At 69.4% G+C, this 56,682-nt stretch carries 57 protein-coding genes (2 of these 57 cut by a window edge); 16 read left to right on the forward strand and 41 right to left on the reverse strand.

Annotated features, from left to right (window positions below; genetic code table 11):
• A protein-coding gene (locus AC24FB_RS01510) for an ABC transporter ATP-binding protein (protein ID WP_425713146.1) crosses the window boundary here: on the forward strand, positions 1–1,061 show its 3' portion. Its footprint begins 82 nt before the window's first position; only the last 1,061 of its 1,143 coding nucleotides appear in the window; its start codon lies beyond the left edge, outside the window; it ends in the stop codon at positions 1,059–1,061.
• A complete protein-coding gene (locus tag AC24FB_RS01515) occupies positions 1,058–1,831 on the forward strand; it encodes an MBL fold metallo-hydrolase (RefSeq protein ID WP_425713145.1) in 774 nt (257 codons plus the stop codon). The genes AC24FB_RS01510 and AC24FB_RS01515 overlap by 4 nt, the downstream gene beginning before the upstream one ends.
• A 17-nt stretch (positions 1,832–1,848) precedes the next feature.
• Here the strand turns inward: AC24FB_RS01515 and AC24FB_RS01520 are convergent, their stop codons facing one another.
• The 26 genes from AC24FB_RS01520 to AC24FB_RS01645 form a co-directional block, all read right to left on the reverse strand.
• Entirely contained in the window at positions 1,849–2,889 is a 1,041-nt protein-coding gene (locus tag AC24FB_RS01520; RefSeq protein ID WP_425713144.1) for a helix-turn-helix transcriptional regulator, read from the reverse strand.
• Between the two features lie 142 nt (positions 2,890–3,031).
• Complete coding sequence (locus AC24FB_RS01525; RefSeq protein WP_425713143.1) at positions 3,032–4,168, reverse strand: alpha/beta hydrolase family protein; 1,137 nt, start codon at positions 4,166–4,168, stop codon at positions 3,032–3,034.
• Between the two features lie 46 nt (positions 4,169–4,214).
• The gene (locus AC24FB_RS01530; protein WP_425713142.1) at positions 4,215–5,408 is read right to left on the reverse strand and encodes an NAD(P)/FAD-dependent oxidoreductase; all 1,194 of its coding nucleotides are present in this window, start codon (positions 5,406–5,408) and stop codon (positions 4,215–4,217) included.
• A gap of 1 nt (position 5,409) precedes the next feature.
• Positions 5,410–5,613 carry a ferredoxin gene (locus AC24FB_RS01535; RefSeq protein WP_425713141.1) on the reverse strand — a complete coding sequence of 68 codons (204 nt, stop codon included), beginning with the start codon at positions 5,611–5,613 and terminating at the stop codon, positions 5,410–5,412.
• A 44-nt stretch (positions 5,614–5,657) separates the two neighbouring features.
• Entirely contained in the window at positions 5,658–6,857 is a 1,200-nt protein-coding gene (locus AC24FB_RS01540) for an amidohydrolase family protein (protein WP_425713140.1), read from the reverse strand.
• Positions 6,854–7,432, reverse strand: a complete 579-nt coding sequence (locus AC24FB_RS01545; RefSeq protein WP_425713139.1) for an amino acid synthesis family protein — start codon at positions 7,430–7,432, stop codon at positions 6,854–6,856. The genes AC24FB_RS01540 and AC24FB_RS01545 overlap by 4 nt, the downstream gene beginning before the upstream one ends.
• A gap of 191 nt (positions 7,433–7,623) precedes the next feature.
• Positions 7,624–9,174, reverse strand: a complete 1,551-nt coding sequence (menE, locus tag AC24FB_RS01550; protein WP_425713138.1) for an o-succinylbenzoate--CoA ligase — start codon at positions 9,172–9,174, stop codon at positions 7,624–7,626.
• A gap of 18 nt (positions 9,175–9,192) precedes the next feature.
• Positions 9,193–10,110, reverse strand: a complete 918-nt coding sequence (locus tag AC24FB_RS01555; RefSeq protein WP_425713137.1) for a 3-hydroxyacyl-CoA dehydrogenase NAD-binding domain-containing protein — start codon at positions 10,108–10,110, stop codon at positions 9,193–9,195.
• Entirely contained in the window at positions 10,107–10,898 is a 792-nt protein-coding gene (locus AC24FB_RS01560) for a crotonase/enoyl-CoA hydratase family protein (RefSeq protein ID WP_425713136.1), read from the reverse strand. Before AC24FB_RS01560 ends, AC24FB_RS01555 begins: the two co-directional genes overlap by 4 nt.
• Before the next feature lie 21 nt (positions 10,899–10,919).
• On the reverse strand, positions 10,920–12,212 hold the full coding sequence (locus tag AC24FB_RS01565) for a TRAP transporter large permease (protein WP_425713135.1): 1,293 nt from the start codon (positions 12,210–12,212) through the stop codon (positions 10,920–10,922).
• 52 nt (positions 12,213–12,264) lie between these two features.
• On the reverse strand, positions 12,265–12,771 hold the full coding sequence (locus AC24FB_RS01570; protein WP_425713134.1) for a TRAP transporter small permease: 507 nt from the start codon (positions 12,769–12,771) through the stop codon (positions 12,265–12,267).
• A gap of 5 nt (positions 12,772–12,776) precedes the next feature.
• The gene (locus tag AC24FB_RS01575; RefSeq protein ID WP_425713133.1) at positions 12,777–13,841 is read right to left on the reverse strand and encodes a TRAP transporter substrate-binding protein; all 1,065 of its coding nucleotides are present in this window, start codon (positions 13,839–13,841) and stop codon (positions 12,777–12,779) included.
• 51 nt (positions 13,842–13,892) lie between these two features.
• On the reverse strand, positions 13,893–14,951 hold the full coding sequence (locus AC24FB_RS01580; protein WP_425713132.1) for a TRAP transporter substrate-binding protein: 1,059 nt from the start codon (positions 14,949–14,951) through the stop codon (positions 13,893–13,895).
• A gap of 147 nt (positions 14,952–15,098) precedes the next feature.
• Positions 15,099–15,983: an amidohydrolase family protein gene (locus tag AC24FB_RS01585; protein ID WP_425713131.1), complete on the reverse strand. Its 885-nt coding sequence runs from the start codon at positions 15,981–15,983 to the stop codon at positions 15,099–15,101.
• Positions 15,984–16,067: 84 nt separating this feature from the next.
• Positions 16,068–17,738, reverse strand: coding sequence for a thiamine pyrophosphate-binding protein (locus tag AC24FB_RS01590; protein ID WP_425713130.1), 1,671 nt, complete (start codon positions 17,736–17,738; stop codon positions 16,068–16,070).
• 2 nt (positions 17,739–17,740) lie between these two features.
• Entirely contained in the window at positions 17,741–18,520 is a 780-nt protein-coding gene (locus tag AC24FB_RS01595) for an SDR family NAD(P)-dependent oxidoreductase (RefSeq protein WP_425713129.1), read from the reverse strand.
• Positions 18,517–18,795, reverse strand: coding sequence for a hypothetical protein (locus AC24FB_RS01600; protein ID WP_425713128.1), 279 nt, complete (start codon positions 18,793–18,795; stop codon positions 18,517–18,519). Before AC24FB_RS01600 ends, AC24FB_RS01595 begins: the two co-directional genes overlap by 4 nt.
• Before the next feature lie 13 nt (positions 18,796–18,808).
• Entirely contained in the window at positions 18,809–19,309 is a 501-nt protein-coding gene (locus AC24FB_RS01605) for an aromatic-ring-hydroxylating dioxygenase subunit beta (RefSeq protein ID WP_425713127.1), read from the reverse strand.
• A gap of 29 nt (positions 19,310–19,338) precedes the next feature.
• Positions 19,339–20,670 (reverse strand): aromatic ring-hydroxylating oxygenase subunit alpha, encoded by a 1,332-nt coding sequence (locus AC24FB_RS01610; RefSeq protein WP_425713126.1) that lies wholly within the window; start codon positions 20,668–20,670, stop codon positions 19,339–19,341.
• 8 nt (positions 20,671–20,678) lie between these two features.
• Complete coding sequence (locus tag AC24FB_RS01615) at positions 20,679–21,719, reverse strand: dihydrodipicolinate synthase family protein (RefSeq protein ID WP_425713125.1); 1,041 nt, start codon at positions 21,717–21,719, stop codon at positions 20,679–20,681.
• A gap of 64 nt (positions 21,720–21,783) precedes the next feature.
• Positions 21,784–22,632 carry a DODA-type extradiol aromatic ring-opening family dioxygenase gene (locus tag AC24FB_RS01620; protein WP_425713124.1) on the reverse strand — a complete coding sequence of 283 codons (849 nt, stop codon included), beginning with the start codon at positions 22,630–22,632 and terminating at the stop codon, positions 21,784–21,786.
• The gene (locus AC24FB_RS01625) at positions 22,629–22,886 is read right to left on the reverse strand and encodes a hypothetical protein (protein WP_425713123.1); all 258 of its coding nucleotides are present in this window, start codon (positions 22,884–22,886) and stop codon (positions 22,629–22,631) included. The genes AC24FB_RS01620 and AC24FB_RS01625 overlap by 4 nt, the downstream gene beginning before the upstream one ends.
• Before the next feature lie 144 nt (positions 22,887–23,030).
• Positions 23,031–24,272 (reverse strand): MFS transporter, encoded by a 1,242-nt coding sequence (locus tag AC24FB_RS01630; protein ID WP_425713122.1) that lies wholly within the window; start codon positions 24,270–24,272, stop codon positions 23,031–23,033.
• Positions 24,269–24,721 carry a universal stress protein gene (locus AC24FB_RS01635; protein ID WP_425713121.1) on the reverse strand — a complete coding sequence of 151 codons (453 nt, stop codon included), beginning with the start codon at positions 24,719–24,721 and terminating at the stop codon, positions 24,269–24,271. Before AC24FB_RS01635 ends, AC24FB_RS01630 begins: the two co-directional genes overlap by 4 nt.
• 190 nt (positions 24,722–24,911) lie before the next feature.
• Positions 24,912–26,390, reverse strand: a complete 1,479-nt coding sequence (locus AC24FB_RS01640) for an aldehyde dehydrogenase family protein (RefSeq protein WP_425713120.1) — start codon at positions 26,388–26,390, stop codon at positions 24,912–24,914.
• A 237-nt stretch (positions 26,391–26,627) separates the two neighbouring features.
• Complete coding sequence (locus tag AC24FB_RS01645; protein ID WP_487560726.1) at positions 26,628–27,521, reverse strand: NAD(P)-dependent oxidoreductase; 894 nt, start codon at positions 27,519–27,521, stop codon at positions 26,628–26,630.
• Between the two features lie 264 nt (positions 27,522–27,785).
• Here AC24FB_RS01645 and AC24FB_RS01650 point away from each other — a divergent pair, with 264 nt between their 5' ends.
• Together AC24FB_RS01650 and AC24FB_RS01655 are read left to right on the forward strand one after the other, a co-directional pair.
• Complete coding sequence (locus tag AC24FB_RS01650; protein WP_425713118.1) at positions 27,786–28,613, forward strand: alpha/beta hydrolase; 828 nt, start codon at positions 27,786–27,788, stop codon at positions 28,611–28,613.
• A 16-nt stretch (positions 28,614–28,629) separates the two neighbouring features.
• Positions 28,630–30,495 carry an FAD-dependent monooxygenase gene (locus tag AC24FB_RS01655; protein ID WP_425713117.1) on the forward strand — a complete coding sequence of 622 codons (1,866 nt, stop codon included), beginning with the start codon at positions 28,630–28,632 and terminating at the stop codon, positions 30,493–30,495.
• Between the two features lie 115 nt (positions 30,496–30,610).
• Here the strand turns inward: AC24FB_RS01655 and AC24FB_RS01660 are convergent, their stop codons facing one another.
• The 8 genes from AC24FB_RS01660 to AC24FB_RS01695 form a co-directional block, all read right to left on the reverse strand.
• The gene (locus tag AC24FB_RS01660) at positions 30,611–32,101 is read right to left on the reverse strand and encodes an NAD-dependent succinate-semialdehyde dehydrogenase (RefSeq protein WP_425713116.1); all 1,491 of its coding nucleotides are present in this window, start codon (positions 32,099–32,101) and stop codon (positions 30,611–30,613) included.
• Positions 32,102–32,395: 294 nt separating this feature from the next.
• Complete coding sequence (gene dctP, locus AC24FB_RS01665; protein ID WP_425713115.1) at positions 32,396–33,490, reverse strand: TRAP transporter substrate-binding protein DctP; 1,095 nt, start codon at positions 33,488–33,490, stop codon at positions 32,396–32,398.
• Positions 33,491–33,600: 110 nt separating this feature from the next.
• Positions 33,601–34,293, reverse strand: a complete 693-nt coding sequence (locus tag AC24FB_RS01670; protein WP_425713114.1) for a YncE family protein — start codon at positions 34,291–34,293, stop codon at positions 33,601–33,603.
• A 392-nt stretch (positions 34,294–34,685) separates the two neighbouring features.
• Positions 34,686–35,624 (reverse strand): NAD(P)-dependent oxidoreductase, encoded by a 939-nt coding sequence (locus tag AC24FB_RS01675; protein ID WP_425713113.1) that lies wholly within the window; start codon positions 35,622–35,624, stop codon positions 34,686–34,688.
• On the reverse strand, positions 35,624–36,715 hold the full coding sequence (locus AC24FB_RS01680) for a mandelate racemase/muconate lactonizing enzyme family protein (RefSeq protein ID WP_425713112.1): 1,092 nt from the start codon (positions 36,713–36,715) through the stop codon (positions 35,624–35,626). The genes AC24FB_RS01675 and AC24FB_RS01680 overlap by 1 nt, the downstream gene beginning before the upstream one ends.
• Positions 36,716–36,754: 39 nt before the next feature.
• Complete coding sequence (locus AC24FB_RS01685) at positions 36,755–37,690, reverse strand: tripartite tricarboxylate transporter substrate binding protein (RefSeq protein ID WP_425713111.1); 936 nt, start codon at positions 37,688–37,690, stop codon at positions 36,755–36,757.
• A gap of 154 nt (positions 37,691–37,844) precedes the next feature.
• A complete protein-coding gene (locus tag AC24FB_RS01690; protein WP_425713110.1) occupies positions 37,845–39,344 on the reverse strand; it encodes a tripartite tricarboxylate transporter permease in 1,500 nt (499 codons plus the stop codon).
• Between the two features lie 6 nt (positions 39,345–39,350).
• Positions 39,351–39,977: a tripartite tricarboxylate transporter TctB family protein gene (locus tag AC24FB_RS01695; protein WP_425713109.1), complete on the reverse strand. Its 627-nt coding sequence runs from the start codon at positions 39,975–39,977 to the stop codon at positions 39,351–39,353.
• Positions 39,978–40,202: 225 nt separating this feature from the next.
• Here AC24FB_RS01695 and argF point away from each other — a divergent pair, with 225 nt between their 5' ends.
• Entirely contained in the window at positions 40,203–41,216 is a 1,014-nt protein-coding gene (gene argF, locus AC24FB_RS01700; RefSeq protein ID WP_425713108.1) for an ornithine carbamoyltransferase, read from the forward strand.
• 75 nt (positions 41,217–41,291) lie between these two features.
• Here the strand turns inward: argF and AC24FB_RS01705 are convergent, their stop codons facing one another.
• Positions 41,292–42,473, reverse strand: coding sequence for an N-acetylglucosamine-6-phosphate deacetylase (locus AC24FB_RS01705; protein WP_425713107.1), 1,182 nt, complete (start codon positions 42,471–42,473; stop codon positions 41,292–41,294).
• A gap of 85 nt (positions 42,474–42,558) precedes the next feature.
• Between AC24FB_RS01705 and AC24FB_RS01710 the strand changes: the two genes are divergently transcribed.
• The 3 genes from AC24FB_RS01710 to AC24FB_RS01720 all read left to right on the forward strand — a co-directional run bounded on the left by AC24FB_RS01710 (position 42,559) and on the right by AC24FB_RS01720 (position 43,964).
• On the forward strand, positions 42,559–42,924 hold the full coding sequence (locus AC24FB_RS01710; protein WP_425713106.1) for a hypothetical protein: 366 nt from the start codon (positions 42,559–42,561) through the stop codon (positions 42,922–42,924).
• A gap of 172 nt (positions 42,925–43,096) precedes the next feature.
• A complete protein-coding gene (locus AC24FB_RS01715; protein ID WP_425713105.1) occupies positions 43,097–43,486 on the forward strand; it encodes a hypothetical protein in 390 nt (129 codons plus the stop codon).
• Between the two features lie 67 nt (positions 43,487–43,553).
• On the forward strand, positions 43,554–43,964 hold the full coding sequence (locus AC24FB_RS01720) for a hypothetical protein (protein WP_425713104.1): 411 nt from the start codon (positions 43,554–43,556) through the stop codon (positions 43,962–43,964).
• 135 nt (positions 43,965–44,099) lie between these two features.
• On the opposite strand, the gene AC24FB_RS01725 is transcribed toward AC24FB_RS01720, so the two are convergent.
• From AC24FB_RS01725 to argC, 6 genes are read right to left on the reverse strand one after another with little or no spacing between them, the layout of a single operon-like run.
• Positions 44,100–45,389, reverse strand: a complete 1,290-nt coding sequence (locus tag AC24FB_RS01725; RefSeq protein WP_425713103.1) for an argininosuccinate synthase — start codon at positions 45,387–45,389, stop codon at positions 44,100–44,102.
• On the reverse strand, positions 45,386–45,940 hold the full coding sequence (gene argR / locus AC24FB_RS01730; RefSeq protein WP_425713102.1) for an arginine repressor: 555 nt from the start codon (positions 45,938–45,940) through the stop codon (positions 45,386–45,388). Before argR ends, AC24FB_RS01725 begins: the two co-directional genes overlap by 4 nt.
• Entirely contained in the window at positions 45,937–47,349 is a 1,413-nt protein-coding gene (locus AC24FB_RS01735; RefSeq protein WP_425713101.1) for an acetylornithine transaminase, read from the reverse strand. Before AC24FB_RS01735 ends, argR begins: the two co-directional genes overlap by 4 nt.
• Positions 47,346–48,377, reverse strand: a complete 1,032-nt coding sequence (gene argB, locus AC24FB_RS01740; RefSeq protein ID WP_425713100.1) for an acetylglutamate kinase — start codon at positions 48,375–48,377, stop codon at positions 47,346–47,348. Before argB ends, AC24FB_RS01735 begins: the two co-directional genes overlap by 4 nt.
• Positions 48,374–49,585 carry a bifunctional glutamate N-acetyltransferase/amino-acid acetyltransferase ArgJ gene (gene argJ, locus AC24FB_RS01745; RefSeq protein ID WP_425713099.1) on the reverse strand — a complete coding sequence of 404 codons (1,212 nt, stop codon included), beginning with the start codon at positions 49,583–49,585 and terminating at the stop codon, positions 48,374–48,376. Before argJ ends, argB begins: the two co-directional genes overlap by 4 nt.
• Complete coding sequence (gene argC / locus AC24FB_RS01750; RefSeq protein WP_425713098.1) at positions 49,582–50,646, reverse strand: N-acetyl-gamma-glutamyl-phosphate reductase; 1,065 nt, start codon at positions 50,644–50,646, stop codon at positions 49,582–49,584. Before argC ends, argJ begins: the two co-directional genes overlap by 4 nt.
• A gap of 485 nt (positions 50,647–51,131) precedes the next feature.
• Between argC and AC24FB_RS01755 the strand changes: the two genes are divergently transcribed.
• The 8 genes from AC24FB_RS01755 to AC24FB_RS01790 all read left to right on the forward strand — a co-directional run.
• On the forward strand, positions 51,132–52,154 hold the full coding sequence (locus AC24FB_RS01755) for a hypothetical protein (protein WP_463654082.1): 1,023 nt from the start codon (positions 51,132–51,134) through the stop codon (positions 52,152–52,154).
• Positions 52,155–52,276: 122 nt separating this feature from the next.
• Positions 52,277–52,723 (forward strand): SAV_915 family protein, encoded by a 447-nt coding sequence (locus AC24FB_RS01760; RefSeq protein WP_425713096.1) that lies wholly within the window; start codon positions 52,277–52,279, stop codon positions 52,721–52,723.
• Complete coding sequence (locus AC24FB_RS01765) at positions 52,720–53,001, forward strand: hypothetical protein (RefSeq protein WP_425713095.1); 282 nt, start codon at positions 52,720–52,722, stop codon at positions 52,999–53,001. Before AC24FB_RS01760 ends, AC24FB_RS01765 begins: the two co-directional genes overlap by 4 nt.
• Positions 53,001–54,041 (forward strand): hypothetical protein, encoded by a 1,041-nt coding sequence (locus tag AC24FB_RS01770; RefSeq protein WP_425713094.1) that lies wholly within the window; start codon positions 53,001–53,003, stop codon positions 54,039–54,041. Before AC24FB_RS01765 ends, AC24FB_RS01770 begins: the two co-directional genes overlap by 1 nt.
• A 147-nt stretch (positions 54,042–54,188) precedes the next feature.
• On the forward strand, positions 54,189–55,172 hold the full coding sequence (locus AC24FB_RS01775) for a quinone oxidoreductase family protein (protein WP_425713093.1): 984 nt from the start codon (positions 54,189–54,191) through the stop codon (positions 55,170–55,172).
• Positions 55,173–55,465: 293 nt separating this feature from the next.
• Complete coding sequence (locus tag AC24FB_RS01780; protein ID WP_425713092.1) at positions 55,466–55,843, forward strand: SseB family protein; 378 nt, start codon at positions 55,466–55,468, stop codon at positions 55,841–55,843.
• On the forward strand, positions 55,836–56,117 hold the full coding sequence (locus AC24FB_RS01785; protein WP_425713091.1) for a hypothetical protein: 282 nt from the start codon (positions 55,836–55,838) through the stop codon (positions 56,115–56,117). The genes AC24FB_RS01780 and AC24FB_RS01785 overlap by 8 nt, the downstream gene beginning before the upstream one ends.
• On the forward strand, positions 56,117–56,682 hold the 5' portion of the coding sequence (locus AC24FB_RS01790) for a hypothetical protein (RefSeq protein ID WP_425713090.1). It continues 454 nt past the right edge of the window; the window shows 566 of its 1,020 coding nt (coding positions 1–566); it begins with the start codon at positions 56,117–56,119; the stop codon falls past the right edge of the window. The genes AC24FB_RS01785 and AC24FB_RS01790 overlap by 1 nt, the downstream gene beginning before the upstream one ends.

Genomic DNA, 56,682 nt, shown 5'->3' on the forward strand with positions numbered 1-56,682 from the left:
GCCTCGGCTTCCGCTACCACGGAGCCGAGGGCAACGCCCTGACGAACCTCGACCTCGACGCCGCGCCCGGATCGATCACCGCGCTCGTCGGCCCCTCGGGCTGCGGGAAGACGACGCTCCTCAAGCTCGTCGGCGGGCTCCTGCGTCCCACCGCGGGCACGATCCACGTCGACGACGTCGACACCACCACCGTGCCGCTGGCCAAGCGCCGGGTGGGGTGGGTGCCGCAGCAGTACGCCCTCTTCGACCACCTCGACGTCACAGGCAACGTGACGTTCGGCCTGAAGGCCCAGGGCGTTCCGGCCCAGAAGCGGGCCGAGCGAGTGACGGAGATGCTCGAGCTGTGCCAGATCGCGGACCTCGCCCACCGGCCGGTCACCGAGCTCTCGGGCGGTCAGCGCCAGCGCGTGGCCATCGCCCGCGCGCTCGCGCCCTCGCCCCGGCTGCTCCTCCTCGACGAGCCGCTCGCCGCCCTCGACCCCCAGCTGCGGGTCCTGCTCCGCTCCGAGCTCGCCGCGCTCGTGCGGGCCTCCGGCGTGACCACGCTGCTGGTGACCCACGACCAGGACGAGGCGTTCGCGCTCGGCGACCAGCTCGTGCTGCTGCGCGCGGGGAACCTCGTGCAGTCCGGGGAGCCCGCCGAGCTCTGGGACCGGCCGGCGACCTCGTGGGCGGCGGAGTTCCTCGGCCACGCCGTGGTCGTCCCCGCCACACGGGACGGCGAGCACCACGCGCGTCTCGCCGGCGGCCTCCGCCTCCCGGCGGGAACATCCCCCGACGACGACACCACCAACAGCCTGGAGGACACAGACATGCACGTCGCACTGCGCTGGACCGACCTGACCGCGTATCCCACCGACGCAGAAACCGCCGCGCTCACGAACGGGGCCGCCACCGGCACCGTCGTGACGTCCGAGTTCGCCGGCGACCGGTACCGCCTCACGGTGGCCCTGACCGACGGCCCCACCGTCCCGGCACACAGCGTCTACGCCAGCGAGGTCGACTCGGCCGTCGCCGTGCGGCCCAGCGGCTCGCGCGCGGTCCCGGTGGTGACCCGATGAGCGCGACCCTCACCGTCCTCGGCGCCTCAGCGACCGCGCCGTCCAGCCTCGGCGCCGCCGTCGGCTACCTCCTCCACCACGAGGGCGGGGCCACGCTCGTCGACTGCGGGCCCGGCGTCGTCGCGGAGCTCGCCACGCGCGGCCACCTCGGCGAGCTGAGCTCGATCGTCATCTCCCACGAGCACGCCGACCACTGCGCGGACCTCACGGCCCTCGCCTACCGGCGCGGCTTCCCCGAGCGGCTGCCCGCTGTGCCGATGTGGGCGCCGACGGGCTTCGGGAAGAAGCTCGTCGGGCTCGACGGCGTCTACGGGATCCCCTCGCTGCCGGCACTCGCGGCGCCCCTGAGCGACGGGTTCGACCTCACCGAGATCGAGCCGGGCGCCACCGTGACGGTGGACGGCACGACGCTGACCACGATCCCGGCCTTCCACCCGGTACCGACGCTGGCCATGCGGTTCGACGACCTCGGCCTCGCCTACACCGCCGACACGGGGCTGACGGACGAGCTCGTCGAGCAGTGCCGGAACGTGCCCGTCCTGCTGGCGGAGGCGACGTACCGGCACAGCGCCGGGATCGACGTGTCCAACCACGGCCACCTCACGGGCCGGACGGTTGGCGAGCTCGCCGCGGCCGCCAACGCCGGGCGGCTCGTCATCACGCACCTGGCCGACCCGGCGGACGGCGAGGAGATCCTCGCCGAGGCGCGCGCCGTCTACGACGGCCCGGTCGAGCTCGCGGCCCCCGGCCTCGTGATGCAGCTGGGCTGACCGGCCGGAAGGCCGACTCACACGCGGTCGTGACCGCGCGATGCCCAGATCAGGTGCACGAGCTCGGCCCGGCTGTGCACACCGGTCTTGGCGAAGATCCGCTTGATGTGCTGCTTGACCGTGTTCTGGCTGACGAACGCGATGTCGGCGATCTCCTTGGTCGTCATGCCCTTGCTGACGTACTCGGCGATCTCCTGCTCACGAGGGGAGAGCACCTCCCACGCGGGGAGCGCGCAGTCCTCCTCGTCGGGCGCCTCGAAGACGACGGCGATGATGGCGTCGTAGGTCGGCGCGATCGAGCACTTGATGATGAGGCGCTCCCCCGAGGCGTCGTCGCGCACGTTCGCCGTGAGTGCGCGCCGCCCTTCCGCGACGAAGTCGGCGACGACCGAGTCGATGAGCCCGTGCGCCGACTCCGGGAACCGGACCTCCAGGTTGCGCGAGGCGAACACGCGCTCACCGCTCGTGGCGTCGGCGACGACGACCATCTGGGAGAGGTGATCGAGCGCTCCGCCGAGAAGTGCGGCCCGGTCGCCGGCCTGCTCGAAGCGCCGCGCCCGTTCGAGCGCGAGGCTGAGGTGCTCGCTGACGAACCTGGCGGTCGTGAGGTCGACCAGCGTGAACGGTTCGGCGTCGGTCGCGCGGGCGAAGTTCACGGTTCCGGCGACCTCGCCGGCAATGAGGATCGGTGCCTCGAGGGAGTGCGCCAGGTTCTCCCGCAGCAGCACGGCACGGGCGCCGGACTCGAGCCATCTCTGTTCGCGCACGACGTTCGTCGAGTCCGCGGGCAGCACGTTGTCGGTGACGGCGTCGAGAACGGGATCGTCGTTGCGACCCTCGGCCTCGTACGCGGCCATGAACTCGTCGCTGAGGTTGGAGGCGAAGAGCGCAGGCACGCCGGGACTGGCGAACCGGTACATCCCGATCCCGTCCGCGGGGATGATGAGACTGACCGCCTCGTGATACGCACGACGGACCTCGTCCACGCTCACGGCGCTCTGGATCGCACGTACGTACTCGAACCGGCTCTCGAGCTGCCTGTTCTCACCTGTGACCATCAGTCCGTCCACCCCTTCGTCAGACCCCCTCGCCGGTCACCGGCTGCCTCGTCCTCGCGTCGCCGTCGACGCCTGGTGGTACCGCCCGCCGGGCGGCACCGGGTGATCGTGCCCGATGCCGCCCCGGTCGCGCATCGGCCGATCAGATCCGGTCGGCCATCCAGTCCGTCAGCCGGGACGCCGCAACCGCGAGGTGGTCGTAGTTGCAGTGCAGCGAGCCCGCGCCGTCGTAGATGTCGAAGGTGACGTCCTCGACGGTCAGTGCGTCGACGAACTTCTTCGCGCCCTCGATGTCCATGATGATGTCCTTCGTCCCGTGCATGACGTAGACCGGGACGTCGATCTTCTCGGCCACGCCGTCGAGCGTGAACTTCGCCAGCTTCTCGCGCGCCTCGGCATCGTCCTTCGAACCCGAGAGCCACTGCAGCTGCTCGTGGAGCGGGGGGTAGTACTCGTAGAAGTCCGTGAGGATGCTCCACGTGCCGCACCAGGCCGCCACGGCCTTGACCCGCGGCTCGAACGCGGCGGCGCGCGGCGCGTAGTAGCCGCCGAAGCTCACCCCGGCCAGACCGATGCGGTCCTTGTCGACGTCGTCCCGCTGCTCGAGGAAGTCGAGGATCGCCGCGACCGGGACCTCGTAGTCAGGTCGGCTGTAGAGCTCCTTGAAGCGCAGCGACGAGCCGCGGCCCGGGGTGTCGACCATGACGACGTTCATCCCGCGGGCGGGGAACTCCGTCCCGCCGAGGAAGTACAGCTCCTCGGCCCACGAATCGGCACCACCGAGGAAGAGCACGGTGGGACGCTTGGCACCCGAGTTGTCGGGACGCACGATGTAGCCGTCCATGGTGATGCCCTCGAAGGGCACGTGGATGCGCTCGATGAGTCCGTCGGTGAGCTCGGCGGCACGCTGGAAGTTCTTGGTCCCCTCCGTGTAGGCCTCGGTACGCCGCGGGTCGGACGAGTTGAGGAAGAACTCGCTGTGGCGCCAGTAGCTCATCGAACGGAAGAGTGCGCGCCGGCCGGTGGCGATGTGCCCCTCGGCGATGGCCTTCTCCCCCGCCGCCGCGGTGGCCTTGGCGGTGTTGCTCCACTCCTGCTGCCACAGCTCGGGGTCGGTCGAGTCGCCGATGCGCGCGGCGGTGCGGGCGCACTCGAACAGGTCGGATCCGCCTACCGCGACCTGTGCAAGCAGACGCATGGTCTGCAGGGACCAGTCCTCGTCCTGCGGGAACAGCTCGATGACGGACAGGGAGTCGTCCTGGGTCGGCGTCTCGGTCATAACTTCTCCTTGGGTGGTGTCGGACTGCTTGGTCAGGTTCGGTCGATCAGCGCACGGCCGAGATCGCGGCGGGTGCGATCTCCTGCCACGGCACCTGGTCGCGGATGGCCGTGCGGTACTTGACGAGCTGGCGGGGTGCGTTGACCGCCACGGCGCCACGGATGACGCCGTCCCGCCCGTACAGGGCGGTCAGGCGCGTGTCGGTCGCGTCCTCGACGACGACGTCGGTGGCAGCGATACCGGTCCCGACGAAGCGCATCTTGGCGGTGAACTGGTCGGACCAGAAGTAGGGGACGCTGCTGTACGCCTCGCTGGTACCGAGCAGCGTGTGCGCGGCGTGCCGGCCCTGCTCCACGGCGTTGGTCCAGTGCTCGACACGCATCTCCTCGTCGAAGAGCGGGTTGTACCAGCGGGCGATGTCACCGGCTGCGACCACACCGGGGACACCGGTCGACAGGTCGGCACCGGTGAGCACGCCGTTGGCGACACTCAGACCAGAGCCCTCGAGCCACTCGACGTTCGGTGTAGCCCCGATCCCGCCCACGACGATGTCCGCATCGAGCACGTCGCCCGTGCTGAGCTCAGCACGCACGCCGCCCCTGGTCGCCTCGAACCGCTCGACCGAGCACGTGCACACGATGTCGATGCCGTTGCGCGTATGAAGGTCGCGGAACCACGCACCGACCTCGTCCCCCAGCGCGCGGGCCAGCGGTGCTCGACCGACCTCGATGACGGACACGTCGACGCCCATCTGGCGGGCGGTCGCAGCGATCTCAAGGCCGATGAAACCGGCACCGACGAGCAGGAGGCGCTTGCCCGGACGCAGCTTCTCACGCAGCTCCGCCGCATCACCGATGTCGCGCACGACGTGTGCGTCCGGCAGCCCGGAGACGACGGGCAGCCGGCGGGCCCGCGACCCGGTCGCGAGCACGAGGCCCTCGTAGGGCACCTCGGTTCCGTCGGCGAGGTGGACGACGGTGTTCGTGACGTCGAGGCCGGCCGCCGCGGCCCCGAGCCGCACGTCGATCGCGTGGTCCTCGTACCACTGCGGCGAGCGCAGGTAGAGCTTCTCGACGTCGACGCCGCTCGAGAGTGCTTCCTTCGACAGCGGCGGGCGGTCGTAGGGCAGGTGCTGCTCCGCCGAGATGATGGTGATCTCTCCGTCGAAGTCGCGCTCGCGCAGGGCTTCGGCGGCGTGCACGGCGGCGAGCGACCCACCGACGACGACGACCCGTCTCATCTCAGTCTTCCTCGAGCGCGATGGCGCGCGCCGGGCAGCCACGCACCGCGTTCTCCGCGAGTGCACGATCGCTGTCCGGGACGTCCTCCTTGAGGAGGATCGCCTTCTCCGCCTCGTCGTCGAAGTCGAAGTAGCCCGGTCCCTCGATCAGGCAGTTGGCATAGCCCTGGCAGAGGTCGAGGTCGAGCGTGAGCTTGAGTGCCATGAGTAGTCGTCTCCTTCGTGATCCGGGCGGGTGCCCGGCGGTGCTCAGTGGCCGGAGGACGCCAGGTGCGCGAGCGCCGGCGTCGGCGTGACGGAACGAGCGGATGCGGGTGTGTTGCGGGAGCGCAGGGCGCGCACCTCTCCCCCGGTGACGACGGCGGCGATGCCGGGGATGTCACCGGTGGCCAGGGCGCCGTGCGCGTCTCCGGCGAGCGAGCCCCAGGGGGCGTCCATCAGGACGAGGTCGGCCGTACGGCCCACCTGGAGGAAGCCGGCCGGCAGGTCCCACGTGCGGGCGTTGTTGCCTGAGGCGGCGGCCCACAGCACGGCGGGATCGACGTCGGTCCACGAGGACAGCTCGGCGACCGTCTTGATGACACCGAGCGGCATGACGCCGGTCCCGGTGGGCGTGTCGGAACCGATGACGATCCGGGCCAGCATGCCCTTCGCGGCGGCCCGCTCGAGGATGCGCACCGAGGAGCGGAAGTTGCCGGCCTGGACCAGCTGGAGAGCCATGTCGGTCTCGTCCATGATCCGGTCGACCCCCGCGGGGTCCAGCGCGGTCGGCCCACCGTTGATGTGGCCGCAGATGTCCGGGGACAGGGCGAGCAGGTGGTCCGGGGTGATCGGCTGGCTCCCCGGGATCGACGCACCACCGGAGTGGCACATGACGCGGATGCCGTGCTGCTGCGCCCAGCGCACCTGGTCGGCGCCGTCGGCGGGGTCCTCGTAGAGGCCGAACCCGAACTTGGCGAGGTTGACCCCGGCCTCCTGCAGGTCGGCGAAGTCCTGCTCGGTGAGCGTGGGCTCGAGGACGACGGCGCCGGCGTGCACGGTCATGCCGCCGGGGCTGAAGTTCCGGAAGGTCGAGCGCGCCGCGATGGCGAGCGCCTTGACGCCGATCGCGTCGTGCGGTCGGCCCGGCGCGTGGATCTCGCCCGGCGACACCACGGACGTGATGCCGCCGTGGACGTAGCTGGCGAGGAAGTCGACCGTCTTCTGCCGTGGCGTGTAGTCGCCGAGCACGACGTGGCAGTGCGAGTCGATGAGGCCGGGGGCGAGCGTCATCCCGTCGGCGTCGAGGACCTGGTCGGCGGACTCGACCTCTGCGGCGAGCGACGCACGGGTCCCGAGGGCCGTGATCGTGCCGTCGGTGGCGATCAGCGTGTCGATCCCGTCGAGGACCGGAGAGTCGATGTCCCCGGAGAAGACGGCTCCCGCGCCGACGACAGCCAGGCTGGTCACGCCGTCGCCCCCTTCTCCTTCGCCTCGGCGAGCGACATGCCGCCGACGCGGGCGTTGATCCGGCCACGGTTGGTGACGGCGCCGATGATGAGCAGCTCGTCGGGACGGGGCGCGTCCGGGACGCGGACCTCGGTCGCGTCGTAGTGGCTGCGCACCCAGACGTCGTCCTTGAAGGCGGTCGGCACGTCGATCGTGTCGCCGGCCAGCCCGACCTTGGTCACCGAGGTGATCCACGCCTTCCCGCCGCCGATGGCGTCGCGGAACGCGTTGCCGTAGACGGAGGTCAGTGCCGCGTTCACGTGCTCCTGCTCGCCGTTGATGCCGGCGATCCCCGCCTTGCCGTAGCTCTCGACCGGCGCGCCGAGGAGTTTCGCCGCCTCGGTCCCCAGTAGCGTGCCGAGCTCGGCGGAGGCGTCGATGATCGGCTGGAGGTCCTCGATGAAGCCCTTCCCGGCGTAGGGGTTGGCCACGACGGCGGCGACGACGACCTTGCGCAGCGGCTCACCGTCGTCGGTCGCGCCGGCAGCGGTGTAGGTCACGTCGACCTGTGAGAAGAGCTTGCGGATCTCGAGCACGTGGTCCTCCGGTGGAGTAGTGGTGGCGGTGCGGGCGATCGGCCCGGCGACGGTGGATCGGACGATGGTCGGAACGCCGTCGCTACGCTGGTACGGCTCCTGTGATGCGTTCGATGCTAGGTCGGCGACGAGAAGCGGCCCATTACCCAGCCGGGTCAATTCGGCCCGTTCCGCACCGCCGGATCACCCGCTCAGGACCCGGTGCGGCCGGAACCGGCGGTGCCCGCGGCGCGCTCGCGCAGGTCCTTCTTGACGACCTTGCCGGACGCGTTCCGCGGCAGACGATCGAGCACCTCGTACGTTCTCGGCACCTTGTAGGCGGCAAGCCTGTCCCGCAGGTAATCCTTGAGCTGCTCACCGTCGACGCTCCCGCCGTCGACGAGCACGACGTACGCGTGCCCGACCTCCCCCCAGCGTTCGTCGGGAACGCCGACGACGGCGCAGTCGGCAACGGCGGGATGGCGGAACAGAGCATCCTCCACCTCGGCCGGGTAGATGTTCTCGCCGCCCGAGATGATCATGTTCTTCAGCCTGTCGACGATGTAGACGAACCCTTCCTCGTCCTGGATCGCCACGTCGCCGGATCGCAGCCAGCCGTCGGCGTCGACCGTCTCGGCGGAGGCTTCCGGCATCTCCCAGTACCCCCGCATGACGTTGGGACCGGAGAGGATGACCTCGCCCTTCTCGCCCTGACGTACGTCGTTGCCGAGCGGATCGACGATGCGGAGGTCGCTGAAGAAGCAGGGCGTCCCCGCGGAGCCGACCTTCTCGAGCGCCCGGTCCGCACGCAGGAAGGTCGCGTTGGGCGAGGACTCGGTCATCCCGTACCCCTGGAGGAAGGTCAGGCCCCTGTCGGCGTAGGTCTCGATGAGCGCGCGCGGCAGGGGCGCCGATCCGCACGGGAGCGTGCGCAACGACGAGAAGTCGGCGCCCGCCCAGCGGTGAGACTGCGCGAGAACCTGGAACATCGTCGGCACGCCGAGGAACATCGTCACTCGGTGGCGCTCGATGAGGTCGACGGCGAGATCGACCTCCCACGAGCGCATCATCACGGTGGTACCGCCCTTGAGGACGGTGGTGAGGAAGCAGTTGTTCATCCCCGCGGTGTGGAACAACGGGGCGACGAGCAGGCTGATCTCATCGGTACGGATGTCGATGTCGATCATCATGTTGATCGAGTTCCACGTGATGTTGCCGTGCGTCATCATCACGCCCTTGGGGTGTCCGGTGGTCCCCGATGTGTACTGGATCATGGCGACGTCCTCGAGCGTGACGGGTTCGTCGATCGGGGTCTCGGCACCTCCCGCGAGGACCTCCTCGAACTGCTCTGCACCATCGACCGGCAGGTCCCCGACGGCGATCCGGTGCTCGATCGGCAGGTCGTCGTCGAGGGCGGCAACGGTCTCGCGCAGGTCGCCGTCGTGGATGATTACCTGGGCCCGCGAGTCGGACAGGACGTAGGAGTGCTCGGAGGGGGCCAGGCGGACGTTGAGCGGGACGATGACGGCCCCGAGCATCGTCACCGCGAAGAACGTCTCGGCGAGCGCCGGGTGGTTCGGACCGAGGTAGGCGACACGGTCTCCGTGGCGGACACCCCTGGCACGCAACGCATGAGCGAGCCGCACGCTGCGCCGGTGGAGCTCGCGGTAGCTGAGCTCGGCACCCTCGAAGAGGATGGCGGTCTTGTCCGGGGTGGCTCGAACCTGGCGGGCGGGCCACGAGCCCACTCCTGCGTCGCGCATGGTGCTGCCCTCTCGTTGCTAGCTCTCGGACTGGATCCGCAGGAGCTGCACGAGCAGCTCCTCGCGGCGTCGGCGGACTGCTTCCGCACCGTCCGCCACGACGGCGGCGGCTTCCTCCTCGACACGGGCGCGCAGCTCGTCGTCGAGTGTCGGCGTGGTCTGGTCGGCCCAGATGGCCTCCATGGTCGGACCCATGCGGTCGTGGATGTCGGCCAGTCCCCCCTCGCCGCCGGAGAGATGCAGGTTGACGAACGGGCCGTACTGGGCCCAGCGAAGGCCGGGTCCGGCACTGATCGCCGTGTCGACGTCGGCCACCGAGACGGCACCGGTGGCGACCAGCGAGTAGGCCTCGCGCCACAGGGCACCCTGGAGGCGGTTGGCGACGTGGCCGACCAGCTCGGCCCGCACGTGGATGGGCCGCTTGCCCAGCGCGGTGTAGGCATCGAGCGCACGCCGCACGTCGGCGGTGCTCGACGCCTCTCCTCCCACGACCTCGACGAGAGGCACGATGTGCGGCGGGTCGAACGGGTGCCCGACCACGACGCGCCCCGGGCGGTGGTCGCAGTGCGCCTGCAGGTCCGTCGGCCGCAGTGCGGAGGAGCTCGAGGCGATGACCACCTCGGCTGCCGCAGCTGCGTCGGCGTGACTCAGCACCTCCTGCTTGAGGTCGAGATGCTCCGGCAGGTTCTCCTGGACGAGCATGACGCCGTCGACGGCCTCGGTGAGGTCGCCGACCACGGAGAGCGTGCCCCGATCTCGGTCGGGCGCGAGCCGGCAGGCCGCGTCCCAGCGCTTCCCGACCCCGGCCCTCAGCCGCTCCTCGGCATCGTCTGCGACGTCGTACGCCAGGACGTCGTACCCGCGGGCCAGGAAGTGCGTGGTCCAGCTCGCGCCGATGAACCCCGTCCCGACGACGCCGACGGAACCGGCACTCACGCGTCCTCCTCGCCGCCACCCGCGGGGCGCACCCGCTCGGACCGACCGGACAGGAAGTCGCCCAGCCTCGACCGAGCCTCGGTGTCCTGCTGCGCGACGGCCACCATGAGCGACTCGGTCACCAGCGCCGCCTCCTGGCCGGCGTCGTGCATCCGCGGCAACATCTGGGTGAGCGCGAAGTTCGTCATCCGCGCGTTGCCGGCGATCCGCTCAGCGATCTTGATGGCCTTCTCGGTCGCCTGCCCCTCGCCGACGAGGTACTGGACGATGCCGGCCCGTTCCCCCTCCTCCGCAGTGAGAACGCGGCCGGTGAGCATCATGTCCGTCATCAGGGCTGTGCCCATGAGCCGCGGAAGACGGGCTGTTCCTCCGCCACCGACGTAGATCCCCCGGGCCCCTTCGGGGAGAGCGAAGTAGGTCGACGTGTCGGCCACCCGGACGTGCGTGGCTGCGGCGACCTCGAAGCCCCCACCGATGACGGCGCCGTGCAGCGCACTGACGACAGGCACCGCCCCGAACTGCACCTGGTCCATCAACCGGTGCCAACGCCTCGAGTGGGTCAGTGCCCCGACGGCGTCGGTCTCATGGAGCTCGTTGAGATCGAGACCAGCACTGAAGTGCGGACCGTTGGCCGCGAGGACGACGCACCCGATGTCGTCCGGCGCACCTCCCACCGCGTCGGCGATCGCCGAGGCAGTGGTCTGGTCGAGCGCGTTGCGCTTGGCGGGTCGGTCGATCGTCAGGACGAGCACGCGTCCGTGCTGCTCCCGGTGCAGAGTCTCGGCCATGGCGTCGTACCTCCTCAGGTCTCAGCTGACGGAGAACAGGATGATCTCGGGGAACACGAAGAAGAGCGCGATCATCAGCCCGAAGGGGATGAGGAAGGGGAACGTCCCACGGAAGACGGTGACGACGTCCAGCGTCTTGTCGAGCCCAGCCGTGATGAACACGTTGACGCCCACCGGTGGTGTGATCGCCCCGATCGTGGTCACCAGCGTGAGGACGATCGTCACCCACACGATGTCGTATCCCAGGCCGGTCATCACTGGGAACAGCAGCGGGATGCTGATGACGAGGAAACCGAGGGCGTCCATGAGGGCACCGCCGAGCAGGTAGATGCCGATGACGATGATGGCGACCACCGTCGGGGCGACGGGGAGGGCCGAGACCCACTCTGCGAGCTCGAACGGCACACGGCTCAGGGCGAGGAAGCGACCGAACACGATGGCGCTGGCGACCAGCAGGATGACCATCGCCGAGATGCGGAGCGTCTCGATCACGCACTGCCAGAACAGCTTGAGCGACATCGTGCGCGTGACCAGGCTGATGACGATCGCACCGAAAGCACCGACGGCTGCGGCCTCGGTCGGAGTGAAGAAGCCGGCGAACATTCCGACGATCGCGACGGTGAACAGGATGCCCACCTCGATGGCGCCGCCGAGGGACCGGAAGCGCTCGCCCCACGTCGCCCTGGGGCCGGCCGGGCCCATCTCCGGCTTGAGCGCCGCGATCACGAAGACGGTGATGAGCAGCGCGAGCCCCGTCAGCAACCCCGGCAGCAGCGTGGCTCCGAACAGGGTGGTGATGGACTGCTCGGACTGCACCGCGATGATGATGAGCGCGGTCGACGGTGGGATGACGATGCCGAGCGTGCCGCCGACGGCAACTGCCGCCCCGGCGAGCCGCGGGTCGTAGTCGTACTTCTTCATCTCCGGCAGCGCGACGGAGCCCATCGTCGCGGTCGCCGCAGAGTTCGACCCGGACACGGCGGAGAACGCGATGCTCGCGAGCACCGTCGTCGCAGCGACTCCCCCCTTGAAGTGGCCGACCCACTTGTACGCCGCATCGAACAGCTTCGAGCTCATCCCGGTCCGGAAGATGATCTGCCCCATGAGGATGAAGAGGGGGACCACGGCCATCGTGTAGGACGAGAACTGCCGGTACAGATCCGAGGCAAGGAGCTGGAGCGCCGCGTCCTGGCCGCTGAGCGTCACGGAACCGAAGAATCCGACGGCGAGCATGGCGAAGGCGACCGGGAGCCTGAGGAAGAGGATCCCGAGCAGGATGACGATGCCGAGAACGGCGATGACCGTGGGACTCACGAGTGGTCTCCTTGGGGAGGTACGGGGTGGGACGCGGGACCTGGCCCGCGGTTCACCAGATGTCCAGCTCGGGGCTGCGGTCGCGCCAGGCGCGAACGACGCGCCCGAGGTCGCCGAGCAGCGCGAGGACGAGCCCGCCGAAGCCGACGACGAGGATCCAGACGATCGCGCCGATCGGGAGCTTGAGGAAGTCGGTCGACGCGCCCGAGGCGGTCATGTTCGAGGAGTAGATGGTCAGGGCGAGCACGACCTGGACCATCAGCGCGATCGAGGCAACCGTCACGATCGCTCCGACGACGAGCTGCACCTTCTTGGGCAGCCGCACGGTGACGATGTCGATGGCGACGTGGGCCTTGTAGACCTGGGCCTCGCCCAGGGCCAGTGCACCGACGATGATCGAGCACAACGAGACGAGCTCGAACGTTCCCGCGAGCGGCTGGCCGAAGAGTCGGAGCACGTAGTTGCCGATGATGACGGCAAGCATCGCGACCACCCCGAGGCCGGCGCCCCAGGCGAGGACACGACTGACCCGCTCGGTGAGGAGGACGAAGGCGTTCATCGCGGTCAGCCCTCTCCGTGCTCGGCCGCGTGCTCGTCGGCCAGCTCGCGCATACGGTCGAGGACCTCCTGGGCGTCGAAGTCCGCGCCCTCGTTGGCTGCCACCCAGTCGTCGGCCAGCCCGCTCATGATCTCGTCCCACTCGGCGGCCTCGGCCTCGTCCACGTCGACGAACTCGACGCCGTGCTCCTCCTCGGCGAACGTCAGCGACTCGGCGACGTTGTCCCCGTCGTGAAGCTCGGACGCAAAGACGCTCATCTCCTCGCGCAGCTCGAGGATGGTGTCCTGGACGTCCTGAGGCAGGGCGTCGAAAGCCTCACGGTCCATGACGGCGACGAAGCTGTTGGACACGCCGAACGGGTAGTCGGTGACGTAGCTGACCATCTCAGCGAGCGAGAAGTCGCGCATGACCTCGCGCGAGGAGATGTACCCGTCGACCACACCGGTCTGCAGGTTCTCGGCGACGTCGGCCATCGACAGCCCGACCGGGTTGGCCCCGAACGCCTCGAGGGTGGGCACGGCCGCACCGGAGCTGCGCAGGCTCACCCCTTCGAAGTCGGCCGCGGTGGTGATCGGGTTCTCGGACTGGATGTAGGCCGGCTCCGTGGTGAAGGCGGTGATGATGACGTAGTCCTCGAACTCCGCGGGCTCGTACTCGAGAAGGAGATCGAGGAAGGTCGCGCTGGCGACCTGGGCGTTCTCCATGCCGATCGGCTGGTTGATGACCGAGGAGAATGCGAACCGTTCCGTGTCGTAGGCGGGAGAGTCCAGCCCGACGTCGACGACGCCCTGACTGACGCCGTCGTAGATGTCTCCGGCGCTGAGGAGGGTGCCACCGGGGAAGGTCTCGACAATGACCTGACCGTCGGTGCGCTCGTTCATCTGGGTCGCCCACTCCTCCATCTGGATCGAGGGGAACGACGCGGCGGGGGCGAAGAAGGCGTACGACAGCGTGATCGCCTCGTCCTCGCCGCCTGCGGCATCGCCGCCCCCGCCGCTACCGGTGCAGGCGGCGAGGACCAGAGCGGTGGCGCTGACGGCAAGGGTGGCGCTCAGGGTCTTGCGCTTCATGATGTGCTCCTTCGGGACGTCGAGGGACGTGACGGATGGTGGGAGGTCGAACTACTGCTGCGCGCTGTGCTCGGCCACGAGCTCGAGCGCTCGGTCGAGGACCGCCTGGGCGTCGAAGTCGGCACCCGCGTGGGCCTCGACCCATTCCTGCTGCACCTGGCTCGTGATCTCGTCGAAGGCGGCCGCGTCCTCCTCGGTGGGTTCGATGAACTGCACGTCGTACTCGGTCTCGGCGTGCTCGATCGCGCCGGCGACGCTCTCGTCGTCCTGGTAGGCGGCCGCGAACTGGGACATCTCGGCGCTGAGCTCGTCGATGACCGCCTGGTCCTGATCGGACAGCGCGTCGAAGTCCTCCTGATCCATGACGGCGACGAAGGTGCCGGCCAGGCCGAAGGGGTACTCGATGACGGTCGAGATCGACTCGGCGAGCCCGAAGTCACGGAGCACGTCTCGCGAGGAGATGTAACCGTCGACGACGTTGGTCTGGAGCGCCTCGGCGACCTCCGGGATGGGCATACCGACCGGGACGTAGCCCAGTGCCTCGGCGAGCGGGACCGTCGCCCCGGACACCCGCATCTCGGCGCCGGCCATGTCGGTGTACGACTCGATGGTCGACACGGACTGGATGAAGGACGGCTCGGCGGTGAAGGCGGTGACGACGTGGTAGCCGTCGAACTCGGTCGGCTCGAACTCCTCGATCAGGTCGTAGTAGACGGCGCTGCCGACCCGACCGTCGGGGATCCCGAGCGGGACGGTGAGGACGGAGCTGAGCGGGAAGCGCGAGGCGTCGTTGTGCGGGGAGTCGAGCCCCACGTCGACGACGCCCTCGGTGACACCGTCGTAGATGTCACCGGCGCCGAGCAGCGTGCCGCCCGGGAACGTCTCGACCTCGACACGGCCCTCGGTCCGCTCCTCGACGAGGGTGGCCCACTCCTCCATCTGCTGGCCCGCGTGCGAGCCCGCCGGACCGAAGAAGGCGTACTGGAGGGTGGTGACCCCTCCCTCGCCACCGGACCCCTCGTTCCCGCCGCCGCTACCGGTGCAGGCGCCAAGAGCTCCGGAGCCGAGCATGGCTACGGCGATCACTGTCGTTCGACGGCGAACGTTCATGCGGTGCTCCTCAGGTGGACAGCCCCGACCTCGTTGTGGGGTGCAGTTGAAGGTAGTTCGGTAAGCCAGTGGCGAATGTGCCCCGACCGGGTACTTTCTCTCGTCAAAGGTCCAACGGGACATGATTGGCCGGCACGGGCGGAGTCATCAGTCCGTGCCGAGCTCGAGACCGAGCAGCCGCGCGGCATTGCGCCGCACGATCTTGTCGAAGACGTCCTCGGGCAGTTCGTACGCCGCAAACTCGTCGAACCACCGGTCCGGGGTGATCGCCGGGTAGTCCGAGCCGAACAGGACCTTGTCCTGAAGCTGTGTGCGGGCGTACCGGACGAGCTGCGGGGGGAAGTACTTCGGCGCCCAGCCCGAGAGGTCGATGTAGACGTTGGGCTTGTGGAGGGCGACCGCGATCGCCTCGTCCTGCCACGGGAAGGAGGGGTGTGCGATGACGATGTCAAGATCCGGGTGGTCGACCGCGACGTCGTCGAGTCTCATGGGGTCGGAGTACTTCAGCCGGATCCCTCCCCCGCCCCGCTGACCACGGCCCACCGCGGTCTGCCCCGAGTGGACGATGATCGGTACGCCGAGCTCGGTGATTGTCTCGTACAGCGGGTAGAACTGGCGATCGTCGGGGTAGAAGCCCTGCTGGCTCGGGTGCAGCTTGACACCGCGGCAGCCGAGCTCACGCACGTGCCGCTCGACATCCCGCAGAGCCTCGACCCCTCGGTGCGGGTCGACCGAGGTGAACGGTATGACGACGTCGTCCAGACCGTGCTCCACCACGGCGAGCGCGATCTCCTCCGCAGACACTCCGGGGGGCTGCCCGGAACGGGTGCGGTCGTCGACGGTGAAGGCGACGAGGGCGAGGTTGCGCTGCCGGTAGTACTCGGCCATCTCCAGGAGGTCGAGGAACCTCCCGCCTCGGAAGGTCGCAGCGATCGCCTCCTCCGCGGGGTTGAGCCGGGTGTCCTCCTGCCCGATCGATCGCATGACGTGCGTGTGGATGTCGATGCCACGGACGTCTCGTCGAATGGTCACGGTGAGTTGCTCCTCGTCGTCGCGGGTGGGAGGTGCCGGTGCGTCGACCGCATGGGGTGCGGCCGGCTCCGTCGGCACCGGATCTCAGTGCCCGAGGAAGTCCTGTTCCGCCCATGGGCCGACGACGTCGGGATCGATGCGCAGGTCGAGGACGTAGGCGCCGTTCGGTTCGCCGCACCAGGAACGGAAGTCGGCGAGATCATCGGTGCCGCGCACCACGGAGCTGCGCAGGCCGAGCGTGGCAGCGACGGAGGCGAAGTCCGTCTCGGGGAACTGGACGAGGTCGAGGCCGGACCCGAGTCGGCGGAAGTGATGGACCTCGGCGCCGTAGGCCGCGTCGTTGTAGATGATGACGGCGACGGGGTGGTCGAGCCGCGACAAGGTCTCGAGCTCGGGAAGAGACATGAGCAGTCCGCCATCGCCTGCCGCGAGCACCGTGAGCCGGTCGGTGCGGGCGACGGCGGCACCGATCGCCGCACCGATCCCGAGTCCGATCGACTGGAAGCCCGCGCTGGAGAAGACGAAGCCGGCCGGGTCGGGGACTCCGATGCACCGGACCGGCCACCCGATGAAGTGCCCACCGTCGACGACCAGCGTGCGCGCGGCGGGCAGGATCTCGTCCAGTGCGCAGGTGATGTCCCCCGGATGACAGCGCCGGTCGGTCGCACGGTCCCCTGCGCCTGCGGTCTCGTCGGCATCGACCTCGCGCTCCTGAAGCCCGCGGGGTTCTGGCTCCACGACGGTCGCCGCTGCTCCCTCCGCGCGCAGAGTCTCGAGCAGCGCCGACACGGTCTCGCGGACGTCGCCGAGCACCTCGAGGTCGACGTGGTCGTTGAGCGACAGCGACACGGGGTCGTCGTCGACCTGGACGACGGTGGGAGCGTGGTCGAAGATCGTGTCCCCGCGCGTGGTCCATGTGGTGAGGGACGCGCCGAGCGCAAGGATGAGGTCGGCGCTCTCGAGCGCCTCGACGGCGGGCTGGTCCGAGAAGCCTCCTGCGATGCCGACGTCCCGGGCGTGACCGGCGAACATGCCCTTCGCGAGCGCGGTCGTCGCCAGTGCCGCGCCGATGGCTTCGGCGAGATCGGTGATCTGCTCTGTCCCGCCGGACTGCCACGCGCCGCGGCCGGCGACGATGACCGGTCGGGACGCGGCGCGCACGGCGCGGGCCAGCGCGTCGAGAGAGTCTGCTGCCGGGACCGTGCGCGGCAGCGGTGCGACGGGAGCCGAGGGCGGCAGGGGGCCCACGATCACCTCGCCCTGGACGTCGAGGGGCATGTCGAGCACGACCGGCCGCCGCTCGACCAGGGCGCGACGGTAGGCGCGGCGAACGTCCTGGGCGACGGTGGCGGCTCCGTAGATGCGCTCGGCGACCCCACCTGCGGCCTCGACGAGCCGCGCCTGGTCGATGTAGAAGTTCGACCGGGTCGCGCCGGCCGACGTGGCACCGGCGATGACGACGAGTGCCGACCGTGCCTTGGCGGCATCGGCAAGGGCCGTCAGCGTGTTGGTCAGTCCAGGACCCTGGTGGACGGTGCACACCGCGATCGCGCCGCTCGTGCGCCAGTAGGCGTCGGCCGCGCCGGTGGCGGCCGACTCGTGACGGGTGCCGACGAAGCTCGCTCCGGCACGGACGAGCGCCTCGGTCGCCTCGAAGTTGCCGCTGCCGACCACGCCGAAGACGTGTGAGACGCCGAGCTCGGCGAGCGTCTGGCCGACGACCTCGGACACCAGTGTCCTGCCGTGTGCACTCATGGTCAGTGTCTCCGTCCACCGTCGGTGTTGATGACGATCCCCGTGACGATGCCGGACTGCGCGGCATCGGCGAGGTAGGAATAGGCGCCGGCGTGGTCCGCCGGCGTGGGCGTGCGCCCCAGCAGCGTGCCGGCGGCGATCCGCGCGTCGCGGCTCGCGTCCTGGTCGGCCGTCGACGTCTGGTCGAGGGTCGATAGCCCGCCGAACCTCGTGCCGCCGGTGCCGCCCGGGGCGACGCCGTTGACGCGGACCTCGGGGGCAAGATCCGCGGCGAGGTGGGCGACGACGCCGCGCAGCGCCCACTTCGAGCTGCCGTACAGCACGCCGCCACCGACGGGGTGGAACGCGGACTCCGACAACGTGAGGGTGACGGAACCCCTGCGTGCCCTCAGCGCCGGGTAGGCGGCGTTGACCGCGAGCAGCGTCGTCAGGACGTTGAGGCGCCAGATCTCGACGGCGGCCTGCTCCAGCGCGGCAGCGTCCAGCTCACGGATCGAGGCGTACTGGTCGAACACTCCGACGCAGCAGGTGAGGTGGTCGAGACCGCCGTCCACGCCGGCTTCGTCCACGGCGCGAGAGACGGTGTCCGCGTCCGCCGCGTCACCCACCACGACGCGTACCGCGTCACCGTGGTCCTGCCGCAGCCTCGCGGCGTTGGACTCGGACCGCTCGAGCACGGTGACCCGCGCACCGTCGGCCACGAATCGGTCGGTCACCCCACGACCGATCCCGGACCCGCCGCCCGTCACGAGGACAGCGGGTCCGGTCGCGGTCTGTGTCATGCTCCCGGGTTCCGGGCCAGCAGCGACGTGATGAACTCCGGTTCCTGGTAGCTCAGGCAGTCCAGTGCCACCGCGTCGTAGCGGACGGCGGTGCCACGCTTGGGCGACCAGATCTCGAGCCGCATGCCGTTGCGGGTCTCGACCTTGCGAACCACCACGTCGGCGAACTCGTTGGCGATGATGATCGGACCGTCGTTCCCGCCGTCGCGCGGATACTCGAGCATCTCCCCGGTCTCGGGGTTCTCGGCGTCGGGCGTGCCCTGGTTCTCGCTCATGTCTCTCCTCCCCTCAGATGAAGATCGAGAGGTTGTGTGCGTTGATGACCGACTGGTCGATGACTGCCCAGCGCCGGGAGATCTCGAACGTGTCCCCGGTGCGCCGCACCGTGTCGGTGCGTGCGACCGAGTACAGGTTCGGGTCGGGGCTGTCCCCCCGGCTCCGGTAGATGAGGCAGTTCGACCGCACCAGGTACTCGCCGTCGACCTCCCCCGGGTCGACGACGATGCCCGTCACGTAGTGCCGGGTCCGAGACGGCGGCTGCTCGGCCCAGGCGAAGTCCGTCTCGAGGCGCTCGACACGGATCGTCAGGGTCTGCTTGTCGTCGTCGAAGATCCGCGCAGTCGGCGAGACCTCCCACTCCGCCAGCCCCTCCCGGGTCACCCGGAGGGGCACCTCGTACCGGATGTCCTCGGCGAGGTACTCCAGCCAGTCCCGGTACCGCCGCTCGTCGAGTGCCAGGGCCTCACGGTTGAGGAAGTCCTGGATCGCGAACACGGTGTCGGGCCCCACGCGTGTCCTGCCAGCTTCGACATCTGCGTTCACCTGGACCACGCCCGTCCGGTCAGGTAGTCCGACCACCGACTCCACAAGTTCCTGAAGTTGGTGTCGTTGACGTAGGGCGTGACGACATGGCCGGGTCCCGCGAACTCCGGGTCAGGCTCCGACTCCATCCCCATGATGTAGGGGAACTCCACGTTCCGCTGCCGCAGGATGGACGACTTCGCCGACCGGGTGACCCGCGCCCAGTTCTCGAGGTCGTCCTGCTCGAACGTGCCTGCCTGGGCGAAGGCCAGGGTGTAGCACCGGTATGCCTCGTCCTTGTACGCCTGGGGCGCGTCCTTGGGGACGAGGCACCACGAGTACATCTCGGTCCTGCCCGGACCGATGGGGTGGTAGAGCCGCATCGTCGTGAACCTGACCCCGGCCTCGCCGGGGATGAGGCTGAACGGCTGCATGAGGAAGGAGAGGTTGGGGAAGATCGTCCCTACCCCGGTGCGCACCTGGGAGAAGACCTCGATCTGCTCGTCGGTCCACGCGTTCTTCATGCTCTCCACGACCTCGTCGGGGAAGCCGGCGAAGGGCGGGAAGTTCGGCGAGTGGCCGAGCCCGATCCCGTGTCCCTTGCCAGGGATGCTGGCCGCCCACCCCTGCGAGTGGGTGGCACCCGAGGACGGAAAGTACCCAAGGTTGAAGCCGAACTGGTGGGCCACGGGCGTGTGGTAGCCGTCGCCCGCGAAGTTCTCGGCCGCGATCTTCCAGTCGGTCTCGGTGATCCAGTGGTCCGGCGGACCGTGCACCTCGCTGCCTGCGACCCCTTGCTTGAGGAAGAAGTCGAGGTAGAAGGTGAAGTCACCGAGGTAGTCCTCGAGCGGCTCGACGTCGGGGTCGAGGCATCCGAAGATCAGGCCCGCGTACGTCTCGATACGCACGGGGAGCAGCCCCCACTCCTTGCGCTTGAGCCGACCCTCGTACCCCTCCTTCATGTAGGGCACGCCGATGAGCTGACCGGAGTTCTTGTACACCCAGCCGTGGTACGAGCACCGGAAGTGGGACGCATTGCCCATCTCCGACTTGCACATCATGTTGCCGCGGTGCCGGCACATGTTGAAGCTCGCGTGGATCTCGCCCTTCTCGTCCCGCGCCACGATGATGTTGTTGTTCCCGATGTAGCGCGTGACGTAGTCACCGTTCTTCGGGATCTCGGTCTCGTGCGCGAGGAAGCACCACGACTTGGCGAAGACTCTGTCCTGCTCCAGGTCGAAGATCTGCTGGTCGTTGTACACGTAGGACGGCAGTCGTCCTTCGGGGACCCCGGTGCGGATCTGCTCCAGGACCTCCTCGATGTCCGTGCCGACCGAATCCGTCGTCATGTCATCACCTACTTGGTGGGCTGCTTGGTCAGCGGCACGCCCAGGCGCTCCTCGATCTCCTTGCCGATCTGGAGGTAGCGCTTGACGTGCTCCTGGGTGGTGCGGACGTGCTCCTCGGGGACGAAGTCGTCCGTGTAGGGCACGCGGCTCTCGCCGACGTTCATGTAGCCCGCACCGTTGACGCGGATCTTCTCGAGCTGGATGTTGTACTTCGCGAACTCGAAGAAGTCCTGTCCGACGATGAACGGCTCGTGCGCCCAGCGCAGCCGCTCGGTCAGCCAGCGGGCATCCTCCGTGCGGCCCTGCTGGAGGGCGTCGCGCAGGGCAAGGACCGGGCCGGGGCCCATGGCGGTCGTGGAGGACCAGGCGATGCCGACGAGGTCCTCGCCGTACATCTCCCAGGCCGGGAACCAGTCGGTCTCGATCGGCATGAGCGGGAAGCTCGTCCCCGTGTGCGCCATGTCGTTGTGGTAGCGGAAGCCGACCGAGGCGCCGCCGGCGTACTTCACCGCCACGACCTGGGGGAGCTCGACGAGCGTCTTGTAGACGGGGCGGGGGATGATGCCGCCGAACGCCGCCGTGTTGTCGTAGACGACCACGGCGAGCTCGGGGACCGCCTCGGTGACGTCGCGGTAGAACTTCTCCATCACGGGGCCGACCATGTTGCCCCACATCGGGCGACCGAGGAGGGTCCCGGTGGCGCCGATCTCGGCGAGGTACTTCATGCGCGAGACGGTCTCGCGGGTGCTCAGCGTGGTGGCGCCGACGAAGATCGGCACGTTGTCGTTCTCGGCCTTCGCGGTCTCGACGACGGCCTGCGCGAACGTCTTCCACTCGTCGAGGGTCAGCGTCGCCATCTCTCCGAGCGTGCCGTTGGTGGCGATCGCGTCGACGCCGTCCCTGATGAGGTTCTGGATCATCCGCTGCGTCTCGTCGACGTCGACCGTGTCGACGGCGTCCACGGCGGACGCCCCGGGCAGTGCGGGCGTCGGGGGGTAGGCCATGACTCCACGGAGGTCGGCGCCAGTCACCTTGGGAAGCTTGCTCACATGTACTCCTTGGTCGTGCGCGGGGTGCGCGGGGTGGTGCGTGCTGTCAGGTCGGATGCCCGGGTCAGACCCGGGCGGCAGCCACGGAGGTGCCGGTGAGCCACTCGGGGATCGGCTCGTAGGCCAGGACGTCGAACGGCGCGCCGCCGACGGCGCCGGCGGCGACGATCCAGGTGCGGATCTCGTGCGCGCCGTTGCCGGCCGCGTCGATGTCCTCGGGCGAATAGGACTTGAGCTGCTCCGGGTCGCCGGACTCGATGCGCTCGATGAAGTCGCGGTCGAACTCCTCGTTGACGGTGCCGGACTCCGGCAGGCCGACCCAGTGGGAGAGTCCGCCCGTGCCGACGACGACGACCGTCTGCACCTCGCTCTGCGCCTCGACGGCGGCCTTGATCATCTCGCCGAAGTGGTAGCTGCGGCGGGCGGTCGGCCACGGCGGGTTGACGCCGTTGACGATGATCGGCACGAGCGGGTACTTCGACTCGGGGTCGATGAGCTTGAAGGGCACGCAGAAGTTCTCGTCGAACGCGAGCCCGCCCTCGACGAGCGCCGGGTCGAAGTCGGCCTTGAGGGCGAACTCGTAGATGTGGCGGCCCAGCTTGCCGTTGCCCGGGTACTCGTGCTGCTCGACATTGAGGAACTCGCCCATCTCCTTGGTCACCGGGCCGAGGTAGGAGTCGGCGGTCGCGATCGCGAAGGCAGGCAGGTTGGCGAAGCTGAAGTTGGTGAAGTGCTCGACGGAGACCGCGACGATCGCGTCGGGGTTGATCTCGTCGATACGCCGGCGGACCTCGTCGTAGGCCGCGTAGACCTTCTCCTTCTTGGTCTGGTCCGGGCGCTCGGGCCAGCCGGTGATGCCGGGTGAGTGCGAGGCCGTGAACGCCCCGGCGATGCGTCCGTTGTTCGACGTCATGACAGCTCCTTCTCGCCCCGGATCTGGGCGTAGTAGTCGGCGCGGTCCACCTGGAGCTGGATCGCGCAGAAGTAGATGAGGTAGGGGTTGTAGCCGAGCTCGTGCATCGCCTTGAAGTCGAGCTCCTTGAGAGCCCGACGGGGCTCGCCTTCGACCTCGTACTCGTCGAGGACCTCGTCGGCGTCCGCGAGGAATCGCTGGTTGACCGCGGGGACATTCCGGATGTCCCACAGCAGCTTGTGCATGCTGTACATCTGCCGCTCCCTCCTTGTTCTCCGTCGAACCGGGCATCGATCCGTTCGCTCCGCGTCGGGCTCCCGGCGTGCGACGGGGCCCCGGTGCGGGCGGTGGATCGGACTGCTCCTGCGAGGCTATGGCGCGTGCGGGATCCGCCACAGTTACCCGAACGGGTCCATTCCTTCTCGACGGGTCCGGTCCCGCTGGGCGGAGCGGGCGATCGTACGGTCGCGACCGACGAGCAGACCGACGAGCAGCTGGCCGGCGCCCAGTGCGCCCATCAGCCAGAGGATGTGGGTGCCGGGGCCCGCGACGTCCCGGATCACGCTCGCCAGCACGAGCACGACGGCGACACCGCTGTAGGCGACCGTCTGCGCCATCGAGGAGAGCCTGGCGGCCGCGTCGGGATCGGCGCTGCGCAGGCTGATGAGGCTGAGCGAGAGCACCATCGACCCGCCCGAGGACAGCCCGAGGATCCCGACCCACAGCAGGTCGGCCCCCGGTGCCACGACGAGGCCCACGAGCGGCAGCGGGACCAGCAGCGGAAGGAGCACGGCGACGAACCGCTGGTCGCCCCCGACGTTCATGAGTCGGGGCACGGCGACGTTGGCCGCGATGGACACGAGCATGAGCCACGAGACCTGCCAACCGGCACGAGCCTCGGAGAATCCGAGGTCCACGGTCACGCTCGGCAGCCAGTTGATCGTCAGGTAGAAGACGCCGGACTGCAACAGGAAGTAGCCCGCGACCTGCCAACCCACGGCGGTACGCCAGGGCGAGCGCGGCACGGAACCGCCCACCGATCTCTCGCGGATCACTCTCTCCACCGGCGTGCGCAACCGCGGCAGCCAGAACAGCAGGGCGGCGATCCCGGGGATGCCCCAGGCGCCGAGCGCCACCTGCCACGACCCGGTCTGCGCGTGGAGCGGGACGACCAGGCCGGCGGCGAGCGCCGCCACGATCGTCTGGACGGCCATGTAGGCGCCGGTGACGTCGGGGGCGCGGGACGGGAAGTACCGTTTGGTGACCACGGGGACCAGGACGTTGCCGACGGCGACCCCCGCGCTGAGCACGGTGGTACCGGCCAGCAGGGTCACGGCCGAGTCCGTCGCCGAGCGGAGGACCGCTCCCCCGACGATGAGGGCCAGCCCGAGCACCACCGTCCGTTCGACGCCGAGTCGGCCGGACATCGAGTGCACGAGCGGCGACACCACCGCGAAGCCGATCACAGGCAGAGCGGTGAGGATGCCGAGGACAGCAGGTCCGACGCCCGTCTCTTCCTCGAGCGTTCCCAGGATCGGGCCGACAGGCGTGACGAGTGCCCGAAGCGTCGCCGCGACCAGGAGGATCCCGATGAAGGCGCCGAGCAGGCCGGTCGGTGACGGCCGACCTCCGTCCGTCACTCGGTCACGTCATCCACGTGGACGCCGAGGACCGCGCACGGGGCGTTCTGCATGATCTTCTGGGCGTTGGAGCCCATGAGGAGCTTGCCGACGAGCGAGCGCCGACGCAGCCCGAGCACGACGAGCCGGGCACCGCTCTCCCGTGCCACAGCCACGATGTCCTCGCCCGGATCGATCCCACGTTCCGGCAGTGAGGGATCGGTGCCGCGCACGGCCGGCTTGCCTGTGAACCTGCGCATCTCGTGCTCGATGCCGATCGTATCGAGGTGGTCGGTGATCACCTTGCGCTCGGCGGCCAGTGCGTCCTGCTCGTCCTGGTCGAACTGGCTGTCGATGGTGTCCGTGTACACGGTGATGAGCTTCCAGCCCCGCAGCTCGGCCTCGTGGGCTGCACGGCGAAGGGCGGCTCGCCCCACATCGGTAGGGACGTATCCGACGACGACGGTCATGGCGGGCTCCTTTGCCGTACGGCGGCGCGGTGGCCCCGCGCCGCCGTCAGTTGCGGATGGTGAGGTGTCGGCACCGTACGGCCGCTCACCGTGAGGACGTCAGTCCCCGAACAGGTACTGGTGGACGGAACGGAGATCGGGACGGCGTCGGGATCAGGACCGCCCACCGATCGGTGGCGCCAGGACCTGGTCAGTACGGGAACCGGCGCCGACCCCGGTTGACGGAGATCCACTTCATCTCGGTGAACTCGTCCAGGCTCCACTGGCCGTTGAGCCGGCCGAACCCGGACTGCTTCGAGCCGCCGAACGCAATGATCGGCTCGTCGTGGATCGAGGCGTCGTTGATGTGGATCATCCCGGTCTCGACGTTGCGGGCGATCCGCATGCCGCGCTCGATGTCGGTGGTGTGCACCGCGCCGGACAGGCCGAAGTCGGAGTCGTTGGCGATGCGCACGGCGTCCTCGTCGGCGTCGAACTCCTCGAGGACGACGACAGGGCCGAACATCTCCACGCGCGCCACCTCCATGTCGCGGGTGACGTCGGTCAGGACGGTCGGGTGGACGAGGGTGCCGTCGACCTCGCCCTTGACCAGCGGGCGGGCGCCGGCGTCGAGGGCGCGCTGCACGAGGCCCCCGAGGTTGGTGGCCTGACGCTCGTTGATGACGGGGCCGATGATCGTGTCCTGCGCACCCGGGTCTCCGACGGTGAGCGACTCGACCTTGGCGACGTACTTCTCCTCGAACGCCGGGCGGATGCCCTTCTGGACGAGCACCCGGTTCGCCGACATGCAGATCTGGCCCTGGTGGGTGAACCGGGAGAAGACGGCGGCGTCGACGGCGAGGTCGAGGTCGGCGTCGTCGAGCACGATGAACGCATTGTTGCCGCCGAGCTCGAGCAGCACCTTCTTGAGGTTGCGCCCGGCGACCTCGGCGACGTGCGCGCCCACCGCGTTGGAACCGGTGAAGACGATGGCGCGCGGGACGGGGTGCTCGACGAAGCCGTCGCCGATCGTGGAGATGTCGGTGACGACGACGTTGAGCACGCCGGCCGGCAGCCCGGCCTCCTCGAAGATCTTCGCCAGCAGGGTGCCACCGGTGACAAGAGTGTCCTCGTGCGGCTTGAGCACGACGGCGTTGCCGGCACCGAGTGCCGTGGCGACCGGTTTCATCGACAGGAAGAAGGGGAAGTTGAACGGGCTGATGACGCCGACGACGCCGAGGGGCTCGCGGAACAGGTAGTTCTCGCGGTCCGGAATCGGCGAGGGCATGATCTTGCCCTCCATGCGCAGCGGGAAGGTCGCAGCCTCCTTGAGGATGTCGGTGACCAGGCCGATCTCGAAGTTGGCCTTGAGCGCGGTGCCTCCGACCTCCTGGCGGATCATCGTCACGATCTCGTCGCGGTGGCTCTCCACGTACGTCACGGCGTTCTCGAAGATCGCGCGACGCTCGTACGCGTTCATCTCGCGCCAGCCACGTCGCGCCTCGTCCGCTGCCCGGTAGGCGGCGTCGAGATCGTCGAGCGAGGCGGCGGGGTAGCTCGCAAGGACCTCACCGCTGAAGGGGTCGGTGTTGAGCAGCTCCGTGCCGCTGCTGCCCTCACGCCACCGGCCGCCGATGAATTGAGCAGTGAGGTCAGTGATGGTCAGCGCAGGGGCGCCGATGATCGTCACGTGATGCTCCTTCGGATCGTCGTGGACACGCGTCGGTCCGCGGCGCCCGGCGCGAGTGACCGGGGTCGGTGGACGGTCGGTCATTGACCGTCGGCCGACGTCGTGCGACGTCGCGTGCGTTCTGTCACAAGGTAATGACTGGCACGCCGGCCGGACAGTCACCCGAACGGGTACCAGCGACGGATGCCCTACGACGACGGAGGGTCGGCAGCACGAGGCGGGCGCGGTCCTCGGCGCTCAGGACCGGGCCGGGGGCAGCGGGTACAGCGGCTCGCGACCCTCGAGCAGATCGACGACCTGCTCGACAGCGAGCTGGGACATCCGCGCGTAGCTCTCCTCGCTGTGGCCGACGTTGTGGCCGGTCGCGATGACGTCGGGCCGGCCCAGCAACGGGTGGTCGGGGGGCGGTGGCTCGGTCTCCCAGACATCGACGGCCGCCCCGGACAGGTGGCCGGCGTCGAGGGCGGCGGCGAGCGCGAGCTCGTCGACCACTCCCCCGCGGCCGATCGTCACCAGCGCCGACCCGGGACGCATGGCTGCCATCTCGTCCGCTCCGACGAGCCCGCGGGTGGTCTCGGTGAGAGGGACCTGGACGCTGATGACGTCGGAGGCGGCCAGCAGCTCAGGCATCGTCACCGGCTCGACGCCCGGGGTCCGACCGGCTGCCGAGCTCGTCGAGACCATTCGGCAGCCCCACGGGGCCAGCCGCTCCGCAACGCCGGAGCCGATGCGGCCCAGACCGATCAGCCCGATGGTCCGTCCACTGACCAGCCCACCGACGTGGGCCGGTGGGACCTGTGCGAGGAGCGCCGCCTCCTTGGCCTTGATCCGGTGCACGAGTGCGACGACGAGTCCGGCAGCGGCCTCCGCCATGCCGATGACGTTCTCGGGAAAGGCGCCGTGCGCAACCGGGATGCCGCGCTCGGCGAGGGCGGCCAGCGGTAGCTGGTCGGTGCCGATGACGGGGCTGACGACGGCACGCAGCCGGGGTGCTGCCGCGAGCTCGCCTGTTGTCAGCCCGCGTGCGGGCGGGAGGATGGCGCCGATCGCTCCGCTGAGTGTCTCCTCGTCCGCCGTACCGGTGGGAAGGGCTCGCCAGCCAAGGCCGGCCGACTCGAGAGCTCCGGTCACCGACGGGCTCCTGGCCAGGTGGCCGGCGAGCAGGACCCAGCCGTCGTCATCGGGTCGGGGGGCACTGCCGACGGCGCTCACATCGTCCTCCCTTGGGCACGTACACGTCACGCCAGAGACTAGGTACGAGCTCGACCGCGGGATATCGCCCCATCGGGTACACACGCGCGGACGGTCTTGTACCCCCGTGGGTGATACGCGTCTCAGGAACGCGCTCCTAATCTGGCGTTACCGCACCGACGCGGAGTCCCCAAGGAGGCGGGCATGACCGGTGACCGAGTACCGACCGAGGTAGTCGACGGGGTGGCGCTCTATCGCTCGGAACCCACCGTGGGCGAGGCTCGGGCGCCCGTCGTGTTCGTGCACGGCGGCTGCCACGGAGGCTGGCAGTGGGAGCAGACACAGACATGGTTCTCCTCGCAGGCAGGACGCACATCGGTCGCGTTGGACTGGTACTCGCACGGCTATTCGCGTCGGCTGTCCGACGAGGCATGGCTGGCACGCGGACTACCCGAGGTCGCCCATGAGGTCGGCGTGGCGGTCGACGCCTTCGAGCAACCACCGATCCTCGTCGGTCACAGCATGGGAGGCCTGGCGTCGCTCGCATACGCGGCATCGCACCCGGACCGGGTCCGAGCACTCGTACTGCTCACGCCGGTCGTACCCCGAAGCTGTGCCGGAGAACCCATCCCGCTCGAGATCGACGCTACGAGCCTCTGGGGACCGCCTCCCCCGGACGAGGCGCGGGAGCTGTTCTTCCGCGACGCACCAGCCGAGACGTGGGAGGAGATCTACGCTCGCCTCCAGCCGGAGTCACCCACGGCATGCTGGCAGGCCACCCGGTGGGAGGCCGACGTCGACGAGTCGCTGGTCTCGGTGCCGGTCCTCGTCCTGGCTGGTGAGCAGGACATGCTCACTCCCGCGGACACGGTGGTGGGGCTTGCTCGTCGGCTGGGTGCCGACCACCTCGTGCTGGAGGGGGCCGGCCACGGCCTCACATTCGATCCGAGGTGGCCGACGTGGTGCCGAACCATCGAGGACTGGCTGACCGGCACCCTGCCCACGACGACCGCGGCTTCCGCGGCTGATTGAGCGCGGAGGTATTCGCATGCAGTTCCACCACGACGGGTATGTCACGGGGGATCCCCGCATCCAGCCCGCCGCGGGGACCGGCGTCGACCGTCCCGAGAAGCTTCCGGACCGCGTCGACGTCCTCGTGGTCGGGGCCGGGCCTGCTGGTGCCGTCGTGGCCGCGCAGCTGTCGCAGTTCCCCACGATCACCACGAGGATCATCGACCAGCGGTCGGACCGGTTGGCTGTCGGCCACGCCGACGGCCTGCAGGCGCGCTCCTTCGAGATCTTCCACGCGTTCGGTTTCGCGGACCGGCTGGCCTCCGAGGCGCACCATGTCACCGAGCTGGCCTTCTGGAACCCCGACCCGGCCGACGCAGGTCGCATCGTGCGGGGGCGGGTCGCGATCGACGACGAATACGGCCTGAGCGAGTTCCCGCATGCCACGGTCAACCAGGCGCGGGTCCTCGACTACTTCACCGAGCACATGGCCAACGCCCCGACCCGCATGCAGGTCGACCGTGGCCACACCCTCGTCTCCCTCCGTGTCACCGAGGATCACGAGTACCCGGTCGAGGTCGGACTCGAGCATCCGGAGCGGGGGCACCGCATCGTCCGTGCCTGCTACCTCGTCGGTGCCGACGGTGCCCACAGCGCCGTGCGCAAGATGCTCGGCATCAGCTTCCCCGGCGACCGGTCGAACCACGCCTGGGGCGTGCTCGACCTGCTGGCCGACACCGACTTCCCCGACGTCCGCAAGCTGACGATGGTCAAGTCCGGCAGCGGCGCCAGCCTCATGGTGATCCCCCGGGAGGGCGGCCATCTGTTCCGCCTCTACGTCGACCTCGGCGAGGTGGCCGAGGGTGACAACCGCCGTGTGCGCAACACGCCGCTCGAGGTCGCCGTCGCCAAGGCGCAGGAGATCCTCCACCCCTACACGCTCGAGGTGAAGGATGTCGTGTGGTACAGCGTCTACGAGGTGGGCCACCGCCTCGCAGAACGTTTCGACGACGGCGCCGGGGGCCGCGAACCGCGCGTGTTCATCGCCGGCGACGCCTGCCACACCCACTCGGCCAAGGGCGGCCAGGGAATGAACGTCTCGATCCAGGACGGCTTCAACCTGGGATGGAAGCTCGGCCACGTCCTCGACGGGCGGGCGCCCGCGTCATTGCTCGCCACGTACGACACGGAGCGCCGGGCTGTCGCGAAGAACCTCATCGACTTCGACAAGGAGTGGGCGGCGCTGATGGCGCGCCGGTCGGCCGAACTCGCCGACCCTGCCGACATCGCCAGCTACTACATGGCCGCCGAGGAGTTCCGCACCGGTACGGCGACGCAGTACCGGAGCTCGGTCGCGATCGGCCCCGTACCCGGGTCCTCGGCCGCGCACGGTTACCTGGTGGGCAGACGGTTCACCTTCGCCACCGTTCAACGAGTCTCGAACGGGAACACCGTCCGGCTCGGTCGCAGTGCCACGGCCGATGGACGATGGCGCCTGTACGTGTTCGCCGACCGTCCCGGAGCAGGCACACGATCATCCGCTCTGACGCGGTTCGCCGCATGGCTCACCGAATCCTCCGCGTCCCCCTTCGCCATGGTTCCCGACGGCGCGACACCCCACGCGTGGTTCGATTGCCAGCTGGTGCTCCAGCAGGACCACCACGCCGTCGATCTGGCACAGGTCCCTCGCGTGTTCCTTCCCCGCGTCGGACCGTTCGGTCTCGTGGACCGCGACGGGGTCCACGCGGCACTGCCGGATCCGGACGTCTTCGACGAGAGGGGTATCGACCGGGACGGCGCGGTCGTCGTGGTACGTCCCGACCAGCATGTCGCACTCGTCAGCCCGCTGGACGACCCGGCCGCCGTGGGGCGCTTCTTCCGTGGGCTGCGCGTGGCGAGCTAGTCGCGCGACGAACCCGGACGAGAACGTTCACGAAGTCGTCGCCGCACTCCCCCTCGATCTGCGAGCCGCCGGCTCGGCCACACGGACACGCATCTCGTGGCACCGGTCGGACGGGTCAGCTCCAGTCGATGCTGAAGTACTGGACCTCCTGGTACTCCCGGATGCCCTCGTGGCCGCCCTCGCGGCCGAGGCCGGACTCCTTGACGCCGCCGAAGGGTGCGGCCGGGTCGGAGACGAGGCCGCGGTTGAGACCGACCATCCCGGTCTCGAACCGCTCTGCGATGCGCATCGCCCAGCCCAGGTCGCGCGAGAACAGGTAGGCCGAGAGTCCCAGCTCGGTGCCGTTGACCTCGGCCAGCATCTCCTCGTCGTCGGTCCAGGTGACGATGGGGGCGACCGGCCCGAAGATCTCGGTGCGCACGAGAGGGGAATCGGCAGGGACGTCCCGCACCACGGTGGGTGCGTAGAAGTAGCCCTGAAGGTCGTCGGCGAGCTCGGCACGATGCGTGACACGGGCACCGGCCTCGACCGCCGCGTCGACCAGCTCGACGACCCCATCGAGCGCCTTCGCGTTGATGAGCGGACCGATCTCGGTGGACTCCTGCTGCGCCGGACCCACGCGAAGTGCCGCGACCCGCTCCCCGAACTTCTCGGTGAACTCCTCCACGACGTCGGCGTGGACGTAGAGCCGGTTGGCGGCCGTGCACGCCTGACCTCCGTTGCGGAACTTGGCCAGCATCGCGCCCGCGACCGCCTGGTCGACGTCCGCATCTGCACCGACGACGAGCGGTGCGTTGCCACCGAGCTCCATCGACGAGCTGATGACCCGCTTCGCCGCCTGCGCGAGCAGGACCTTGCCCACGCCGGTCGAGCCGGTGAAGGAGAGCTTGGCGACGCGCTCGTCCTCGAGCCACGTCGTGACGACCGATGACGCCGACGACGTCGGGACGATCGCCAGGACCCCGTCGGGCAGTCCCGCCTCGGACAAGATCTGGCCAATGGCCAGGGCGGTCAGTGGGGTCTCCGACGCGGGCTTGAGCAGCACGGTGCAGCCGGCGCCGAGCGCCGGCGCGATCTTGCGGGTCGCCATCGCCGCCGGGAAGTTCCACGGCGTCACAAGAGCAGCCACACCGATCGGTCGGTGGGTGACGACCGTGCGCACACCACCGGCCGGGGCGACCGTGTACTCGCCGGCGCCCCGCACGGTCTCCTCGCCGTACCAGCGGAAGAACTCGGCCGCATAGGCGACCTCGGCCCGCGCATCCGTCATCGCCTTGCCGTTCTCCGCCGCGATGAGCTCGGCCAGCAGCTCACGCCGCTCCATCATCAGGTCGAAGGCCCGGCGAAGAACATCAGCCCGGGCACGCGGCGCCGTCGCGGCCCAGCCCGGCAGAGCGCCCGCCGCGGCATCGACCGCGCGCCGCGCGTCCGCCTCCCCGCCGTCGGAGATCCGGGTGATCTCGGCGGTGGTCGCCGGATCCACAACCGCGAAGGTGCTACCGCCGGAGGCCGCGCTCCCGCGCCCGCCGACCCAGATCCCAGCAGCCGGCTCCAGCTGCTCGACGAACTCGGTCACGGATGCGGGAAGGGTGGGCTGCTGAGTCATCATCGTCTCCTTGTCGACCGGGCCACCGGCGTCACGGGGCGCCAGCTGGCACTGTGCGTCGTCACACGCGTGCGCCACCAGGCCCCGGACGGGTACACCGACGATTCCTTCAGCACACATGCGACTGACAGGTGCCGATCTCGGGCGCGGTGCCGGCGCGTCTCATCGTCGTCCTGCCGTGATGCAGGCGTCACTGCATGCCCCGGTGTCGGTTACGCCCTTCGCCGATTCCACGCCGGTTCGCGAAGGCGTGCGCAGGACGTCGGAGCACGTCCACGGAGTTGAGCTCGACGACTACGAGGCGTCCCCCGTGTGTTCCTCGATCAGCTCACGCGTACGGTCCAGGACAGCCTGGGCGTCGAAGTCGGCGTCACTGTGGGCCTCGACCCACTCGTCGCCGAGCGAGCTCATGATCGCATCCCACTCCGCACGCTCAGCGTCGCTGAGCTCCGTGATCTGCAGGCTGTGCTCGGTCTGGGTCCACTCGACCGACTCGGCCACATTGACCTCGTCGTGGTATGAGCTGGCGAAGATCGACATCTCTTCGACCAACGTGTCGATCTCGGACTGCACGTCCTCGGGAAGCGCCTCGTACTCCTCCTCGCTCATGAGGGCGACAAAGGTTCCACCGATACCCAGGGGATAGTCGACCATGTAGTTCAGGAACTCTCCCAGGCTGAGGTCCTTGAGGACGTCACGCGAGGAGAGCGATCCACCGACGAGATTCGTCTGCAAGGCCTGTGCCAGTTCCGGCGCGGGCAGACTGACAGGCGTGATGCCCAGCTCCTCCGCCATGCGGATGAACGGCCCGGGCGTCCGCATCTCGAGCTGCGCGAGGTCGTCCAGCCCGGTGACCTCGGTGGTGGTGAGCACGTACGCGGGTTCCGTGGTGAACGCCGTCACAAGGTGGTAGCCGTCGAACTCGGTGGGTTCGAACTCCTCGATCAGGTCAAGGAAGATGGCGCTGGCGACCTGCGAGTTGGGGATGCCCAGCGGCAGGTTCATCACCGAGCTGAACGGGAAGCGGGCCGCGTCGTTGTGAGGGCTGTCCATACCGACGTCGACGACGCCTTCGGTGATGCCGTCATAGATGTCGCCCGTGCCGAGCAATGTGCCACCGGGGAACGTCTCGACCGTCACCATCCCGTCTGTGCGTTCCTCCATGAGAGATGCCCACTCGTTCATCTGCACTCCGGGGAAGGAGGGCTCGGGGCCGTAGAAGGCATAGCGCAGGGTGACCTGCTCGGTCGCTTCACCTCCCGATCCGTTGTCTCCGTCGTCGGAGCTGGAGCCGGTGCAGGCGGCGAGGAGAAGTGCGGTGGCGCTCGCGCATGCCAGCATCGTGGCTGCCTCGCGCTTTCGCGTGCTACCGGTCAGTCGGAACTTCATGGGTCTGCCTCCGGGTACGTCGCAACACTGCGACTGCTTTGGGTGGGGGGTGATGGTCAGCGACGTCACCAGGTCCGTGACGGCGTCTCTCGCCGCTTGGTGTGGGACGGTCAGATCAGCGCGGTGACGTCGGGCTCCGGGCCGGTTGAGATGGTCCGGACCGTCGTGAACGACTCGAGGTCGACCATCGCGACCTGGTTCGAGTCGAGCAGCGTCACGAACGCGATCGGCTTCGAGTGATGGAACGAGATTCCCGCCGGAACGGCGTCGAACTGCAGGGACTGCACCTCACGTAGATCGGCGCCGTAACGGGTGACGGTGCGGTTCTCGATATCGGTGGTCAGAAGGGTCTCCTCGCCGGGGACGACGTAGACCCGGAGGGGGTCGCCCTGCACGGCTACTCGCTTCTCCTGCCGCAGCGTCGCGGCGTCGAGCTGCACGATCTCCCTGGCGCCGCGGACCCCCACGAAGAGGCTCGTCTCGTCGTCGCTCAGGGCACAGCTCTCCGGAAGCGGCCCCACCGCCGCGACGACCGGGGGCCTCGACGCGTCGTGGGGGTCGACCGCGCTCACGGTGCCGGAGAGGAGCCCCGTGACATAGGCCCGGCTGCCCGAGCGGTTGGTCACCACCATGTGGGCCTTGATCGCGCCCGTCGCAACCGCGCCCGAGGGTGCCGAGGCATGCGCGGCGTCATCGATGCGGAGAAGGACCCCCTTCTCCTCACTGAGGACGTAGAGGCGGTCCTGGTCGTCGATGGCAATCCCGTGCAGTCGGTTGAACGGGCTCAGCTCGATGGTGCGCACGAGCTTTCGCCTCGCGAGGTCGACGACGAAGACGCTCGTTCCGCCAGGCCCGACGTTGCCGGACATGCGGACGCCGTAATGGGCGAGGTAGGCATTCTGCCGGGCGCTGTCGAGCACCATCTCGTGGGGGTACGGGCCGAGTTCGACGCGCTCGAGAAGCGAACCGTCGGAGACGTCGTGGAACGCGATCGCGCGGCCGCTCTTCTCCACGACGGCCAGAGTCTGCACCGCTGCCACGCCCCGGTCAGGATCGGCGGGGGGCGCCGGCTCGACGGCAGCGCCGCTCCCGGGATACTCGCTTGTCGTCATGCGGATCGCCTTTCGTCGGGACGAGGAACGGAGCCTTCTGTCGACACGGGACTGCCACGAGGTTCGAGATGGAACGGATCCGTCTAGCCGACGGGGTAGACGGCCTCGCGACCGGCCAGCAGTCGCGTGACCTGCTCCACCGAGAGCCGGGCCAACCTGTCGTAGGCCTCGTTGCTGTGCCCTGCGTTGTGCAATGTGGCGATCACGTCCGTCCGGCCCAGCAGGGGATGGTCCGGAGGTGGGGGTTCGTCCGCCCAGACATCGATGGCGGCGCCGGCCACATGGCCGCGGTCGAGTGCCTCGGCGAGTGCGACCTCGTCAACCACGCCTCCGCGGCCGATGTTGACGACGAACGCGCCCGGCTTGACCGTCTGGAACGCCGCGGTGTCGAGCAACGCGCGGCTGTCGTCGGTCAGCGGGACCTGGATGCTGATGACGTCGGAGACCCGGAGCAGCTCCGCGAGCGGGAGCACCTCGACACCGTGGACCTCGTCCACCTGGGGGTCTGAGCCGACGAGCCGGCAGCCGAAGGCCGTCAGGCGCTCGGCAACAGCACGCCCGATCCGGCCCAGTCCGACGAGCCCGATTGTCCGGGTGCTGAGGAGTCCACCGACATCGGTGAGACGCGCCTCGCGGTTCAGCAAGTTCGCCTCCTTCACCTTGAGGTGATGGACGATCGACAGCATGAGCCCCACCGCGGCCTCCGCCATCCCCACGTAGTTCTCCGGCGCCGCTCCGTGCGCCACCGGGACGCCCCTGTGCGCCAGCGCCTTGAGCGGCAGGTGGTTGGTCCCGATGACCGGGCTGACCACGGCGCGCAGCTCGCGTGCCCGTCCCACCTCGTCCTCGGACAGGATCCGCTCAGGTGGGACGACGAGCGCGACTGCCCGTTCGAGAAGCTGGTCGGCTCGCGCGCCCGGCTCCTCGAGCAGGGCCCATTCGAGTCCCGCCTCGTCGAGGGCGCTCTCGACGAGCGAACGACGGAACTGCTCCCTGCCGACCAGCACCAGACCGCCGGACATTAGTCCCACTGCCCAGCGACGAGGAACTGCTCGATGGCGTCGGGCAGCAGGTCGAAACCGTGGCCAACGGTGTCGGGGACACGTGCGTGCCCGTTCTCGAACTTCAACGTGTTGACGAGCCACTCGTCGGCCCAGGGGAACTGCTCGAGATAGGCAGCGTTCGGGTAGGCAGCCATGAGGTGGATATGAATCTCGGGCAGGAAGTGCGGGGCAAGTGCGGCACCCTCGGACAGCGCGACGTTGGCAATCTGGAAGAACTCCGTCGGGCCGGCGAGCTGTCCGACATCCGGTTGCAGGAGATGGGCTGCGCCGCGACGGGCGTACTCCTGGAACTCCCCGGCGCTCTGGAGGTGCTCTCCGACTGCAATGGGCACGTCGATAGCCCTGGCAAGTGCTGAGTGACCGGCGACGTCGCGCGCATCCATCGGCTCCTCGAACCAGTAGACGCCGAGGTCAGCAAGCCTGCGCCCGAGCGAGATCGCCTCGGGCAGAAGCAGGCGCTGGTTCGCATCGCACATGATGCGCAGCGACTCACCGAACTCGGAACGCAGTGCCTTGATTCGGCTGATGTCGTTCTCCGGGTCGATACCCACGCGGAGCTTGACCGCCGTCAGACTCATCTCCAGCTGCTTGTGGACGTTCTCGATGACCTTTTCCATCGGAAGCGTCGGAGCGAACTGGCCGCTCGAGTATGCGGGAACCGATGTCACGACCTTGCCGGCATGGTCTGCCAGCGAGATTCCACGCTCCACCGCGGCAAGGTCCCACAAGGCCATGTCCACGGCACCGATCGCGATCGACGCAAGTCCGCGCCGGACGCGGTCGAGCCTGAGCATGCTCTTGCGCCAGATGTCGGCCACGTCGTAGCTCCTGCGGCCGATGACAGCGGGAAGGAGCACCGAATCGATGACCGACTTGATGGCGGGGGCACCGTCCCACTCGACGGTGAAACCGAAACCGCGGCCGATGTGACCGTCCTCGGTCTTCAGCGTGACACCCGCCATGTTGTGGTCCTTCTCATCACCGACGCGGTGGTCGCCCGGCAGGGGGATCCGCAGGATCCAGCTGTGGGCCTCGACGATCCTGGACATCAGCACTCCTTGTTAACTGGCTCGTGAATCAGGTGGCGACTACTCGCCCAGGACGCCCTGCAGGAGTTCCTCCTGCTCGGCGAGGTAGTTCTCAAGCTCCTCACCCGTGAGGAACTGTGGCTGAAGCAGGGAGGACTCGATGTAGGTGTCGTAAGCCTCGGTCTCGGTGTAGGCCTCGACCATGTCTTCCCAGTAGGTCCGCTGCTCGTCGGTGATTCCGGGAGGCGCGAGCACACCTCTCAGCTGGCTGACCGCGACGTCGTATCCCTGCTCGGCGGCGGTCGGAATGTCGCCCAGGTCGGAGTCCTCCGGGTAGCGTTCGTCCGCAAACACGGCTATGGCGACAAGGTCGCCGCTCTCCAGCTGGCCCGCTACCTCGTTGGGGTTGACGATCGCCATCTCGATGTTGCCTGCCAGAATCGCGGTGACGATCTCGGCGCCCGACTGGAAGACCACGCGGTCGAACTCGGAGCCGGTCTCGTTGATGAGGACGTCGAGCGTGACGGAGTCCGGTCCGTCCTGACCGGCAACTCCCGCCCGGACGTTTGCCGCGTCCTCGACGACAGCCTCAAGCGAGTCCCACTCGGAGTCCGCCCGCACCACGGCGATGGACACGTCCGTACCGACCATGGCGATCGGGGTGAAGCTCTCCCACGTGTAGCTGACGTCCGTCGTGATCGGCAGTGACAGGGTCGAGATCGTCGCGGTCAGGAGAAAGTGCGGGTCTCCCTCCTGCTGCTGCACATAGGAGGATCCGGTCGCGCTCGAGCCACCCGGACGGTTCTCCACCACGACGGTGACCGAGTCGTCCGTCTGTGCGAACGAGTCGGCCATCGCCCGCGCGAACAAGTCCTGTCCACCGCCGGCGTTGGCCGGCACGACGTAGTTCACGTCCCGCTCCGGCGACCACGCGCCATCCCCGCCCCCCTCGCCGCCGCCGTTGTCGTCACTGCTGGAACAGGCGGCCAGGATCAACGTCGATCCGGCCAGTGCGGCGAGTGCCCGCGTCCTGCGAGTTCGGTGTGTCATGTTCTTCTCCCTACGGTCAACGTGGACGCCGAGTTCGTGCTCAAATCTGTGGACTGATGTCGTGGGGCGGCCGTTGTTTCCTCTCCGGCCCCGCCCTCCGTCAGACCTTCTCCATCCGGATGGCCGCCGCTCTCTTCTTCTTGATGAGACGGGTGACTGCGGGGACCACGAGGGCAAGCAGGGCCAGAGCAAGAAAGACCATCGCTAGTGGGCGATCGATGAAGATCCCGTAGTTTCCGCCGCCCATCTGCACGGACTGCGCCAGCCCTTGTTCGAGCATCGGGCCAAGAATGAGACCAAGAATGAGTGGGAGCAACGGGTAGTCATACTTCTGCAGGAAATAGCCCACGACGCCGAACACCAGGGCCACCCAGACCCCCGTCATGGTGTTCTCGACGGCATAGGCACCGATGATGCACACTGCGAAGATCACGGGATAGAGCCGCTTGTAAGGCACCGTGAGTACAGATGCGAAGGCCGGGGCGAGCGGCAGGTTGAGGATCAGCAGGATCGCGTTGCCGATGAGGAACGAGCACAGAACCCCCCAGACCAGAACGGGCTGCTGCTCGATGAGGAGAGGTCCGGGCTGGATACCGTGAAGTGTCAGCGCTCCGAGGAGCACCGCCGTAGTCGCTGATCCAGGAATGCCGAGCGAGAGCGTGGGGATGAACGAACCGTTGGCACCGGCGTTGTTCGCCGCCTCGGGGCCCGCAACACCCTGAATGGCACCGCGCCCAAATCCCCGGCCCCCGGCACGAACACGTTCGACGCCGTAGCTTGCGAACGAGGCGAGCGTCGACCCTGCGCCCGGCACGACTCCCATCACCGTGCCGATCGCACTTCCTCGAAGAATCGGGCCACTGCTGTCCTTGATGTCGCTCTTGGACAGCATCATCTCCTTCCACGACGGACGCGAGACCTGCCTGAAGTGGCGGGCGGAGACGTTCCGGAGGATCTCCGCGATCGCGAACACGCCGATCACGACCTCGATGAAGCCGAGTCCGCCGAGCAGCTCGATGCGGCCGAATGTGAAGCGCTCGGTCCCGAGTACCGGGTCGATGCCCACCGTCGCCACGATCAGGCCCAGACCCAGGCACAGCAGCCCCTTGATCCGGCTGCCGTCGGTGATGCCGACCGTGGCGACAAGCGCCAGCAGGATGACGGCGACCATCTCCGGGGGCCCGAACCGGAGCGCGACGTCGGCAAGCAGGGGCGACACGAACATCACGACGATGAGGCTCAGCAGGCCTGCAACGAACGAGGCGATGGCGGCAATCGCAAGAGCTTGTCCGGCGCGTCCGCGCTGGGCCATCTGATGGCCCTCCAGCACGGTCACGGCCGTGGCTGCTTCACCAGGCGCTCCGATGAGGACCGAGGAGATCGTCCCGCCGTACTGAGATCCGTAGTAGATGCCAGCCAGCATGATGATGGCGGTGACTGGTTCGAGCCCGAACGTCAAGGGAAGGAGCAAGCCCACCCCCGAGGCAGAACCGAGCCCGGGAAGCATCCCGATCACGGTGCCGAGCGTGACTCCGAGCAGGCAGTAGAGCAGGTTCGTCGCTGTGAAAGCCGTTTGCAGGCCGAGAAGAATGTCACCCATCGCGCATCAACCGAGGAATCCGGTGGGCACGGGCACGGAAAGGAGCTCTTGGAAGATGAGCCAGACCGCCCCGCCGATCGCAACGGCGAACAAGAGGCTGTAGACAATCTTCCACCGTTCGATCAAGAATGACACCAGAAAGACATAGATGCCCACGGCCGGAGCGAGCCCCACGACCGGGATCACGAGCGCCAGTGCTATCAGCCCGGCGACGTTGACCCAGCGTTTCCACATGGCATCGGTCGGTTCGCCGGTCGCATTGTCAGAGGAAGAAGCGGACGTACTCGCTGCACCCTCGGCGCCAACGCCGTCGTGCGAATCTACGGCGTTCGTGGCCGCGGAGCGACGTCGGACCTCGAGTCGCCGCTTGCCCGATATGGCGAGGAGGGTACCGGCCAGTATCGCCATCACCGAGCCGACGACTGCCGGGACCATCCCGGCCCCGAGCGAACCACGTTCGGCCGACAGTCCGATGTCGAATCCCTGACGTGCTACCAGAACTCCAACGACCAGGAAAACGACCTGCACCACAAGATCGCCCGTCTGACTGTATTTCGGCCCGATACCTTTCGAGTTCCCGTCGTCGAGCGTAGATTCATTCGTCTGATTGCCGCCGGAAAAAACGTGGGTCATACGTGGACTTCTCCGTCACGTGGGTCGATGCGTCATTGCTCGGCCGTGCGTCGAGTATGTGGTGCTCGACACTATGGGTGAGTGCATCGACCGTTAAGTACCCGTTCGGGTACATTGCCCGACCGGACACACTCCGTTGTTCTGGGTCCGCACACCGCGCGGCGGGCGCCTGGCCGGGCGATGTTCGTCGTCGGACGTGTTCCGTGACGTCCGTACGATTGGGCCATGACCAGCGCCCCCATCGACCTCACCGGCCGCCACCTGCTCAAGGAGCTCGACTTCACGCCGGCGGAGTGGCTGCACCTCGTCGACCTCGCGGAGCAGCTGAAGGCCGAGCGACGCGAGGGGCGTGAGGAGCGGCGGCTGACGGGCAAGGCGGTCGCGCTCATCTTCGAGAAGACCTCCACGCGGACGCGCGCAGCGTTCGAGGTCGCCGCCGCCCACCAGGGGGCCGCGACCACGTACCTCGACCCGTCGGGCTCGCAGATTGGGCACAAGGAGTCGATCGCGGACACCGCCGCCGTGCTTGGCCAGATGTACGACGCCATCGAGTACCGCGGCGACCACCAGGCCACCGTCGAGACCCTCGCCGAGCACGGCGGCGTCCCCGTCTACAACGGCCTGACCGACGCCTGGCACCCCACCCAGATGCTCGCCGACGCCCTGACGATCCGCGAGCATGTGGCCAAGCCGTTCTCGGACGTGGTGCACGCCTACCTCGGCGACGCCCGCTTCAACACCGGCCGCTCCCTCCTCGTCTCCTCGGCGCTGCTGGGGATGGACGTGCGGATCGTCGCGCCGGAGGCGTACCAGCCGCCGGCCGACGTGGTCGATGCCGCGCGCGGGATCGCGGAGACCACGGGCGCCCGGATCACGCTGACGTCCGACGTCGCCGAGGGGGTACGCGGCGCCGACGCCGTGTCCACCGACGTGTGGGTGTCCATGGGCGAGAAGAAGGAGGTGTGGGCGGAGCGCGTGGCCGCGCTGCGCGACTACCAGGTGACGAGCGAGGTCATGGCCGCGACGGGGAACCCGGCCGCGATCTTCCTCCACTGCCTGCCGGCGTTCCACGACCTCGGCACCGCGGTCGGCCGCGACGTCTACGAGACCACCGGCATGGACGCCCTCGAGGTCACCGACGAGGTCTTCCGCTCCCCCGCCTCGAAGGTGTTCGACCAGGCCGGCAACCGGATGCACACGATCAAGGCCGTGCTGGTCGCGACGCTCACGGGGGCCTGAGCGGAGCGAGGCGGGGTGCCGGTCGCAGTCGGCAGCTCGCAGGAACGCAGGGTCGAACTCGCAGGAACGCGGGGCTCAGCTCGCGGCGACGACTTCTCCGTTCCACACGACGCTCGTCGGCTGAAGATCGGCGTCGGTGAGGAGCACGTCTGCGCCGGCGCCAGGGACGAGCACGCCGACGTCGGACAACCCCAGCACCCTGGCCGGCCCCGCGGACGCCATGTACACCGCGTCGACGAGCGGGACGCCGGCGCGGTGGACGGTCCGCACGACGTCGATGAGGTGACTCGTGCTGCCGGCGAGCGCCCCGCCGTCCGTGAGTCTGGCGACCCCGTCGGTCACGGTCACCCGCATCCCGGCGAGCTGGTGGTCGCCGTCGGGCATGCCGGTGGCGGCGATCGAGTCGGTGATGAGGACGGCTGCGTCGCGGCCGATCGTCTCGACCACGTCGCGCACCAGCGAGACGTCGAGGTGGACGCCGTCGCCCACGAGCTCGACGACGACGAGCCCCCGCGCGGCCGCCGACACGATCGCGGGGATCGGACCCGGGTCGCGGTGGTCGAACGGGCGCATGCCGTTGAACAGGTGCGTGACCGTCGGGCGGGCGTCCCCGAGCACCCCCACCGCGTGCTCGATCGCCGCGCGCGTCGTCGCCGCATCGGCGTCGGTGTGGCCGAACGACGGCACCGCCCCACCGGCCACCAGCGCCTCCACCACTCGCTCCACCCCGGGCAGCTCCGGCGCGATCGTCATCGTCCGCACGTGCCCGCGGCCGATCTCTAGCAGCTCGGCGGTGAGCGCGGCGTCGGGCGGGCGGATCGCCGACGGGTCCTGGGCGCCGGCCCGGGCCGCCGAGAGGAACGGTCCCTCGAGGTGGATCCCGGCGATCTCCCCGGCGTCGCACAGGTCGGCGAGCACCGCGACGCGCTCCCTGAGGACCAGGGACGGAGCGGTCACCAGGGAGGCGAGCATCGTCGTCGTGCCGTGGTTCCTGTGCTCGTGGACGGCACGGAGGGTGGTGGCGGCGTCGACGTGGTCCGGGAAGCCCACTCCCCCGCCGCCGTGGTTGTGGAGGTCGACGAGGCCGGGGAGCACGAACCCGTCCGTGGCCAGCGTCTCCGCCCCGGCGAGGTCGAGCTCGCGCGCCGGTCCGACCGCCACGATGCGGCCGTGCTCGACGAGGACGGCGGCGTCGTCGAGCACGGCGTCGGGCGTGACGACGCGGCCGAGAAGGGCGAGCCGGCCGGTCGTGGTCATGGCACCAGCCTGCCGGAGGTGGCGCGGCGGATCGCCCTCCGGGACCGCGCGGCCGGTCGCGCTGCCGCGGGACTACCGTGACGCCATGCCTCGACACCTTCCCCGCACGCTGACGACTGCGCTCGCCGCCGGCCTCCTCGCCACCACCCTCGCCGCGTGCGGAGGCGACGACGAGCTGACCGAGGCCGAGGCCTGCGAGGAGTACACGACGACGTTCGAGGAGTTCGGCGAGCGCTCCGCAGAGGAGGGCGGCCCCGACGCCGGCACCGACCTCTACGAGGAGTACGAGACCGAGATGCTCGACCTCGCCGAGCGCTCGCCGGAGAACCTCACGCCGCTGTTCGAGGAGGAGGCCGCCCTCATGCGCGCGATCGTCGACGGCACCGCCGACGTCACGATGCTCGAGAGCTCGCAGGAGAACACGGCCGCGATCGAGGAGATCTGCGGCTGAGCGACGAGGCAGGGCGTCCTGGCCGCGACTTCCGTCCGGCAGTGCGCGGCGCCGCGCTTGCGCCGTCGTGGACGGGGAGCGCTCCCCCTGTCCGGCCCGCCCCGGCCGTCACTAGGTTCGACGCAGGCCCGCACGGTTCGCGAGCCGCCCACCGCGACCTCCCGGAGCCACCATGCACGCGCGCAGGACCGCCCCGCTCGTCGTCGTCGGGCTGGTCGTCGCCGCCCTTGCCGCCTGCGGGGACGAGCCCGAGCTGACCGAGGCCGAAGCCTGTGCCGAGTACGACCGCATCGTCTCCGACATCGAGGCCACCAACCCCACCTTCCTCGACCCGAACCAGGTCATGCAGCCCGACCTCATGGACGAGTACGGCAAGCAGATGGCCGACCTCGCCGACCGCGCGCCGGGCGACCTCGCCGACCTCTTCGACGACGAGGCCGAGTTCGCCGAGACCCTCCTCGACGGCAGCGAGGTCGACGAGGACACCTTCCCCGACCACCTGGCCACCGAGAACGCGATCCACGCGGCGTGCGGGACGGCCTCCGGGGCGGACGCGAGCTGAGCGCTCCCGCTGCCTCACACCCCTGCCCGACGACGAACCCCCACCCACCGAACCCATCGGAGACACCATGACCGTCCGCCGTCCCGCCGCCACGATGTTCACCGTCGGCCTCCTCGCCACCTGCCTGGCCGCATGCGGCGGCGGGGGCGAGGAGCTGTCCGAGTCCGAGGCGTGCGACGAGTTCAGCACGATCTACCAGGAGATGGAGCAGCGCACGCTTGAGCTGACCGACCTGTCCGACGTCGGCGCCGTGCAGGAGATCTTCGCCGACTACGGGGAGCAGTCGGCCGACCTCGCGGAGCGGTCCCCGGACAACCTGCGGCCGCTGTTCGAGGAGGAGGCCGCGTTCGGCGAGGCCGCGGGCGGCGGAACGCCGGACCCCGACCTCATCGCGAGCAACGCCGAGAACGAGGCCGCGATCCGGGAGATCTGCGGGGAGTTCAGCGGGTACGGCACCGGCGGAGGCTCGGTCGGCTGATCCCATCGCACGGGGTGACCGTGACGACCTCGCAGCACGCAGGAGGGCGGGCGCCGACCAGTGATCCGGTCGGCGCCCGCCCTCTTAGCGCATCTCGGGCGATGGGCAGCCGCGTCGGCCGCCCACCGCACCTGCTCAGTCGGTGAAGAAGTCCACCCCGTTGCCGAACTTCTCGTCGCGCGCGGCGGACAGCTTCGAGGTGAGGCCGTAGATGTCGATGAACCCGACCGAGCTCGACTGGTCGAACGTGTCCCCGGCGTCGTAGGTCGCGAGGTTGAAGTCGTACAGCGACGACTCCGACCGGCGCCCGGTGACGACCGCGCGGCCGCCGTGCAGCGTCATCCGGATCTCGCCGGAGACGTAGCGCTGGGTCTCGGCGACGAACACGTCGAGCGCCTTCTTCAGGGGCGAGAACCACTGGCCGTCGTAGACGAGCTCGGCCCACCGCTCGGAGACCCGGCGCTTGTAGCGCGCGAGCTCCCGCTCGATGGTGACGTTCTCGAGCTCCTTGTGCGCGGCGAGCAGGGCCATCGCGCCGGGGGCCTCGTAGACCTCGCGGGACTTGATGCCGACGAGCCGGTCCTCGACCACGTCGATCCGCCCGATGCCCTGGGCGCCGGCGCGGCGGTTCATCTCCTGGATGGCCTGGAGCGGGGTGACGGCCACGCCGTCGATCTCCACCGGGACGCCCTGCTCGAAGCGGATGACGACCTCGTCCGGCAGCGGCGGGTACGTCGGGTCGTCGGTGTAGCTGAAGATGTCCTTGGTCGGGGCGTTCCAGATGTCCTCGAGGAAGCCGGTCTCGATGGCGCGGCCCCACACGTTCTGGTCGATGGAGAACGGGTTGTTCTTCGTCGTCTCGATCGGGAGGTTGTGCTTCTCGGCGTACTCGATGGCGACGTCGCGGGTCAGGGCGAGGTCGCGGACCGGCGCGATGCACCTGAGCTCCGGCGCGAGCGAGGTGATGCCGACCTCGAAGCGGACCTGGTCGTTGCCCTTGCCCGTGCAGCCGTGGGCCACGGTCGTCGCGCCGAACCGCTTGGCCGCGCGCACGAGGTGCTTGACGATGACCGGCCGCGAGATCGCGGACACGAGCGGGTAGGCGTCCTGGTAGAGGCCCTGCGCCTGGAGCGCCGGCATGCAGTACTCGGCGGCGAACTCGTCCTTGGCGTCGGCCACGTAGGCGTCGACGGCGCCGCAGTCGAGCGCACGCTGACGGATGACCTCGAGGTCCTCACCACCCTGCCCGACGTCGACGGCCACCGCGATGACCTCCGCCCCCGTCTGCTCGCCGATCCAGCCGATGGCGACGGAGGTGTCGAGCCCGCCGGAGTACGCGAGGACCACGCGCTCCTTGCCGCTCGCGGATCCGCCGGCGTTCCCGGCCTGGGGCGCCGGGGTGGTCTGGGAGGTCTCGGTGGTCATGCGTCCATCCTTTCGCCCTGGTCAGGGCTGGTCGTCTCCGTGCGGGAGGTGGAACGGGGCCCGCCGCGGCGAGCCAGATCGAGGAGCCGGGTGACGAGCCCGGCGGCGGTCTCGTCGTCGCGCGTGATGACGAGGACCGTGTCGTCGCCGGCCACGCAACCGAGCACCCCCGGGAACCGGGACTGGTCGACGGCGGAGGCCAGCAGCTGGGCCGCTCCCGGCGGGGTGCGCAGGACGGCGAGGTTCTGGGCGTGGTCGGCGTCGACGAGGACCTCGACGCACCACCGCTCGAGGCGCGCGTGCACCTGGGTGGCGTCCGTGGCCGGAGCCGGCGAGACGAGGGCGGGCAGCGCGTAGACCTGCGAGCCGTCGGTGCCGCGGACCTTGACGGCGCGCAGCTCGTCGAGGTCGCGGGAGACCGTGGTCTGGGTGACGCTCACCCCGCGATCCGCGAGGAGGCCCTGGAGCTCGGACTGCGAGTGGACCTCGCCCGCCCCGATGAGCTCCTCGACGATCGCGTGCCGCGCGGCCCGGGTGGTCGGGGCGCTCATCGGCGGCCGTCCTCGGCGGCAGAAGTCCCCTCACTCGTCAGGTTCTGCTCGACGCGGTCGAGGGCGAGGGCGAGCTTCTCGGCCGCCTCGGCCACGTCGTCCTCAGAGAGGATGAGCGCGGGCGCGAGCCGCACGGTGTCCGGGGCGACGGGGTTGACGATGAGGCCGGCGTCCTGGGCGGCGGCGGTGACCGCGGCGGAGTGCTCACCCGTCAGCTCGACGCCGACGAGCAGCCCCGCGCCCCGCGTGCCCGCCACGAGCGGCGACCCGATGGACTCGATCGCCGCGCGCAGGGACTTCCCCACCTGCTCGACGCCGTCGAGGAAGCCCGGGGCGCCGACGACGTCGAGGACCGCGAGCGCCGCGGCCGCCGAGGTCGGGTTGCCGCCGAACGTCGTGCCGTGGGCGCCGGGGCCGAGCTGCGTGGCCGCGTGCTCGCCGATCGCGATGGTCGCGCCGATCGGCATGCCGCCGCCGAGGCCCTTGGCGAGCGTGACGACGTCGGGGACGAACCCGCCGCCGAGCTCTCGGCGGTGGTGCCCGAGCCAGGTGCCGGTGCGGCCGATGCCGGTCTGGATCTCGTCGACCACGACGAGTGCGCCGGCGTCGCGGGCGGCCTGCCCGGCCTCCGCGAGGAACCCCTCGGGAAGCGGCACGACGCCGGCCTCCCCCTGGATGGGCTCGACGATCAGTCCGGCGACGTCGCCGACCGCCAGCTCGCGGCGGACCGCCTCGATGTCCCCCGGCGCGACGAACGTGACGTCCGGGCCGAGCGGCGCGAACGGCTCGCGGTAGGCGGCCTTGTGGGTGAGCGCGAGGGCACCGAGGGTGCGGCCGTGGAAGGCGTGCTCGAGCGCGAGGATCCGCCCCGGCCGGCCGGTGCCGAACCGCTCGGTGCCGTGCCGGCGCACGATCTTCAGCGCCGCCTCGTTGGCCTCGGTGCCCGAGTTCGAGAGGAAGACGCGCGAGCCCTCGGGCGCACCGCCGGGCACGACGATCTCGAGCAGCCGCTCGGCGAGCCGCACCTGGGGGTTGGTCGTGAAGAAGTTCGAGACGTGCCCGAGGCGCGCGACCTGGTCCGCGACGGCGCCCACGAGCGCCGGGTGACCGTGGCCGAGCGAGAGCACCGCGATGCCGCCGAGCAGGTCGAGGTACGTGCGGCCCTCGGAGTCGGTGACATGCGTGCCAGAGCCGGAGACGAGCTCGAGGCGCGGCGTCCCGAACGTGTTCATCACGGCGCCGGTGTAGCGGTCCTGCCAGGTCGTGGGCTCGGCGGGCTCGGCCGGCTGGTCCGGTGCAGCGGCCGGCTCACCGGTCGGCGCGGCCGACGTCACCCCGTCCGCCCCGTCCGCCGCGGCGTCCACGGCCGGATCGCGGTCGTCACCGGGCTGCGGCGTCGTCGTGCTCATGAGTGCTCCCCCTTGCTCTCGGCGACCATCGGGTCGCCGGCCTGGTCGGCGGCCCGCTGGGCGGGCGCCTCGTCGTCGTGCCCCTCGTCGTCTGGCAGGACGAGCGTCCCCACCCCCTCGTCCGTGAAGATCTCCAGCAGCATCGAGTGCGGCGTGCGGCCGTCGATGACGTGCGCCTGCGGGACCCCGGCGCGCACCGCCCGGAGGCAGGCCTCCATCTTCGGCACCATGCCGGACTGCAGGCTCGGCAGCATCGCGGCCAGCCGGCTTGCGGAGACCTGCGACAGCAGCGAGGAGCGGTCGGGCCAGCGCTCGTACAGCCCCTCGACGTCGGTGAGGACCACGAGCTTGCGCGCCCCCACGGCGGCGGCGACGGCGGCGGCCGCGGTGTCGGCGTTGACGTTGAGCACCTCGGCGGGGTCGTCGACGTCGACGGCGATGGTCGAGACCACCGGGATGCGCCCGGCGTCGAGCAGCTGGGTGATCGCGTCCGGGTTGACGGTGACGACGTCCCCCACGTGCCCGACGTCGACACTCTCGCCGTCGACCGTGGCCGTGCGCCTGCGGGCGAGGAGGAGTCGGCCGTCCTCGCCGGACAGGCCCACCGCGTGCGCGACGTCGTGGTTGAGCAGCGTGACGAGCTCGCGCTGGACCTGGCCGGTGAGCACCATGCGGACGACGTCCATCGCCTCGCCCGACGTGTAGCGCAGCCCGCCGCGGAACTCGGAGTCGATGCCGAGGCGACCCAGCATCGAGGAGATCTGCGGGCCGCCGCCGTGCACGACGACCGGGCGGAGCCCCACCTGGTGGAGGAAGAGGATGTCGGAGGCGAAGGCGCGCTTGAGCTCGTCGTCGACCATCGCGTTGCCGCCGTACTTGACGACCACCGTGGCGCCCGCGAACCGTTGCAGCCACGGCAGCGCCTGGACGAGCACCTCCGCCTTCTGGTGCGGGAAGAGGTCGCGCTCGGTGTCGAAGCGGAACTCGGGGGTGGTGGACGGGGGGTTCGTCGTCGTGGGCTCGCTCATGTGGAGTACGCGCTGTTCTCGTGGACGTAGTCGTGCGTGAGGTCGTTGGTCCAGACGGTGACGGTCGCGTCGCCGGCCTTGAGGTCGACGAGGACGCTCACCTCGCGCTCCGCGGCGAGGTCGACGAGGTCGCGCGGCTCCCCCACCCCGGCGTTGCGGCACACCTGGACGCCGTTGACGGAGACGTCGATCGTCGTGGGGTCGAAGGGCGCGACGTCGACGGGCACCGTGCCGGCCGCGGCGATCACCCGGCCCCAGTTCGGGTCGTTGCCGAACACCGCCGCCTTGAAGAGGTTGGACCGGGTGATCGCGCGGGCGACGGCAAGGGCGGCGGGCTCGTCGGACGCCTTCGTCACGGTCACGGCGATGTCGTGGGACGCGCCCTCGGCGTCGGCGACGAGCTTGCGGGCGAGGTCCGCGCTCGCGGCAGTGACGGCGTCGGCGAGCTCGTCCTCGGTCGGGGTGACCCCGGAGGCGCCGGACGCGAGGAGGATGACCGTGTCGTTGGTCGACATGCAGCCGTCGGAGTCGACGCGGTCGAAGGTCGTGGCCGTGGCGGCGCGCAGGACGCGGTCGGCGGTGGCGGCATCGACGACGGCGTCCGTGGTGAGGACGACGAGCATCGTGGCCAGGCCGGGCGCGAGCATCCCGGCGCCCTTGGCCATACCGCCGACGGACCAGCCGGCGCCGGGGACGTGCACCTGTTTGGCGACGGTGTCGGTGGTCATGATGGCGTGAGCCGCGTCGTCGCCGCCGGTCGTCGACAGGGTGATGGCCGCGGTGTCGACGCCGCCGAGGAGGCGCGGCATGTCGAGCCGCTCGCCGATGAGGCCGGTCGAGCAGACGGCGACGTCGCCGGCAGAGACGCCGAGGGTCGCGGCCACGTGCTCGGCCGTGCGGTGGGTGTCGGCGAAGCCCTCGGGGCCGGTACACGCGTTGGCGCCGCCGGAGTTGAGGACGACGGCGTCGAGGCGGCCGTCCGCGACCACCTGGCGCGACCAGGTCACCGGTGCGGCCTCGATGCGGTTGGTCGTGAAGACGGCGGCGGCGACGCGCTCGGGACCGTCGTTGACGACGAGCGCGATGTCGGGGGCGCCGGAGGGCTTGAGGCCCGCCGTGACGCCGGCGGCACGGAAGCCCTTCGGCGCGGTGATGCCGGGGGTGGTGGCGGGCGTGTTCTCAGGCTCGGGCGTGTTCGTGTCGGTCACGGGGCGACTCCCGTCGTCGGCAGCCCGGCGGTCTCGTCGAGGCCGAGGGCGAGGTTGAGGGACTGGATGGCGCCGCCGGCGGTGCCCTTGACGAGGTTGTCGATGGCACACAGGGCGACGACGCGGCCGGCGCGGTGGTCGACGGCGACCTGCACGGTGGCGAGGTTGGAGCCGGCGACCTGGCTCGCGGTGGGCCATGTGCCCTCGGGCAGGAGGCGGACGAAGGGCTCGTCGTCGTAGGCGGCGTGCCAGGCGGCGGCGACGTCCTCGGCCGTGGCGCCCTCGGCCAGCGGCGCGGTGACCGTGGCGAGGATCCCGCGCGAGATCGGCGCGAGGACGGGGGTGAAGGAGATCTTGGGGGTGGCGGCGCCGGCGACGGTGAGGTTCTGCTCGATCTCCGGGACGTGCCGGTGCGTGCCCGCGAGGCCGTAGGGCTGGAGGTTGCCGGCGGCCTCGGCGGCGGTGAGGTGCGGCTTGAGCGACTTGCCCGCGCCGGAGTACCCGACGGCGAGGACCGCGACGACGTCGGAGGAGTCGACGACGTCCGCCGCGACGCCGGGCTGCAGCGCGAGCGTGACCGCCGTGACGTTGCAGCCGGGGACGGCGATGCGGCGCGAGGTGGTCAGCGCGGTGCGCTGGGCCGCGGGCGCGGTCTCGTCGGCGTGCAGGAGCTCGGGCAGTCCGTACGGCCAGGCGCCGGCGTGCGGGGTGCCGTAGAAGTCGTCCCACGCGGTGGGGTCGGTGAGGCGGTGGTCGGCGCCGGCGTCGACGACGAGGCCCGCGTACCCGAGCTCGTCAAGAGCGGCCGTGACCTCGCCGGAGGCGCCGTGCGGCAGGGCGAGGACGACGACGTCGTGCTCCGCGAGGCGCGTCGGGTCCGTGGGCTCGAGGACGAGGTCCGCGAGTGGGAGCAGGTGCGGCTGGTGGCGGAGCAGCGGGTCGCCGGCGGAGCTGTTGGCGGTGAGGGCGCCGACGGTGAGGTCGGGGTGCGTGAGGGCCAGGCGGAGGACCTCGCCGCCCGCGTACCCGGAGGCGCCGGCAACGGCTATCGAGAAAGACACCGCATCATCATACATGGGCTTGCATATCCATGCGGGCTGGGTGGTGAGGTGCGGCTGCGCCCCGGCACGAGATCAGGTGATCGGCGCGAGACCAGGGGATGCACCCTCACTCGATCCGGCGAGATCAGGTGAAGTGAGCCAGATCAGGGGATCCCCACTCCCCCATTCCGTGAGATCAGGTGATCGGCGCGAGACCAGGTGTCATGCCCCCTGCTCTCACCACCTTTTCCCTTCTCTCGTGAAGAGGCCGGGGCACCTCGGGCCGTCACCCAGCCGCAGCGCCGCCGAGGGCACACTTCCGACGGCCGCTCTCCAACTGCGCAGCTCCACAGCAACCTGCGGACGAGGCCCACGCAGCCGCCTGCCGACGAGGTCGACACTTCCGCCCGCGCACGCCGTCCCCACAACCGCCCATCTCACACGCTCGCCCACAGCCTGCCGCCCCTGACGAGCAGGCTGTTGCAGGATCCGGGCACCGTCGCCGCATGGATCCGTCGTCGGTCAAGGAGCCCGTCCACCTCACGGTCGCGCCGTCGAGCATGCTCAGGAACGCCAGGGCGTCACTCGCCGACGGGGAAGAGATCGTGCGACTCAGGCGCGGGAGCTTCGCCGTCGTGCCTGCGGGTCTTGACCGCTGGCAGCGCACGACCAGCCTGCACCTCGCACTGTGCACCGCGATCAGCCGCGACCTTCGGGCCGAGCACGCGCTGTGCCTGACGTCGGCGGCGCGCATGCACGGGCTGCGTGTGTGGAAGGTGCAGGAGAGTCCGCACCTTGTAGTCGCCGCCAAGGCGAGCACTCGGGACGACCTCGACCACCACAGGCACCTGCTGGCCCTGCCGGAGGAGGACGTCACCGTCGTCGCGGGGATACGGGTGGTGCGGCTCGAACGGGTGGCGCTGGACTGTGCGCGATTCCTGCATCCGCGGGACGGGCTCGTCGTCGTCGACCATGTGATTGCCGTGCTCGCCAAGGCCACCTTTACGGAGCGCGAGCGCACCGAGCGGGCGGCGGCTGACGTGAGAGCAGCGCTTGAGGAACGGATCGAACGTCTGCCGAGAGGTAGTCGAGGGCGGGCCCGCGCGCGGGCGGTCGTGGCGTGGTCGACGCCGTGGTCGGAGTCGGCGTGGGAGTCGCACATCAGGTGGGTGGTGCTGACGTGGGGGCGGCGCGACGTCGTGGTTCAGCAGCCGGTGCCCACGCGGCGCGGGACGTATCGCACGGACCTGTCGATCCCGCTCGAGATCCGCGCCGACGGAAGCATCCGTTGGCTGCACATCGAGTTCGACGGCCTCGTGAAGTACGGCGCCGGCGACCCTGAGGCGAATGCGCAGACGATCGTCGACGAGCGGGACAGGGAACGCGCGATCGAGGCGACGGGCGACGTCGTCGTGCGGTTCGTGTCGAAGGAGGCACGGCGCGAGGTCGACGTGATCCGGGTGCTCGAGCCGCACCTCGCCGGGACTGTGCTCCACCGTCTTCGGCCCATACGCGAGCTGATGGCGTAGGGCTCGGGCATCGCCCCGACCAGCACGGGAGAGAAGTCCCCTCCACTCCCCCTGCAGGGCTCTGGCCTGCCCCATACCTTCGTAGGTAACAGCACGGCAACGGTCATGACGGAGGGGGAACGATGACCAGCGACGACGAATGGGTGATCACGAAGGACAGCCCGACTGCGGGCGCGGTGTCGGGGGATTCCCCCCGGATGCAGTCGCCTACCGACTCCGAACCCGGCCACGGTCCGGTGCGCAGAGGTGATAGCGAAACCACTGAAGCCCTTGTGCTCGGAGTCATTCCGATACCCCCCTTCGTATACGTGCCCGTGACCGACGAGTCAGCGGAGGAGGGCTCTCGACTTCTCCTCGCCGACGACGAGAAGGGGCGGCGGGCACTCCCTGTCTTTACTTCACATGACAGGTTCGTGGCGGGGCTCGGCATCGACGCCCGATGGGCGCTGCAGTCGGCTGCTCAGGTTCAGGAGATCGTTCGAGCCGGGCACGCCACCTACGTGGCCGTAGATATCGGAATCGATGCACATTACGCGACAACGTCAACCGACGAAGGGGGTCCGAGATGAGTGGGCAGATTGAGGTCGATGAACACTCGATCAGGGTGATCACCAGTTCTCACGACACAAAGGCAGACCGGCACGGCGAGACGACGCTTCCACCGGAGGGCGATTGGGGGTGGGGTGCCACGCACGTCACGACCATCTCATCCAAAGCGACGAAGTGGACAGCTGACGTCATCTTGATGCACGCGGGCGCGTCCGCCGCTGTTCAACATGCGTGGGAGACGCTTCGCGCCAACGATGAGGCCGCCGCCGAGTACTTCGAGTCCCTTGGAGGGGTCTGATGCCAATCAATACCCACGTTCCTGGAAACGTTGCGCAAGTGACGGCGATCGGCGATTGGCTTCAAGGCGTGACGGACGACTTTCACGAGTCGGCAACGTACTCACGGTCTGGGTCGACAGTCGCTGAAATGCACTGGACCGGCGATGCCGGTCAGGCCTATGTCGCGATTGCGGCAAACATGGCCAACGCCCAGTGGGATAATTACAACCACCTGAAGGAGGCCACCGAAGCTGTCAAGGCCTACGGGGTCAAGCTCGATCTCCTCATACGGAAGTTCGCCGAGTACCGGAACGAGGCGGTGGGAGCCGGGCTCGAGGTCAACGGGTACACCATTGAGACTCCCGACCCCGTTCCGCCGTACAGGTCCGGCGCCGAAAGGGGAGGGGGTGGCTCCACAGAGGACACCCCGGACACAGAAGAAGAAGATATGGCACGCATCGGCACGTACAACGCCATCTTTCGCGCCGTCGACGGGGAGAAGCAGGAGTTCATGCGGTGGATTCAAGCCGATTTCGCCCAGGCAGCATCAGCAATCAGCGGTGCAACCGGCACAAGCGACATCGTCTTCAAGCAGCTCACCGGGGCTGCGCCGGGGTGGCAGGGCAAGGCGGCTCTGGAGAAGGCGAAGAATCTCAATTCAACGGCTGACGCGATCGAAGCATCTGCCGACCAGCCGGCCAACCGAATGCACCCGGACGACCGTGAAGCCTGGGATGACGCACGAAGGGCAGCGCAAGCCGATGTCAATCAGGCCCGAGGCACCGGACGAGTCGTCAAGGGAATCGGTCAGGCCTTGACGGGGCCGCTTCTCCCTGCGGCAGATCTGATGCTCGGTGACGCTGACTCGACAAGTTTGGTAGCGACCACGGTCGGGATGATCCCAGTGGTCGGTGGAGTTGCGAGCCTCGCCGCCGGTCCGCTCTACGACCACGCAGTGCCGGATCAAGTCCGGGCTCGGGCAGACGACGCGATCGATGATGCGGTCGATTACTTGCAGCCTGGGCGCTGGGGGGGAAAGGCTCGGCAACCCATCGACTGATCCAGCCTGTCGTTCAGGGCTGGCCTGTCACGCAGCGCATGTTGGGTCGCTCCCAAGCGAGAAGCGTCTTCCTCGGATCGATTGATCCGCTGACTCGGCACCGCACCATTCCTCGTCCATCAGCTCTGAGTGCGGCACCATGACTCCATGCGCGCCATCGTCCAGACCGAGCACGGCTCCCCCGACGTCCTCAAGCTGACCGAGGTCCCCGACCCGGTCCCGGGCGCGGGGGAGCTGCTCGTCGAGGTCGCCCACGTGGGCGTCAACTTCATCGACACCTACCGTCGGACGGGCCAGTACCCGATCGACCTCCCCCACACCCCGGGCACCGAGAGTGCGGGAACGGTCGCCGCTGTCGGTTCCGGTGTGACGGGCTGGTCGGTCGGCGACCGGGTCGCGTACGCCGCCGCACCGGGCGCCTACGCCGAGAAGGTACTCGTGCCGGCCGCTACCGCTCTCGGAGTCCCCGCCGGCCTCGACCTCGACGTCGCCGCCGCACTCCCCCTCCAGGGCATGACGGCGCACTACCTGCTCGACGGCGCATCGCACGTAGGCGACGGCTCAACCGTTCTCCTTACGGGCGCGGCAGGAGGCGTCGGCCTGCTCGTCACGCAGCTCGCGAGCGCCCGCGGAGCACGCGTCATCGCCCTCGTCGGGAACCCGGGGAAGGAGGAGCTTGCCCGCACCGCGGGAGCGCAGGACGTCATCCGCTACCGCGAGCTCGACGACCTCACGACCGACCTCCCGCGCGCCGTCCGAGAGTTGACCGGCGGCACGGGTGTCGACGTCGCGCTCGACGGCGTCGGGAAGGACACCTTCGACGCCTCCCTCGCCTCGCTGCGCACCCGCGGAACACTCGTCCTCTTCGGCGCCGCGTCCGGCCCGGTCCCGCCGTTCGACCTCCAGCGGCTCAACTCTGCCGGCTCCGTGTTCGTCACCCGCCCGACGCTCGTGCACTACACCGCCGAGCGCGAGGAGCTCGAGTGGCGCTGGCTCGCCGTCGCGTCGCCCGCGGCCGAGGGCACGCTCGACGTCCGGATCGGCCACCGCTTCCCCCTCGCGGACGCAGCCGACGCCCACCACGCGATCGAGTCCGGCACGACGACGGGGAAGATCCTGCTCGACGTGTGACGCGAGCCGGAACGATCGCCGACACCCCTATGTATCCGTTGCGCGAGGCGGATCAACGGTTGATTCACCCTGCTCATCCGCGCCATCCCGGATGCCCGGATGCCCGGACGCCCGGACGCGACATTCGCTTCGCTCCCACGCGCGTCGGTCGCTGGCGCGGAAGGATGCGCGGCAATGTCCGGAGACGGGCACCACTCCCCCGCCGGCCCCCTCCCGCCGCGAGCTGGCGGCCACTACCCTCCGTCGACATCGCAGCAACCGGACAGAGACGTCGACGAGGACGGGGACCGATCATGCGCCACGAGTACGACGGGCATCCCGTCGAGCCAGCATCCACGGACACGGCGTCGACACCCGGCCGTCGAGGCCTGCCCGTGATGGGCGCTGCCACTCTCCCACCCGTCGTCTACGTCCCGGTGGTCGAGCGCGAGGAAGGGCTTCGGGTGCTGCTGCTCGAGGACGACGAGGGACGCATCGGTGTCCCCGCCTACACCGCCCTCGACCGGTTCATCCTCGCTCTCGGCGAGGAGGAGGGGTGGGCCGTCCGGTGGCGTGAGGACATCGCGTGGCTCATCGACGAGGGACACGCGGACCACGTCGTCGTCGACCCGGGCGTGCCTCGGAGTGCCGCCACGCGCGGTGAGGGCCGAGAAGGAGGCCCACGTGAGTGACGATCTCGAGGTAGACGAGGCCGCGATCAAGAACTACGAGCGCTGGCACGCCACAACCGTGGATCGGCACAACGAGGTCCCCCTGCCGCCGGAGGGCGACTGGGGCTGGGTGATGGGAGAGCTGACGACGATCGCGGCTCGCGGAGCATCGTTGAACGCGGCTGCCATCACCGCCAACGGCGGCCTCGCCCACGCGCTCGACCAGGCCTGGGAACGATTTCGGCACGAGGACGACGAGGCCGCAGCGCTGTTCAACCAGCTCGGGGAGCCGTGATGGGTATCGACACCAGGGTGAAGGGCACCCCGGCAGACGTATACGCGCTCGCCGACTGGCTGAAGGCCCTCGATGACGTCTTCTTCGAGACTGCCCGCACGGGATGGGCGGTCATCGGTGGCGGCACCGAGAGCACTGCCCCCACAAGGTTCAGAGGAGACGCCGGGCAGGCGTACTTCGTCGTGGCGGAGCGCCTCGGCGAGTCGCAGCAGGTCGTACAATCGATGCTCTCCGCCTGCGAGTCCAAGGTCCGCACCTACGGCATCAAGCTGACCATGCTGGAGGAGAAGTTCGAGGCCTGCCGTCGTGATGCGCGCGAGGGCGGCCTCGTCGTCAACGGAGCCACCATCGAGGCTCCACCCGCCGCCCGCGAGGTGCCCGGGGTCTCCGTGTCCGGCGAACGCGGCCTCGCCGAGTACCGGAACGATATGGCGCACCGCCGGGCCGAGCTCGAGAAGATCGCGCTCTACAACCGTCTCCGGGAACACGTCCACCGCGAGACCGCCGAGCTGGTCCGATGGACGGTCGACGAGCTGGCGCCCACGGTCCAGTCGGCGCGCGAACG

It is taken from the genome of Georgenia sp. Z1344, from assembly GCF_057652375.1.

Bases quoted from the DNA above. Each gene is read 5' to 3' on its own strand.
- AC24FB_RS01675 (WP_425713113.1), bottom strand. From the start codon at position 35,624: ATGTCCGGCGGTCTGGTGCTGGTCGGCAGGGAGCAGTTCCGTCGTTCG.
- AC24FB_RS01755 (WP_463654082.1), top strand. From the start codon at position 51,132: ATGGATCCGTCGTCGGTCAAGGAGCCCGTCCACCTCACGGTCGCGCCG.
- AC24FB_RS01590 (WP_425713130.1), bottom strand. From the start codon at position 17,738: ATGAGTGCACACGGCAGGACACTGGTGTCCGAGGTCGTCGGCCAGACG.
- AC24FB_RS01535 (WP_425713141.1), bottom strand. From the start codon at position 5,613: ATGGCACTCAAGCTCACGCTCGACCTCGACCTCTGCCAGGGCTATGCC.
- AC24FB_RS01680 (WP_425713112.1), bottom strand. From the start codon at position 36,715: ATGTCCAGGATCGTCGAGGCCCACAGCTGGATCCTGCGGATCCCCCTG.
- AC24FB_RS01725 (WP_425713103.1), bottom strand. From the start codon at position 45,389: ATGACCACCGAGACCTCCCAGACCACCCCGGCGCCCCAGGCCGGGAAC.
- AC24FB_RS01620 (WP_425713124.1), bottom strand. From the start codon at position 22,632: ATGACGTCGAACAACGGACGCATCGCCGGGGCGTTCACGGCCTCGCAC.
- AC24FB_RS01650 (WP_425713118.1), top strand. From the start codon at position 27,786: ATGACCGGTGACCGAGTACCGACCGAGGTAGTCGACGGGGTGGCGCTC.
- AC24FB_RS01760 (WP_425713096.1), top strand. From the start codon at position 52,277: ATGACCAGCGACGACGAATGGGTGATCACGAAGGACAGCCCGACTGCG.
- AC24FB_RS01595 (WP_425713129.1), bottom strand. From the start codon at position 18,520: ATGACACAGACCGCGACCGGACCCGCTGTCCTCGTGACGGGCGGCGGG.
- AC24FB_RS01575 (WP_425713133.1), bottom strand. From the start codon at position 13,841: ATGAAGCGCAAGACCCTGAGCGCCACCCTTGCCGTCAGCGCCACCGCT.
- argB (WP_425713100.1), bottom strand. From the start codon at position 48,377: ATGAGCGAGCCCACGACGACGAACCCCCCGTCCACCACCCCCGAGTTC.
- AC24FB_RS01695 (WP_425713109.1), bottom strand. From the start codon at position 39,977: ATGACCCACGTTTTTTCCGGCGGCAATCAGACGAATGAATCTACGCTC.
- AC24FB_RS01690 (WP_425713110.1), bottom strand. From the start codon at position 39,344: ATGGGTGACATTCTTCTCGGCCTGCAAACGGCTTTCACAGCGACGAAC.
- AC24FB_RS01770 (WP_425713094.1), top strand. From the start codon at position 53,001: ATGCCAATCAATACCCACGTTCCTGGAAACGTTGCGCAAGTGACGGCG.
- dctP (WP_425713115.1), bottom strand. From the start codon at position 33,490: ATGAAGTTCCGACTGACCGGTAGCACGCGAAAGCGCGAGGCAGCCACG.
- AC24FB_RS01715 (WP_425713105.1), top strand. From the start codon at position 43,097: ATGCACGCGCGCAGGACCGCCCCGCTCGTCGTCGTCGGGCTGGTCGTC.
- AC24FB_RS01515 (WP_425713145.1), top strand. From the start codon at position 1,058: ATGAGCGCGACCCTCACCGTCCTCGGCGCCTCAGCGACCGCGCCGTCC.
- AC24FB_RS01660 (WP_425713116.1), bottom strand. From the start codon at position 32,101: ATGACTCAGCAGCCCACCCTTCCCGCATCCGTGACCGAGTTCGTCGAG.
- AC24FB_RS01560 (WP_425713136.1), bottom strand. From the start codon at position 10,898: ATGGCCGAGACTCTGCACCGGGAGCAGCACGGACGCGTGCTCGTCCTG.
- AC24FB_RS01610 (WP_425713126.1), bottom strand. From the start codon at position 20,670: ATGACGACGGATTCGGTCGGCACGGACATCGAGGAGGTCCTGGAGCAG.
- AC24FB_RS01520 (WP_425713144.1), bottom strand. From the start codon at position 2,889: ATGGTCACAGGTGAGAACAGGCAGCTCGAGAGCCGGTTCGAGTACGTA.
- argR (WP_425713102.1), bottom strand. From the start codon at position 45,940: ATGAGCGCCCCGACCACCCGGGCCGCGCGGCACGCGATCGTCGAGGAG.
- AC24FB_RS01705 (WP_425713107.1), bottom strand. From the start codon at position 42,473: ATGACCACGACCGGCCGGCTCGCCCTTCTCGGCCGCGTCGTCACGCCC.
- AC24FB_RS01655 (WP_425713117.1), top strand. From the start codon at position 28,630: ATGCAGTTCCACCACGACGGGTATGTCACGGGGGATCCCCGCATCCAG.
- AC24FB_RS01765 (WP_425713095.1), top strand. From the start codon at position 52,720: ATGAGTGGGCAGATTGAGGTCGATGAACACTCGATCAGGGTGATCACC.
- AC24FB_RS01775 (WP_425713093.1), top strand. From the start codon at position 54,189: ATGCGCGCCATCGTCCAGACCGAGCACGGCTCCCCCGACGTCCTCAAG.
- AC24FB_RS01570 (WP_425713134.1), bottom strand. From the start codon at position 12,771: ATGAACGCCTTCGTCCTCCTCACCGAGCGGGTCAGTCGTGTCCTCGCC.
- AC24FB_RS01710 (WP_425713106.1), top strand. From the start codon at position 42,559: ATGCCTCGACACCTTCCCCGCACGCTGACGACTGCGCTCGCCGCCGGC.
- AC24FB_RS01635 (WP_425713121.1), bottom strand. From the start codon at position 24,721: ATGACCGTCGTCGTCGGATACGTCCCTACCGATGTGGGGCGAGCCGCC.
- AC24FB_RS01780 (WP_425713092.1), top strand. From the start codon at position 55,466: ATGCGCCACGAGTACGACGGGCATCCCGTCGAGCCAGCATCCACGGAC.
- argF (WP_425713108.1), top strand. From the start codon at position 40,203: ATGACCAGCGCCCCCATCGACCTCACCGGCCGCCACCTGCTCAAGGAG.
- AC24FB_RS01530 (WP_425713142.1), bottom strand. From the start codon at position 5,408: ATGAGACGGGTCGTCGTCGTCGGTGGGTCGCTCGCCGCCGTGCACGCC.
- menE (WP_425713138.1), bottom strand. From the start codon at position 9,174: ATGCGCGACGCAGGAGTGGGCTCGTGGCCCGCCCGCCAGGTTCGAGCC.
- AC24FB_RS01600 (WP_425713128.1), bottom strand. From the start codon at position 18,795: ATGAGCGAGAACCAGGGCACGCCCGACGCCGAGAACCCCGAGACCGGG.
- AC24FB_RS01525 (WP_425713143.1), bottom strand. From the start codon at position 4,168: ATGACCGAGACGCCGACCCAGGACGACTCCCTGTCCGTCATCGAGCTG.
- AC24FB_RS01625 (WP_425713123.1), bottom strand. From the start codon at position 22,886: ATGTACAGCATGCACAAGCTGCTGTGGGACATCCGGAATGTCCCCGCG.
- AC24FB_RS01735 (WP_425713101.1), bottom strand. From the start codon at position 47,349: ATGAGCACGACGACGCCGCAGCCCGGTGACGACCGCGATCCGGCCGTG.
- AC24FB_RS01720 (WP_425713104.1), top strand. From the start codon at position 43,554: ATGACCGTCCGCCGTCCCGCCGCCACGATGTTCACCGTCGGCCTCCTC.
- AC24FB_RS01580 (WP_425713132.1), bottom strand. From the start codon at position 14,951: ATGAACGTTCGCCGTCGAACGACAGTGATCGCCGTAGCCATGCTCGGC.